Source organism: Acidipropionibacterium thoenii DSM 20276 (assembly GCF_000423445.1).
Taxonomy (GTDB): Bacteria; Actinomycetota; Actinomycetes; order Propionibacteriales; family Propionibacteriaceae; genus Acidipropionibacterium; species Acidipropionibacterium thoenii.
This window is the reverse complement of sequence record NZ_KE384018.1, coordinates 200,635-258,305: the sequence shown is the minus strand read 5'-3', so window position 1 is coordinate 258,305 and position 57,671 is coordinate 200,635. Positions and strand designations below refer to the sequence as shown.

The 57,671-nt window shown below is 67.6% G+C and carries 51 protein-coding genes, 4 tRNA genes and 1 pseudogene (2 of these 56 only partly in view); 9 read left to right on the top strand and 47 right to left on the bottom strand.

Features of this window, described 5'->3' with window-relative positions; all coding sequences use genetic code 11:
• The 10 genes from rpsE to G554_RS0110555 form a co-directional block, all read right to left on the bottom strand.
• Window positions 1-483 carry the 5' portion of a 30S ribosomal protein S5 gene (gene rpsE / locus G554_RS0110600; RefSeq protein ID WP_027587866.1) on the bottom strand. Its footprint begins 165 nt before the window's first position, so 483 of the gene's 648 nt are visible here — the first part of the coding sequence; it begins with the start codon at window positions 481-483; its stop codon lies beyond the left edge, outside the window.
• Between the two features lie 23 nt (window positions 484-506).
• Complete coding sequence (rplR, locus tag G554_RS0110595) at window positions 507-890, bottom strand: 50S ribosomal protein L18 (protein WP_027587865.1); 384 nt, start codon at window positions 888-890, stop codon at window positions 507-509.
• Complete coding sequence (gene rplF / locus G554_RS0110590; protein WP_027587864.1) at window positions 890-1,432, bottom strand: 50S ribosomal protein L6; 543 nt, start codon at window positions 1,430-1,432, stop codon at window positions 890-892. Before rplF ends, rplR begins: the two co-directional genes overlap by 1 nt.
• A 31-nt stretch (window positions 1,433-1,463) precedes the next feature.
• Entirely contained in the window at window positions 1,464-1,871 is a 408-nt protein-coding gene (gene rpsH, locus G554_RS0110585; RefSeq protein ID WP_027587863.1) for a 30S ribosomal protein S8, read from the bottom strand.
• A 241-nt stretch (window positions 1,872-2,112) separates the two neighbouring features.
• A complete protein-coding gene (locus tag G554_RS0110580) occupies window positions 2,113-2,298 on the bottom strand; it encodes a type Z 30S ribosomal protein S14 (RefSeq protein WP_027587862.1) in 186 nt (61 codons plus the stop codon).
• 10 nt (window positions 2,299-2,308) lie between these two features.
• Complete coding sequence (gene rplE / locus G554_RS15905; protein ID WP_036925381.1) at window positions 2,309-2,944, bottom strand: 50S ribosomal protein L5; 636 nt, start codon at window positions 2,942-2,944, stop codon at window positions 2,309-2,311.
• Window positions 2,941-3,309, bottom strand: coding sequence for a 50S ribosomal protein L24 (rplX, locus tag G554_RS0110570; RefSeq protein WP_027587861.1), 369 nt, complete (start codon window positions 3,307-3,309; stop codon window positions 2,941-2,943). Before rplX ends, rplE begins: the two co-directional genes overlap by 4 nt.
• The gene (rplN, locus tag G554_RS0110565; protein ID WP_027587860.1) at window positions 3,310-3,678 is read right to left on the bottom strand and encodes a 50S ribosomal protein L14; all 369 of its coding nucleotides are present in this window, start codon (window positions 3,676-3,678) and stop codon (window positions 3,310-3,312) included.
• 349 nt (window positions 3,679-4,027) lie between these two features.
• A complete protein-coding gene (locus tag G554_RS0110560) occupies window positions 4,028-4,843 on the bottom strand; it encodes an aminoglycoside phosphotransferase family protein (protein ID WP_027587859.1) in 816 nt (271 codons plus the stop codon).
• Between the two features lie 34 nt (window positions 4,844-4,877).
• A complete protein-coding gene (locus G554_RS0110555; protein WP_245570028.1) occupies window positions 4,878-7,433 on the bottom strand; it encodes an excinuclease ABC subunit UvrA in 2,556 nt (851 codons plus the stop codon).
• A 32-nt stretch (window positions 7,434-7,465) separates the two neighbouring features.
• Here G554_RS0110555 and G554_RS0110550 point away from each other — a divergent pair, with 32 nt between their 5' ends.
• The 3 genes from G554_RS0110550 to G554_RS0110540 all read left to right on the top strand — a co-directional run bounded on the left by G554_RS0110550 (window position 7,466) and on the right by G554_RS0110540 (window position 11,400).
• A complete protein-coding gene (locus G554_RS0110550) occupies window positions 7,466-9,385 on the top strand; it encodes a glycoside hydrolase family 2 protein (RefSeq protein WP_084648476.1) in 1,920 nt (639 codons plus the stop codon).
• A 159-nt stretch (window positions 9,386-9,544) separates the two neighbouring features.
• Complete coding sequence (locus tag G554_RS15900; RefSeq protein WP_036925379.1) at window positions 9,545-10,573, top strand: daunorubicin resistance protein DrrA family ABC transporter ATP-binding protein; 1,029 nt, start codon at window positions 9,545-9,547, stop codon at window positions 10,571-10,573.
• Window positions 10,570-11,400 carry an ABC transporter permease gene (locus G554_RS0110540; RefSeq protein ID WP_211220463.1) on the top strand — a complete coding sequence of 277 codons (831 nt, stop codon included), beginning with the start codon at window positions 10,570-10,572 and terminating at the stop codon, window positions 11,398-11,400. The genes G554_RS15900 and G554_RS0110540 overlap by 4 nt, the downstream gene beginning before the upstream one ends.
• Before the next feature lie 7 nt (window positions 11,401-11,407).
• On the opposite strand, the gene G554_RS15895 is transcribed toward G554_RS0110540, so the two are convergent.
• The 13 genes from G554_RS15895 to gltX form a co-directional block, all read right to left on the bottom strand.
• The gene (locus G554_RS15895; RefSeq protein WP_051232910.1) at window positions 11,408-14,686 is read right to left on the bottom strand and encodes an ATP-binding protein; all 3,279 of its coding nucleotides are present in this window, start codon (window positions 14,684-14,686) and stop codon (window positions 11,408-11,410) included.
• Window positions 14,687-14,872: 186 nt separating this feature from the next.
• Window positions 14,873-15,148: a 30S ribosomal protein S17 gene (gene rpsQ, locus G554_RS0110530; RefSeq protein ID WP_027587855.1), complete on the bottom strand. Its 276-nt coding sequence runs from the start codon at window positions 15,146-15,148 to the stop codon at window positions 14,873-14,875.
• Window positions 15,145-15,384, bottom strand: coding sequence for a 50S ribosomal protein L29 (rpmC, locus tag G554_RS0110525; RefSeq protein WP_027587854.1), 240 nt, complete (start codon window positions 15,382-15,384; stop codon window positions 15,145-15,147). Before rpmC ends, rpsQ begins: the two co-directional genes overlap by 4 nt.
• Entirely contained in the window at window positions 15,384-15,803 is a 420-nt protein-coding gene (gene rplP / locus G554_RS0110520; protein ID WP_027587853.1) for a 50S ribosomal protein L16, read from the bottom strand. Before rplP ends, rpmC begins: the two co-directional genes overlap by 1 nt.
• Window position 15,804: 1 nt before the next feature.
• Window positions 15,805-16,626, bottom strand: a complete 822-nt coding sequence (gene rpsC, locus G554_RS0110515; protein WP_027587852.1) for a 30S ribosomal protein S3 — start codon at window positions 16,624-16,626, stop codon at window positions 15,805-15,807.
• Window positions 16,627-16,629: 3 nt separating this feature from the next.
• On the bottom strand, window positions 16,630-17,094 hold the full coding sequence (gene rplV, locus G554_RS0110510) for a 50S ribosomal protein L22 (protein ID WP_071162186.1): 465 nt from the start codon (window positions 17,092-17,094) through the stop codon (window positions 16,630-16,632).
• An 18-nt stretch (window positions 17,095-17,112) separates the two neighbouring features.
• Window positions 17,113-17,394, bottom strand: coding sequence for a 30S ribosomal protein S19 (rpsS, locus tag G554_RS0110505; protein WP_015071245.1), 282 nt, complete (start codon window positions 17,392-17,394; stop codon window positions 17,113-17,115).
• A 15-nt stretch (window positions 17,395-17,409) separates the two neighbouring features.
• On the bottom strand, window positions 17,410-18,246 hold the full coding sequence (gene rplB / locus G554_RS0110500; protein WP_027587850.1) for a 50S ribosomal protein L2: 837 nt from the start codon (window positions 18,244-18,246) through the stop codon (window positions 17,410-17,412).
• A 33-nt stretch (window positions 18,247-18,279) separates the two neighbouring features.
• Window positions 18,280-18,588 (bottom strand): 50S ribosomal protein L23, encoded by a 309-nt coding sequence (rplW, locus tag G554_RS0110495; protein ID WP_027587849.1) that lies wholly within the window; start codon window positions 18,586-18,588, stop codon window positions 18,280-18,282.
• The gene (gene rplD / locus G554_RS0110490; protein ID WP_027587848.1) at window positions 18,585-19,508 is read right to left on the bottom strand and encodes a 50S ribosomal protein L4, sunset domain variant; all 924 of its coding nucleotides are present in this window, start codon (window positions 19,506-19,508) and stop codon (window positions 18,585-18,587) included. The genes rplW and rplD overlap by 4 nt, the downstream gene beginning before the upstream one ends.
• On the bottom strand, window positions 19,505-20,176 hold the full coding sequence (gene rplC / locus G554_RS0110485) for a 50S ribosomal protein L3 (protein WP_027587847.1): 672 nt from the start codon (window positions 20,174-20,176) through the stop codon (window positions 19,505-19,507). The genes rplD and rplC overlap by 4 nt, the downstream gene beginning before the upstream one ends.
• 11 nt (window positions 20,177-20,187) lie before the next feature.
• On the bottom strand, window positions 20,188-20,499 hold the full coding sequence (rpsJ, locus tag G554_RS0110480; RefSeq protein WP_015071250.1) for a 30S ribosomal protein S10: 312 nt from the start codon (window positions 20,497-20,499) through the stop codon (window positions 20,188-20,190).
• Between the two features lie 445 nt (window positions 20,500-20,944).
• A complete protein-coding gene (gene gltX, locus G554_RS0110475) occupies window positions 20,945-22,351 on the bottom strand; it encodes a glutamate--tRNA ligase (protein WP_027587846.1) in 1,407 nt (468 codons plus the stop codon).
• A gap of 135 nt (window positions 22,352-22,486) precedes the next feature.
• On the opposite strand from gltX, the gene G554_RS0110470 reads away from it, so the two are divergent.
• Genes G554_RS0110470 through G554_RS0110460 form a run of 3 tightly spaced genes read left to right on the top strand, consistent with a single transcriptional unit; the run spans window position 22,487 to window position 27,872 of the window.
• On the top strand, window positions 22,487-24,199 hold the full coding sequence (locus G554_RS0110470) for a glutamine--tRNA ligase/YqeY domain fusion protein (protein WP_027587845.1): 1,713 nt from the start codon (window positions 22,487-22,489) through the stop codon (window positions 24,197-24,199).
• A gap of 3 nt (window positions 24,200-24,202) precedes the next feature.
• Window positions 24,203-25,996, top strand: coding sequence for a bifunctional metallophosphatase/5'-nucleotidase (locus tag G554_RS15890; RefSeq protein WP_051232908.1), 1,794 nt, complete (start codon window positions 24,203-24,205; stop codon window positions 25,994-25,996).
• Complete coding sequence (locus G554_RS0110460; protein ID WP_169337792.1) at window positions 25,989-27,872, top strand: alpha/beta hydrolase; 1,884 nt, start codon at window positions 25,989-25,991, stop codon at window positions 27,870-27,872. Before G554_RS15890 ends, G554_RS0110460 begins: the two co-directional genes overlap by 8 nt.
• A gap of 183 nt (window positions 27,873-28,055) precedes the next feature.
• Here the strand turns inward: G554_RS0110460 and tuf are convergent, their stop codons facing one another.
• The 4 genes from tuf to rpsL all read right to left on the bottom strand — a co-directional run bounded on the left by tuf (window position 28,056) and on the right by rpsL (window position 32,697).
• A complete protein-coding gene (tuf, locus tag G554_RS0110455) occupies window positions 28,056-29,249 on the bottom strand; it encodes an elongation factor Tu (RefSeq protein ID WP_027587843.1) in 1,194 nt (397 codons plus the stop codon).
• A gap of 281 nt (window positions 29,250-29,530) precedes the next feature.
• Window positions 29,531-31,624, bottom strand: coding sequence for an elongation factor G (gene fusA / locus G554_RS0110450; RefSeq protein ID WP_027587842.1), 2,094 nt, complete (start codon window positions 31,622-31,624; stop codon window positions 29,531-29,533).
• A gap of 228 nt (window positions 31,625-31,852) precedes the next feature.
• Entirely contained in the window at window positions 31,853-32,323 is a 471-nt protein-coding gene (rpsG, locus tag G554_RS0110445; RefSeq protein WP_027587841.1) for a 30S ribosomal protein S7, read from the bottom strand.
• Between the two features lie 2 nt (window positions 32,324-32,325).
• Window positions 32,326-32,697: a 30S ribosomal protein S12 gene (gene rpsL, locus G554_RS0110440; RefSeq protein ID WP_027587840.1), complete on the bottom strand. Its 372-nt coding sequence runs from the start codon at window positions 32,695-32,697 to the stop codon at window positions 32,326-32,328.
• 260 nt (window positions 32,698-32,957) lie between these two features.
• On the opposite strand from rpsL, the gene G554_RS15885 reads away from it, so the two are divergent.
• Window positions 32,958-33,998: a Gfo/Idh/MocA family protein gene (locus G554_RS15885; protein WP_051232906.1), complete on the top strand. Its 1,041-nt coding sequence runs from the start codon at window positions 32,958-32,960 to the stop codon at window positions 33,996-33,998.
• A gap of 117 nt (window positions 33,999-34,115) precedes the next feature.
• Here G554_RS15885 and G554_RS0110430 read toward each other — a convergent pair whose 3' ends face one another.
• The 20 genes and pseudogenes from G554_RS0110430 to mptB form a co-directional block, all read right to left on the bottom strand.
• Window positions 34,116-37,994: a DNA-directed RNA polymerase subunit beta' gene (locus G554_RS0110430; protein ID WP_027587839.1), complete on the bottom strand. Its 3,879-nt coding sequence runs from the start codon at window positions 37,992-37,994 to the stop codon at window positions 34,116-34,118.
• A gap of 239 nt (window positions 37,995-38,233) precedes the next feature.
• Complete coding sequence (gene rpoB, locus G554_RS0110425; protein WP_027587838.1) at window positions 38,234-41,716, bottom strand: DNA-directed RNA polymerase subunit beta; 3,483 nt, start codon at window positions 41,714-41,716, stop codon at window positions 38,234-38,236.
• Window positions 41,717-42,020: 304 nt separating this feature from the next.
• Complete coding sequence (gene rplL / locus G554_RS0110420; RefSeq protein WP_027587837.1) at window positions 42,021-42,407, bottom strand: 50S ribosomal protein L7/L12; 387 nt, start codon at window positions 42,405-42,407, stop codon at window positions 42,021-42,023.
• 48 nt (window positions 42,408-42,455) lie between these two features.
• Window positions 42,456-43,056 (bottom strand): annotated as a pseudogene (gene rplJ / locus G554_RS15880) (50S ribosomal protein L10).
• A 530-nt stretch (window positions 43,057-43,586) separates the two neighbouring features.
• The gene (gene rplA, locus G554_RS0110410; protein WP_027587836.1) at window positions 43,587-44,288 is read right to left on the bottom strand and encodes a 50S ribosomal protein L1; all 702 of its coding nucleotides are present in this window, start codon (window positions 44,286-44,288) and stop codon (window positions 43,587-43,589) included.
• 74 nt (window positions 44,289-44,362) lie between these two features.
• Entirely contained in the window at window positions 44,363-44,794 is a 432-nt protein-coding gene (gene rplK, locus G554_RS0110405; RefSeq protein ID WP_027587835.1) for a 50S ribosomal protein L11, read from the bottom strand.
• A 243-nt stretch (window positions 44,795-45,037) separates the two neighbouring features.
• A complete protein-coding gene (gene nusG / locus G554_RS0110400; protein WP_027587834.1) occupies window positions 45,038-45,973 on the bottom strand; it encodes a transcription termination/antitermination protein NusG in 936 nt (311 codons plus the stop codon).
• A gap of 58 nt (window positions 45,974-46,031) precedes the next feature.
• Window positions 46,032-46,646, bottom strand: a complete 615-nt coding sequence (secE, locus tag G554_RS17000; protein WP_154654271.1) for a preprotein translocase subunit SecE — start codon at window positions 46,644-46,646, stop codon at window positions 46,032-46,034.
• A gap of 203 nt (window positions 46,647-46,849) precedes the next feature.
• Window positions 46,850-46,922, bottom strand: a tRNA-Trp gene (locus G554_RS0110390).
• A 101-nt stretch (window positions 46,923-47,023) separates the two neighbouring features.
• The gene (locus G554_RS0110385; protein ID WP_425393353.1) at window positions 47,024-48,268 is read right to left on the bottom strand and encodes an aspartate aminotransferase type Ic; all 1,245 of its coding nucleotides are present in this window, start codon (window positions 48,266-48,268) and stop codon (window positions 47,024-47,026) included.
• Window positions 48,269-48,487: 219 nt separating this feature from the next.
• A complete protein-coding gene (locus G554_RS0110380) occupies window positions 48,488-49,645 on the bottom strand; it encodes a UDP-N-acetylmuramate dehydrogenase (RefSeq protein WP_084648473.1) in 1,158 nt (385 codons plus the stop codon).
• A complete protein-coding gene (locus G554_RS0110375; protein ID WP_051232900.1) occupies window positions 49,638-50,099 on the bottom strand; it encodes a MaoC/PaaZ C-terminal domain-containing protein in 462 nt (153 codons plus the stop codon). The genes G554_RS0110380 and G554_RS0110375 overlap by 8 nt, the downstream gene beginning before the upstream one ends.
• Entirely contained in the window at window positions 50,099-50,542 is a 444-nt protein-coding gene (locus tag G554_RS0110370) for an FAS1-like dehydratase domain-containing protein (protein WP_036925377.1), read from the bottom strand. The genes G554_RS0110375 and G554_RS0110370 overlap by 1 nt, the downstream gene beginning before the upstream one ends.
• Before the next feature lie 124 nt (window positions 50,543-50,666).
• Window positions 50,667-50,837, bottom strand: coding sequence for a 50S ribosomal protein L33 (rpmG, locus tag G554_RS0110365; RefSeq protein ID WP_027587828.1), 171 nt, complete (start codon window positions 50,835-50,837; stop codon window positions 50,667-50,669).
• Window positions 50,838-50,895: 58 nt separating this feature from the next.
• A tRNA-Met gene (locus G554_RS0110360) sits at window positions 50,896-50,970 on the bottom strand.
• A 64-nt stretch (window positions 50,971-51,034) separates the two neighbouring features.
• Window positions 51,035-51,107, bottom strand: a tRNA-Thr gene (locus G554_RS0110355).
• Window positions 51,108-51,279: 172 nt separating this feature from the next.
• Window positions 51,280-51,362, bottom strand: a tRNA-Tyr gene (locus tag G554_RS0110350).
• Between the two features lie 160 nt (window positions 51,363-51,522).
• Complete coding sequence (locus G554_RS0110345) at window positions 51,523-52,410, bottom strand: exodeoxyribonuclease III (protein WP_027587827.1); 888 nt, start codon at window positions 52,408-52,410, stop codon at window positions 51,523-51,525.
• Between the two features lie 4 nt (window positions 52,411-52,414).
• Entirely contained in the window at window positions 52,415-53,374 is a 960-nt protein-coding gene (locus G554_RS0110340) for an enoyl-CoA hydratase/isomerase family protein (RefSeq protein ID WP_051232897.1), read from the bottom strand.
• Window positions 53,367-54,887 (bottom strand): polyprenol phosphomannose-dependent alpha 1,6 mannosyltransferase MptB, encoded by a 1,521-nt coding sequence (gene mptB / locus G554_RS15875; RefSeq protein ID WP_169337795.1) that lies wholly within the window; start codon window positions 54,885-54,887, stop codon window positions 53,367-53,369. The genes G554_RS0110340 and mptB overlap by 8 nt, the downstream gene beginning before the upstream one ends.
• Before the next feature lie 340 nt (window positions 54,888-55,227).
• On the opposite strand from mptB, the gene G554_RS15870 reads away from it, so the two are divergent.
• The gene (locus G554_RS15870) at window positions 55,228-57,234 is read left to right on the top strand and encodes a 2-oxoacid:acceptor oxidoreductase subunit alpha (RefSeq protein ID WP_084648472.1); all 2,007 of its coding nucleotides are present in this window, start codon (window positions 55,228-55,230) and stop codon (window positions 57,232-57,234) included.
• Window positions 57,231-57,671, top strand: the 5' portion of a protein-coding gene (locus tag G554_RS0110325) for a 2-oxoacid:ferredoxin oxidoreductase subunit beta (protein ID WP_027587825.1). 678 nt of this gene lie beyond the right edge of the window; only the first 441 of its 1,119 coding nucleotides appear in the window; the start codon lies at window positions 57,231-57,233; its stop codon lies off the right edge, out of view. Before G554_RS15870 ends, G554_RS0110325 begins: the two co-directional genes overlap by 4 nt.

Sequence of the window (57,671 nt, the reverse complement as noted above, 5' to 3'; positions counted from 1 at the left end):
ATGCACCACGTTGATCGCATTGGACGAGCCCAGGGACTTCGCCAGGACATCCTGGACGCCTGCGCACTCCAGCACGGCGCGGGCCGAGCCGCCGGCGATGACGCCGGTACCGGGGGAGGCCGGGCGCAGCAGGACGACGCCGGCTGCCTTCTCGCCCTTCACCGAGTGGGTGATGGTACGGCCGACCAGCGGCACCTTGAAGAAGTGCTTGCGGGCCTCCTCGACGCCCTTGGCGATCGCCGCGGGCACCTCCTTGGCCTTGCCGTATCCGACGCCCACGTTGCCCTCGCCGTCGCCCACCACGACCAGCGCGGTGAAGCTGAAGCGGCGGCCGCCCTGGACCACCTTGGCGACGCGGTTGATCGCAACCACGCGCTCCAGGTACTCGCTCTTGTTGTTGTCACGATCGTTCCGGCCACGACGGTCGTCGCGGCCGCGACGCTCGCCACCTGCACCGCCACCGCGGCGCTGGGTTCCACTCATCGCTACTCACTTACCTTTCGTGGTCAGAAGTCGAGACCGGCCTCGCGGGCCGCATCGGCCAGCGCAGCGATCCTGCCGTGGTACTGATTGCCCGCCTTGTCGAAGACGACCTTCTCGATCCCGGCAGCCTTGGCGCGCTCGCCGATCAGCGAGCCGACCTTGCTGGCCTTGGCGGTCTTGTCGCCGACCAGGGCACGCACATCGGCCTCCATCGAGGACGCCGAGGCCAGGGTGTGGCCTGCGACGTCGTCGACCACCTGGACGAAGACGTGCTTGGACGAGCGGGTGACGACCATCCGGGGACGGTCCACGTCCCCGTAGATCTTCTTGCGACCGCGGATCTGGCGGCGGACTCGCGACGCGGTCCTCGGGGCCAGGTTCTTCCCGGACCTCAGTGTGACAGCCATCACTTACCTGCCTTTCCGACCTTGCGGCGGACGTTCTCGCCGGCGTAGCGCACGCCCTTGCCCTTGTAGGGCTCGGGTGCGCGGAGCTTGCGGATGTTGGCCGCAACCTCGCCGACGGTCTGCTTGTCGATGCCCTGAACTGCGAAGTTCGTCGGGTTCTCCACGGTGAACGAGATGCCCTCGGGGGCATTGATGATCACCGGGTGGGAGAAGCCGAGGTTGAACTCGAGCTGCTTGGGACCCTTGGAGATGACTCGGTAGCCGACACCCTGGATCTCGAGCTTCTTCTCGTAACCCTGGGTGACGCCGATCACCATGTTGTTGATGAGGGTGCGGCTCAGCCCGTGCAATGAGCGGTTCTGACGCTCATCGTTCGGACGGGCGACCACGATCTGGCCCTCGTCGTTCCTGCTCACCGAGATGGGCTCGGCGACGCTGAAGTTGAGGGTCCCCTTCGGGCCCTTCACCTCGACGTCCTGCCCATCGAGCTTGACCTCAACACCGGTCGGGACGGTGATGGGGAGCCTGCCAATACGCGACATGTCTTAACTCCTTACTACTGTCTCGAACCGATCACCAGACGTAGGCGAGGACTTCCCCGCCCACCGACTTCTGGTGTGCCTGCCGGTCGGTCAGAAGGCCCTGGGATGTTGAGATGATCGCGATCCCCAGGCCGCCGAGAACCTTCGGCAGTGCGGTGGACTTCGCGTAGACGCGAAGCCCGGGCTTGCTGATGCGACGGATGCCAGCGATCGAACGCTTGCGATCCTCGCCGTACTTGAGCTCGAGGGTCAGGGTCTTGCCGACTTGTCCCTCGGCGGGCTCATTGACCTCGAACCCGGCGATGTACCCCTCGGACTCCAGGATCTGGGCGATTCCCGCCTTGATCTTGGAGTGGGGCATCGTCGTCGAGTCATGGAACGCCGAGTTGGCGTTACGCAGACGGGTCAGCATGTCTGCGATCGGATCAGTCATGGTCATGGCTGGTTGGCCTCTTTCTCACAACGGTTTCCCGCTTCCGCCGACTTCTGGAGCCGTACGAGGTGGGACCTGCTGCGTCGTCAAAATATGTGGGTGGCGGTTCGGCCCGCCGTGGGCCCGGGGGCCCGTGGTGGTGGGGATGCCGGTCGGTCGGCCGGCTCCCCGTCACCGGGTGATTCGGGTTCGGATCATCGCCAGGTCGCCCTGGTCGAGTGAGGTCCCCCGAATCAGTTGCTGGGACTCACCAGGAGGACTTGGTGACACCCGGCAGCTCGCCGGCGTGAGCCATCTCACGCAGGCAGATACGGCAGAGGTTGAACTTGCGGTAGACCGAGTGCGGCCGTCCGCAGCGCTGGCAACGGGTGTACGCCCGAACTGCGAACTTCGGCTTGCCGGCTGCCTTGACCTTCAGTGCTGTCTTGGCCATGGGTTCTGCCTCACTTCTTCTTCTTGGCGTAGTAGGCCGGACCGCGCTTGGCCCGGGCCTTCTGATCATCCTGAGCCTTGAACGGGAAGCCGAGGTGCTTGAGCAGCGCCTTGCCCTCCTCGTCGTTCTTGGCCGTGGTGACGAAGGTGATGTCCATGCCACGGACCCGGTCGATGCTGTCCTGATCGATCTCCAGGAACATCACCTGCTCCGACAGCCCGAAGGTGTAGTTGCCCTGGCCGTCGAACTGGTTGCCGTTGAGTCCGCGGAAGTCGCGGATACGGGGCAGTGCCAGGGTGAGCAGCCGGTCTGCGAACTCCCACATCCGGTCGCCGCGCAGCGTGACGTGGCAGCCGATCGGCTGACCCTCACGCAGCTTGAACTGGGCGATGGACTTGCGGGCCTTGGTGACCTGCGGCTTCTGGCCGGTGATCGCGGTGATGTCGCGGATCGCTCCGTCCATCACCTTCGAGTCATGGGCGGCGTCGCCGACACCCATATTCACGACCACCTTGACCAGGCCGGGGATGAGCATCGGGTTGGCGTAGTGGAACTCGTCCTGGAGGGCCGGGACGATCTCCTCGCGGTAGCGCTTCTTGAGACGAGGGCCGGCGTATCCAGTCTTCTCGGGGGCTTCTGCGCTCACTTGGCCTCCTCCTTCTTGAGGTAGCGGACGCTGCGCTGGGCGGCGTACTCGGAACCGTCGGAGCGGCGCTTGGTGACATCCTCGCGGCGATGGCCGACCCGGGTCACGACATCTTCCCCGTCGACCTTGGTGACCAGCTGGACGTTGGACACGTGCACCGGGGCCTCGGAGCTGATGATGCCGCCCTTCTTGGCGGAACCGTCAGGGTTCGGGGTGTCGCGGCGATGATGCTTGCGGATGTTGACCCCCTGAACGACAACCCGCTCGTTCTTGGGGTCGACCGACAGCACCTCACCGATGATGCCCTTGTCGTTTCCGGCGATGACCTTGACGCGGTCACCCTTCTTGATGTTGAGGGACTTCACTCAGATCACCTCCGGGGCGAGCGAGATGATGCGCATGAACCTCTTGTCGCGCAGCTCACGGGCGATCGGCCCGAAGATGCGGGTTCCGCGGGGCTGGCCGTCGGGGTTGATGAGCACTGCGGCGTTCTCGTCGAACTTGATGTAGGAGCCATCGGGACGGCGATGCTCCTTGACGGTACGGACGACGACGGCCTTGACGACCTCGCCCTTCTTGACGTTGCCACCGGGAATGGCGTCCTTGACGGTGCACACGACGGTGTCACCGAGCCCGGCGTAGCGACGCTTGGATCCACCGAGAACACGGATGGTGAGCAGCTCTTTCGCCCCCGTGTTGTCGGCGACCTTGAGTCGCGTCTCCTGCTGGATCATGTCTTCTCCTCTGTCCCGCCGGTTCCCCCTCGGGGCCTTGCAGAACTGTTGAGCACGAACCTCCTGGATTGTGCCAGGAGGCGACCCGCACCATCCGGCAGCACCCCCTCCGGTAATCCATCCGGGGTGAGACCATCGATGCGCAGCCATCGCCCGTGAGAGGTCCCCATATCGTTCGGATCGCAAGATCACGCGGTTCCGCTGGACCCGCCCGCTCTGGGAGATCCCAGATCCGGCGATGTCACGGAGCCGACCGAACGAGGGCACGGTCACAAGGCAACTTGGGCAGCATACCGCAAAGCTCCAGCCCGGGGAAATCGGTTGGGGGGCGGCCCTGGCCTGCCGTCGGCTACTTCTCGATCCCCTGTCGGATCCTTGCCAGCAGGGCCGCCCGCTCCCCCACCACGTCGAGGATCCCCAGCCTCAGCACCCTGACACAGGTCATCCACCGGACGATCTCCCGGCGGGTCATCCCGGTCTGCGCACAGTAGCTGTGCAGGTAGCGGGTCCGCATCGCCGAGCGGGAGGCCAGGTAGAGCACCCTCTTCAGCGGCGGAGTACCCGGCCACAGCTGGGCCTCGGTCATCAGGAGCACCGACATCGCGACGTCGGCGGCGGCGTCTCCCCGGCAGGCCGAGGCCCAGTCGATGATCGCGTAGCCGCCGTGGTGGCTGAAGATGTTCTGGGGATGGATGTCCAGATGCAGCAGTCGGTCCCCCTCGGGCAGGGCCGGCAACTGCTCGCGCAGGGCGGCCCTCTCGGTCTCGGTGAGGCCGGCCAGCGGTGGTGCCTCCAGCAGTGCGACCGCCCTGTCGCGGACATCGGGCAGAGTGGGCGCGATCCGCGAGTGCATCAGGACGTGATGGTCGGCCAGCACCCGGCAGACCTGCGGGAAGCGCCTCAGGTCCTGCTCGGCGATGGCGGTCAGCGACTGCCCGTCCAACCGTTCGAAGATGATCCCCTGGCGGCCGTCGCGCTCGGCCAGGCCGAGACAGCGGACGCCGGGGACGCCGAGCCGGTAGGCCAGCTCGGCCGCCTCGGCCTCGGCGCTGATGACGCCGGGGTCGGTACCGTCGGGGTAGGTCTTCATCACCGTGCCGTCATCGAGGGCGTAGACCGTGGAGGTGCGCCCCCGGCCGACGATCTCGCTGAGTGTGCTGGTCACGGCCGCCGATTGTGGCACATCGGATCGTTCCGGGTCACCGCAGGTACTGACCCGTCACCGAATCGGGATCGGCGGCGATCTCGCCGACGCTGCCGGTCGCAACGACCCGTCCGCCGGCCGTGCCGCCACCGGGACCCATGTCGATGATGTGATCGGCATGCCCGATGACGTCCAGGTCGTGCTCGATGACGATGATGGTGGCGCCGTGGGCCAGCAGCCGGCCCAGCACTCCGAGCAGGGTCTCGACGTCGAGCGGGTGGAGCCCGACGGTGGGCTCGTCGAAGACGAAGACCGTGTCGGCCTGGTCGCGGGTCATCTCGGAGGCCAGCTTGAGCCGCTGTGCCTCCCCTCCTGACAGCGCAGGGGTGGACTCCCCGAGAGTGAGGTATCCCAGGCCCAGGTCGATGAGGGTGTCCAGGCGTCGTCTCACAGCTGGGATGTCGCCGACCAGATCCCTGGCCCGTGCGACGCTGTGGCCGAGCAGCTCGGGCACCGTGACGGACCGGTCATCGGCGTCGGGGACCGGCCGGCGGATCCGGTCGGCGGCCGGGCTGAACCGGGAGCCGCCGCAGTCGGGACAGCCGATCTCGACATCGGGCAGGAACTGCACGTCCAGCGAGATGGTCCCGGTACCGTGGCAGGTCGGGCAGCGCAGCGACCCGGTGTTGTACGAGAAGTCACCGGCACCCAGTCCGGCCTGACGGGCCTGCGGGGTGGCGGCCCAAGCCTTGCGCAGCTCATCCATCACTCCGCAGTAGGTGGCCACCGTCGAGCGGACGTTGACCCCGATCGGGGTGGAGTCGATGAGGTTGACACGGCGGACCCCGGGAGCATCGATGCTGCGGACCGGGGCGGGCGGCGTCTCCCCCTTGATGAGGGCGCGCAGGCCCGGTACCAGGGCCTCCAGGACCATCGTCGTCTTGCCCGATCCCGAGACCCCGGTGACGACCGTGAGCCGGCCCTGGGGGATCCCGACATCCAGTGGACCGACGGTGTGCAGCGGGCCGGTCTGCATCCGGATCAGCTGATCGGTCCGCGGCGCCGGTGGTCGGTCCATCCGCACCCGAGCCGCGCCGGACAGGAATGGTCCGATCCGCGAGTGCGGGTCGGCGGCCAGCTGAGCGACGCTGCCCTGGGCCACCACGGTGCCGCCGTCGGCCCCTGACCCGGGGCCGATCTCGACCAGATGATCGGCGCGGCGCAGCACCCTCACGTCGTGGTCGACCATCACCACCGAGTTGCCATCGGCGAGCAGGTCGTCGATGACCCCGAGCAGGCCGTCGACATTGGAGGGGTGCAAGCCAATCGACGGCTCGTCGAGAACGTAGAGGACGCCGGTGGTGCGATTCCGCACCGCCCGGGCAAGTTGGACCCGTTGCCGCTCGCCGGTCGACAGGGTCGAGGCAGCCCGGTCCAGGGACAGATATCCCAGCCCCAGCTGGAGCAGCCGCTGGGCGGTCTCGGCCATCTGGGAGGTGATCTCGGTGGCCATCTGGCGCATCGGACCGGGAACGGTGTCGGCCAGCCCGGGCAGCCAGTCGACCAGCTGCTGGAGGGTCATCGCGGTGGCCTCGGCGAGGTTGCGGCCGTCGACCAGCGGGGCCCTGGCGGCCTCACTGAGCCGGGAGCCGCCGCAGTCGGGACAGGTCTGCACCGACAGGAATCGATTGATCCGCTGCAGTCCCTTCTCGGACTTCGCACCGGCCAGCGCCTCCTGGACCGCCACCCGGGCATTGCGGTAGGTCCAGTTGAGGTCGAAGACCTTGCCATTGCGCGCGGGCAGCATGATGTGACGCTTGACCTGGGGACCGGCGAAGACGATCCGTCGCTCGGCCTCGCTCAGCTGGGCGAAGGGGACGTCGGTGCGCACCCCGAGTTCGGCCACCACCCGGGGATTGGGGGTCGACCCCATGATCTTCCAGGGCTCCACGGCGCCCTGCTCGATCGACAGCGACTCGTCGGGGACCAGGGTGGCGTCGTCGACGTCACGGACCTCCCCGGTTCCCGAGCAGCGCGGGCAGGCACCGGCGGAGTTGAAGGCCAGCGCCTCGGCCCCCGGGGCTCGGAACTGCGCCCGGCACTGCGGGCAGATCAGCGGCTTGTCCAGGGCGACGTCGGCGGTGGGCTCCAGGTAGTGGCCGTTGGGACAGCGGTGGCGGGCCAGCCGGGAGTAGATCAGCCGCAGGCTGTTGAGCAGTTCGGTGGCGGTGCCGAAGGTGCTGCGGACGCTGGGGACGCCGGGGCGCTGACGCAGCGCCAGTGCTGCCGGCACGTGCTGGACGGAGTCGACGGCGGCCCGCGATGCCTGGGAGAGACGCCGCCGGGTGTACGTCGACAGCGCCTCCAGGTAGCGCCTGGATCCCTCGGCGTAGAGCACCCCCAGGGCCAGCGAGGACTTTCCCGATCCGGAGACGCCGGCGATCCCGACCAGAGCTCCGAGCGGGATGTCGACATCAATATCGCGCAGGTTGTGCACCCGCGCGCCGCGCACTGCGATGTGACTCACCGCCGCGCCACGACCGGCCATTCCAGGCGAGTGGCTGTCATGGGATGCGGTGCCGGGTGCGTGATCGTCGGGGAGTCGGTCCATGCCCCCATCCTGCCCCGTTGAAGAATGGAGCCATGTCTCCCGATCCCAGCCGATCCCGCCCGGCTCGATCACCCCAGTTCGCTTCTGCCCTGTCCTCCCGCCTGGAACCCGTCGGGCTCACCCTCGAGGGTCGGCCGGTGCCCCGCCCCGAGTATCCGCGGCCCAGCTGTGCGCGGTCGCACTGGTTGAACCTCAACGGGACATGGCAGTTCGAGATCGACCGGTCCGACTCGGGCCGGGAGCGCGGCCTGGTCGACCGTGAGCTGTCCGGGGTGATCACCGTGCCATTCGCCCCGGAGTCCGAGCTGTCCGGGGTCGGCGACACCGACTTCATGGCGGCGGTCTGGTACCGGCGTCGGATCACCGTGCCGCAGGCCTGGCGCGAGGTGGCCGAGGAGGTCCACGTCCTGGTGCACTTCGGGGCCGTCGACCATGACGCGACGGTATGGGCCAACGGCGTCGAGGTGGCACGCCATCGGGGCGGATTCACCCCTTTCACGGCCGACCTGGACGGCGTCGCCGGTCCCGGTGATGAGGTGACTTTGGTGGTGCGCGCCCGGGATCCCCGGACCGGCTCCCAGGCTCGCGGCAAGCAGTCCACCGAGTACGCCAACGACGGCTGCTACTACACCCGCACCACCGGCATCTGGCAGACGGTCTGGGCCGAGCCGGTCGCTCCGACCCGGATGGGCAGGCCGATCGTCGTCCCAGAGGTCGCCGCCGGCGGCTTCCGGGTCAGGGTGCCGCTGACCGCCAACCGGTCGGGATGGTCGGTCCAGGCGATTCTCGAGGCGCCGGACGGTACGCCGGTCGCACAGGCCGACGTGCGGGCCGATCTCGACCGCGAACCGGCGCTGTGGCTCCAGATCCCCGAGCAGCAGGTTCGCCTCTGGTCCACGCGGAATCCCCACCTCTATGGCCTCCGGCTCGCGTTGCGCGACGAGGGCGGACGCGCCGTGGACCGGATCGCCAGCTACGCAGGGCTGCGCTCGGTGACCATCCGGGATCGGGCGGTGCTCATCAACGGCGAGCCGGTCTTCCAGCGTCTGGTGCTCGATCAGGGCTACTGGCCGCAGTCGCTGATGACCGCACCGACCGACCGAGAGCTGCGTGCAGACATCGAGCTGGCCATGGCGGCGGGGTTCAACGGGGCCAGGCTCCACCAGAGGGTCGTCGAGGAGCGCTACCTCTATCATGCCGACCAGCTCGGCTACCTGGTGTGGGCGGAGTTCGCCGACTGGGGCGCCAATGTGGGCGGGCCGCGCGGCGACCATCAGCAACCGACGGCCTCCTTCGTCGCCCAGTGGACCGAGGAACTGGAACGCGACCGCTCCCACCCCGCCATCATCGGATGGTGCCCGCTCAACGAGACCTTCCAGGAGCTCACCGACCACCAGATGGTCCTCGACGACGTCACCCACGCGATGGTGACGGCCGCCCGGCTGGCCGACGGCACCCGACCGGTGCTCGACGCCAGCGGCTACTCCCACCGCGACCCCGGCACCGACATCTGGGACGCCCACAACTACGAGCAGGATCCCGACCGATTCGCCGAACTGGTCGGCGGACTGGCGCACGAGCACCCCTTCGCCAATCGCGGCGACGACGCCGAGTGGTCGATCCACTATGCCGGCCAGCCCTACTTCATCAGCGAGTTCGGCGGCATCTGGTGGGACCCCGCGGCGGCCGCCTCCGCCGATGGCAATGACGTCCGCGAGTCCTGGGGATACGGCGACCGGGTCGGCTCCGAGGAGCAGTTCCAGGCCCGTTTCGCAGGCCTGACGGGCGTCCTGCTGGCAGATCCTCAGATGTTCGGCTACTGCTACACGCAGCTGACCGACGTCTTCCAGGAGAGGAACGGGATCTACCGGTTCGACCGCTCCCACAAGCTGGATGTCGACCGGGTCCGGGCGGCCCAGCAGCGCCCGGCGGCCTATCAGGCAGACGACTAGTCCCCGCCGTTCGACCGGTTCCGGTGCTGCCGGATCCGGCGCATCCGGATCCCATTCATCGCTGTCAGTGCTCATCAGCACCATGACAGCGTCCGTAAGCGGTCTGAAAGTCGTCGGCGCCAGGCTTCTCGAGTCGAATCCACGACAGGGAGGAACACCATGAACGCACCGGGTCAGGATGCCCGCGCAGACCAGGAGTGGGCCGTCAGGGCCGACGGACTGGTCAAGATATTCGGGACCAACCGAGCGGTCGACGGCGTCGACCTGAGCGTCGCCGCCGGCACCGTCTACGGGGTGCTCGGCCCTAATGGGGCCGGCAAGACCACCACGATCAATATGCTCGCAACCCTGATGCGACCCGATGCCGGCACCGCCCGCATCTTCGGCCACGATGTGGTGCGCGAGCCCCAGATCGTGCGCCAGCTCATCGGGGTGACCGGGCAGTTCGCCTCGGTCGACGAGACCCTGTCGGCCACCGAGAACCTGGTGATCTTCGCCCGCCTGCTCGGGCTGGGGCGCGCCGAGTCGAGGGCCAAGGCCGCCGACCTGCTGGAGCGCTTCGGGCTGACCGACGCCGCCCGCCGTCCCCTCAAGAACTTCTCCGGAGGGATGAGACGCCGTCTGGACCTGGCGGCCTCGCTCATCTCCCAGCCGCCGCTGATCTTCCTGGACGAGCCGACCACCGGACTGGACCCGCGCACCCGCGGCCAGATGTGGGACACCATCCGCGCGTTGGTGGCCAGCGGCTCCACCGTGCTGCTCACCACCCAGTACCTCGACGAGGCCGACCAGCTGGCCGACCGGATCGCCGTCATCGACTCGGGCAGGGTGGTCGCCGAGGGCACCTCCGATGAGCTCAAGGCCTCGGTCGGCACCTCCTCCCTCCAGCTCCGGATGGAGAATCCTGCCGACACCGCGGTGGCGGTGCGCGAGGTGGAGAGGGTGCTCGGGGTCCGCGCCGCGCTCTCCCCGGAGGCATCGCGGATCACTGCTCCGATGGCCGATGCCGAGAGGGTGACGGACCTGCTCATCGCGCTGCGACGGGCCGATGTGCGACTGGCGGAGATGAGCGTCCAGAAGCCGACCCTCGACGAGGTCTTCCTCACTCTCACCGGCCACGATGCCGCCGATCAGGACACGAACACCGGGAACACGATTCCCCTCGAGAAGGAAGAGGTGCTGGCATGAGCACGATGGCAGGAGAGATGACTCCGATCGTCCCGGCCCGGGATCGCGAGCTGCGTAACCGGACGAGCCCCTCGCAGAACATCAGGAACACCCTGACGATGGCCTACCGCGGGCTCATCAAGATCCGGCGGACACCCGAGCAGCTCGTCGACGTCACCGTCCAGCCGATCCTGTTCACTCTGATGTTCGCCTACCTGTTCGGTGGGGCGATCGCCGGGGATGTCAAGAGTTATCTGCCCACGTTGATCCCGGGCATCCTGGTCCAGACCGTCATCACGACCTCGGTGGTCACCGGGACGCAGTTGCGAGAGGACATGGACAAGGGGGTCTTCGACCGGTTCCGGTCCCTGCCGATCGCCCGGATCGCACCGTTGTCGGGTGCGCTGCTGGCCGACACCGTCCGGTACACCATCGCCACCACCCTCACCTTCGTGATGGGCTATCTGATGGGATACCACCCCGCCGGCGGAGTCGGTTTCGTGGTACTGGCCGGCCTGCTGGTGATCGGCTGCTCCTGGGCGATCAGCTGGATCTTCGCCTTCTTCGGCGTCATCGCCCGCACCGCCTCGAGCGTCCAGGGCATCTCGCTGCTGGTGCTGTTCCCGTTGACCTTCCTGTCCAATGCCTACGTCCCGGTCCAGACGCTGCCGAGCTGGTTGAGGTGGTTCGCCGAGGCCAACCCGATCTCCCACCTCATCACCGCGGTACGAGATCTCACCAACAAGGGCACCGTCGGGGAGGATGTCTGGATCACGCTGATCGGAGCGGCCGTCATCGTGGCGGTGTTCGCCCCGCTGACCGTACGGGCCTACATGCGCAAGGCGTGAGCGAGGCTCAGGGCCGAGGGTGGGGCGGAACCTCCCCGAGGTCGATCCGTACCGAACGGATCAGCTCCACCAGGCGCTCCCATCGCACGGGCATGGCGAGTTCACCGGCTCGCCGTAGCGCCCCGGTCAGGTCGAGATCGGGGTGCCAGCCCAGCACCAGACCGGTCACGGCCGCCCAGCTCAGCGAGGGAAAGTTCTGACGGGCACCGACGGCGTGCGCCAGAGCCAGGATCTCCTGGGCCACGGCGCGCAGGCCGGGGTCGTCGCCCCGTTCGGGAGCCAGCAGCCAGACCCCCAGACCCAGAGCTGCCAGGCCGCTCATCGGCCGGTCGACCGCCACCGCAGGTCGCACCCGGTCGGCCAGCACGAGCCGGCGACGGATCCGTCGCGCGATCCGGGCCGTCTCGGGGGCCAGTGCGGTGTTGTTTCGGGCCGAGGCCACCAGGACCCCGCCGGCCGCCCCGTAGTACCACCAGGATCCGGCGCCGACCGATGCCGGACCCCACACCTGCTCGGCCTGTGTGTACAGCTGCTGCCATCTGGCCAGGTCTCCGTCGGCTGCAGCGACCTCGGCGAGGCTGATGAATCCGAGAGCCCGGAAGCTCAGACCGTCGCGGTCCTCATTGGCCGGTTCGGCCACGATCAGCCGGCGGAAGACCTCCTCGGCGCCCTGCTGGTGGCCGAGCGCCACATCACTCATCGCCTCGGTCCAGTCCAGCTGGAGGAGGTCCTCGCCGGCATTGAGCTTCTCGAGATGGGGACGACACCGGTCGACCCACTCCCGCACCTGCTCGGGACGGCCCATCTCGCTGTACAGCTGGGCCACCCCCTGCGCAGCGGTGCCGGTGGCCCAGACGTCCTCGGCGGTCCTGGCCCGCTGGTAGGCGATCAACCCCTCGGTCAGCGCCGTCTCGACCTCGCCGTTGTTCTCGTCGAGCTGGGAGACCAGCAGGTGGGCGACCGCGGAGACCATCGGGATGGCGCTGCTGCGCTGTCTCCGGGCCACCGCTGCGACCCTCTCGAAGCGCGGCAGTCCGGCCAGCAGCTCCACCACAGCCGCCAGCTGCGGGTCCTCGGGAGGGCGCTGCGCGACCAGCGAGCGCATTCGGGCGAGGGCCCGCATGCCTTCCGGCAGGTCGTCCATCAGGCTGGTCGCGCCGATCAGTCCCAGGGCCAGCACGGTCTGGTCGCGATGGTCCCCGTCAGGACGGCTCCCGCGCAGCAGGCCGAGCACCTCCGCGCTGAGCGAGGCCACCTCCGAGTGTGCGCCACGAACCATCCAGTGCAGCGAGAGGGCGGAGAAGACCGAGGCGGCGACGGCGGCATCCTCGACGGCGACGGCGTGGCGCAGCACCTCGACGAGGTTGTCCTGCTCCTCCTCGACGGCCTGGAAGGTGGCCACCTGCCCCGGTCCGTAGGTGCTGCGCAGTGCTCGCCGGGAGAAGGCGTCGGCCCATTGCCGCGCCCGCTCGGCGACCTCCTCCCGCTCCCCCGAACGATCCAGACGCTGTCCTGCGAACTCGCGCACCGTCTCCAGCATCCGGTAGCGCACGTGGCCGCTGCGCGGCACATCGGAGGCGGTGAGCAGGGACTGGTTGACCAGTCCCTCCAGATCGGCCTCGATGTCCTGGCCGCCCGCCACCGCTCGGGCGGCGTCGGCCCCGAAACCGTCCGCGAAGAGCGACAGCCGCCGCAACGAGCGCTGCTCGGAGGGGCTCAGCAGGTTCCAGCTCCAGTCGATCACGGCCAGCAGCGTGCGGTGCCTCTCGGGGGCCGTACGGTCACCGCCGCGCAACAGTGAGAACCGGTCGCCGATGCGCCGCTCGATCTCCTCGACCGACATCGCCCGCACCCGCGCGGCGGCCAGTTCGATCGCCAGCGGAAGCCCGTCAAGGCGGTCGCAGAGCCGCGCGACGGTCTGCCCCGGCAGGGACACCGAGGGCCTGGCGGCCCGCGCACGCTCGATGAAGAGCCGCACGGCCGGCCCCTGGTCCCCGTCCCGGTCGGTGGAGGGGAGCGGCTGGAGCTGGTAGACGTGCTCGGCGGCGATCATCAACGGGGCCCGGCTGGTGGCCAGCACCCGGACCGAACGGGTGGCCGAGAGGATGTCGTCGACCCATCGCGCGATGTCGTCGATGATGTGCTCACAGTTGTCGACCACCAGCAGGGTCGCACGCTCGTCGAGGGCCCGCAGGATGCGCGCCCGCACGTCGATCTGGACGGCCGGATCGCTCAGAGCCGAGCGTTTCCCGGAGTTCTCACGGATCCCCAGGGTGCTGGCCAGTGCCAGCGGCACGTCCTGGCCGGTCCGCACGCCGGCCAGCTCGACGACCACGACACCCGGGGTGTGCTCGGCGGCCCGTGCCGCGAGCTCCTGGGCCAGCCGGGTCTTGCCCAGCCCGCCGGCGCCGAGGATGGTCGTCAGCCGGTGGGAGGCCATCCTCCTCTCCAGCGCCACGATGTCCTCGTCGCGGCCCAGCAGCGCGTTGGCAGTCACTCGGATCCCAACCCTCAGCGTGCGCCTGCTCTCGTGGCCGGTGGCCTGCAACAACTCGGCCTGCAGGTCCAGCAGCTCGGCCGAGGGGTCGGTACCGAGCTCCTCCCGCAGCACCCTGCGAAACCTCTCGAACTCGCGCAACGCATCGTTGCGCGTGCCGCAGGCCACCATCGCCCGAAGCCTCAGCAGTTCGATCTCCTCGTTGAGGGGATCGGCCTCGGCCACCGCGGCCAGGTCGTCAAGGGCACCGATCCCGTCGCCGCCGCCCAGCATCGCGCGAGCGTGCAGCACGGTGAGATCGCTGAACAGCTCCGCCGCCAGATCGGCCAGCCGCCCGGCCAGTTCGGTGTCGCCGAGATCACCGCCGGGTTCGCCGCGCCACAGCGCCAGGGCGCGGCCGGTGCGGCGGGCCAGGGCGGGCCACTCGCCGCCTTCGGCATCGACCCGTCCGGCGTCGCGCGCCTGCTGAGCCACCGCGAGGTCGCAGTCCTCGGGGGCGGCCCCCAGCCGGTAGCCGCCGGGAGTGGAGATGATGAGCCCGTCGGATGCGGTGGCACGGACCCTCGACACGAGGGTCTGCAGCGCGGCCCTCTCATTGCGAGGCGGGGCGTCCTGCCAGATCTCGTCGACGATCCCCCGCAGGGACCTCGGGCCGTGGGACAGCACCAGTGCGACCACCAGCGCCTTCGACGTCGCCCCGCCGGGTTCGACGAGGCCGCCGGAGGCCGACTCCACGACGACCGGACCCAGGACTCCGACCCGGCAGTGCGGTGTACTGGCCTCATTCACGGGCCGAGTGTACTTGTCGGCGCCCCTCGGCCCGGAATGCCCGGAGATGGCGGACCCGCAGACCTGCGGGGCGCTCGCCGACGGATCGGACAGCTGGATGGTACCCGCGCGAGAACGCGATGAAGGGCCCGCCCCGGTGGGGGCGGGCCCTTCACGGACTCGATGCGATCGATCAGTCGGCCGGGATCACTTGGCCCGCTCGACGACCTCCAGCAGGCGCCAGCGCTTGGTGGCCGACAGCGGACGGGTCTCCATGATCCGCACGCGGTCGCCCTCGCCGGCGTCATTGTTCTCGTCGTGAGCCTTGAGGCGCACGGTCTTGGTCATGACCTTGCCGTAGAGCGGGTGCTTGACCCGGTCCTCGACGGCGACCACGATCGTCTTGTCCATCTTGTCGGAGATGACCATGCCCTCGCGCACCTTGCGCCTGGTGGTCCGCTCCTCAGCGGTCTTCTCGCTCATTCAGCGGCCTCCTTCGGGGCATCGGGATCCTCAACAATGTGGAGGTTGCGCTCCTGGAGCACGGTGTAGATCCGTGCAATGTCCTTACGGACCTCACGCAGCCGGGCGGTGTTCTCCAGCTGGCCGGTGGCCGACTGGAAGCGGAGCCCGAACAGCTCCTCCTTCAGCTCGGACACCTTGGCCCTCAGGTCATCGCCGGACAGTGCGCGGAGCTGAGCGGCAGTAGTCTTCGCCATCAGTTCTCACCGCCTTCACGAGAGATGAAACGAGCCTTCATCGGGAGCTTGTGGATCGCCAGGCGCATGGCCTCGCGAGCAATCTCCTCCGGGACACCGGCGAGCTCGAAGAGCACCCGGCCCGGCTTGATGTTGGCGATCCACCACTCAGGTGTGCCCTTGCCGGAACCCATTCGGGACTCGGCAGGGTGCTTGGTCATCGGGCGGTCGGGGTAGACGTTGATCCACACCTTGCCGCCACGCTTGATGTAACGGGTCATGGCGATACGAGCAGCCTCGATCTGACGATTGGTCAGGTAGGCGGGCTCGAGGGCCTGGATCCCGTAGTCACCGAAAGCCAGCTCATTGCCACCCTTGGACAGGCCACGACGGCCCGGGTGGTGCTGCTTGCGGTACTTCACTCGACGAGGAATCAACATGTCAGGCTCCTGCGTTCTCGGACTCGGGCGCCTTGGCGCCGGCCTCTGCGGGCTGCTTGGCGGCCTCGGCGCGACGACGGCCTCCGCGGTCGGGACGGTCGCCACGACCGCCACCACGACGGCCACCGCGATTCCCGCCACGTCCGGACGCCTGCTGGGCGTTGCGCGCGGCCTTCTGAGCGGCGCGCTCGGCACGGGTGCCGGTCACATCGCCCTTGTAGATCCAGACCTTGACGCCGATCCGACCGAAGGTGGTGCGGGCCTCGAAGAAGCCGTAGTCGATGTCGGCGCGCAGCGTGTGCAGCGGGACGCGACCCTCGCGGTAACCCTCGGAGCGGCTCATCTCGGCCCCGCCCAGACGGCCGGAGCACTTGATGCGGATGCCCTTGGCCCCCGAGCGCATGGCCGACTGCTGGGCCTTGCGCATGGCGCGACGGAAGGCCACGCGGGCAGCGAGCTGCTCGGCGATGCCCTGGGCGACCAGCTGGGCGTCGGTCTCGGGGTTCTTGACCTCGAGGATGTTCAGCTGGATCTGCTTGCCGGTGAGCTTCTCGAGCTCACCGCGCACGCGCTCCGCCTCGGCACCGTTACGGCCGATGACGATGCCCGGACGGGCGGCGTACAGGTAGATGGTCACTCGCTCGGAGCGGCGCTCGATCTCGATGGATGAGATTCCGGCACGCTCAAGGTTCTTCTTGAGCCAGTCACGGATCTTGACATCCTCACCCACGAGCTCGGCGTACTGCTTCTCGGCGTACCAGCGGGTTGTGTGATCGGTCGTCACACCAAGACGGAAACCAATGGGATTGATTTTCTGCCCCATGTGTCAGGCTCCCTTCGTCTCGGTCTTGACAGTTGTTGTGGGACGGCCCTTCTTGGCCTTCTTGTGCTCGGGGCGGGCGTCCTTGGGCTCGACGACCACGGTGATGTGGGCGGCGCGCTTGAGGATCCGGCTGGCCGAACCCTTGGCACGGGGACGAATCCGGCGCATGGTGACGCCCTCATCGACGAATGCCTGGGAGATGAACAGGTCATCGGCCCGCAGACCCTCGGTCTGCTCGGCATTGGCGATCGCCGAGGCGACCACCTTGCCGACCGGCTCGGCCGCGGCCTGCGGCTGGAACTTCAACATGGCCACCGCGTCGGCGGCGTCCATCCCGCGCACCAGGTCGACGATCCGGCGGCACTTGGTGGCGCTCATCCGCACGTGGCGAGCGATCGCAAACGACCCGGGACGGTCGCCGAGCAGCGCCTCGCGCCGACGGCTGGGCTCATTCTGTGTGTTACTCATGAATCAGCTTCCCTCTCGTCAGCGCCTGCGCGCCTTCTTGTCGTCCTTCACGTGACCCCGGAAGGTCCTGGTCGGGGCGAACTCTCCGAGCTTGTGGCCGACCATCGCCTCGGTGACGAAGACCGGCACATGCTTGCGACCGTCGTGAACGCCGATGGTGTGCCCGATCATGTCGGGGGTCACCATCGAACGACGCGACCAGGTCTTGATGACGTTGTGCGTACCCGCCTCGTTCTGAGCATCGACCTTCTTGGCCAGATGCTCATCGACGAAGGGGCCTTTCTTAAGACTGCGTGGCATACCTCAGACTCCCAATCAGCGCTTCTTGCCGGACTTGCGGCGACGCACGATCAGACGGCTGCTCGCCTTTTTCTTGTTACGGGTGCGGCCCTCGGGCTTGCCCCAGGGGCTCACCGGGTGACGGCCACCGGAGGTGCGGCCCTCGCCACCACCATGCGGGTGGTCGACGGGGTTCATCACGACACCACGAACGGTCGGGCGGACGCCCTTCCAGCGGGTGCGACCGGCCTTGCCCCAGTTGATGTTGGACTGCTCGGCATTGCCGACCTCGCCGATGGTGGCGCGGCAGCGGATGTCGACCATCCGCATCTCGCCCGAGGGCAGACGCAGAGTGGCGTACTTGCCCTCGCGGGCCACCAGCTGGACGGCGGCACCGGCCGCACGGCCCATCTTGGCGCCACCACCGGGACGCAGCTCCACGGCATGCACCGTGGTGCCGACCGGGATGTTGCGCAGCGGCAGGTTGTTGCCGGGCTTGATGTCGGCGTCGACGCCTGACTCGATCGGCGTCCCCTGGGAGATCCCCTGGGGGGCGATGATGTAGCGCTTGGCGCCGTCGGCGAAGTGCAGCAGGGCGATGCGCGCGTTGCGGTTGGGGTCGTACTCGATGTGAGCGACCTTGGCCGGCACGCCGTCCTTGTCATACCGCTTGAAATCGATGATGCGGTAGGCCTGCTTGTGACCGCCACCGATGTGGCGGGTGGTGATCCGCCCGGAGTTGTTGCGCCCGCCGGTCTTCGGCTTGGAGACCAGCAGCGACTTCTCGGGGGTGGAGCGAGTCAGTTCAACGAAGTCCGACACGCTCGAGCCACGACGGCCCGGGGTTGTCGGCTTGTGCTTTCGGATACCCATGGATCTTCGTTCCTTGTCTTTCGCTGTCCGGACTCACTCGCCCTGGCCGGCGAAGATGTCGATGCGATCGCCCTCGGCCACCGTCACGATTGCTCGCTTGGTGTCCTTGCGCTTACCCAGGCCATCCTTGGTGCGACGCGTCTTGCCCTTGCGGTTGATCGTGTTCACACCAGTGACCTTGACGTCGAAGATCTGCTCGATGGCGATCTTGATCTCGGTCTTGTTGGCGGTCGGCTTCACCAGGAACGTGTAGGCGTTCTGGTCCAGCAGGCTGTAGCTCTTCTCGGAGACGACCGGCGCGAGGATGATGTCGCGCGGGTCGCGGATCTTGAGATCGCTCACTTGGCGTCCTCCTCATCGGGGTCCGACTTCTCGGACTTGACGGCGTTCACGAAACCAGCGGCCTCAGCGGCCTTGGTGTTGGCGAACCAGACCTCGGCGATGGTGCGCCCGTACCAGGGCGACTCCGGGGTGTGGAACTTCATCGAGTCCTCATTGCCCTTGATGTCGAAACCGGCGGGCGGGTTGTCGCCACGGAAGGACTCGTCACCGTAGGGGTGCAGGTCGACGGTGTCGGTCTCGGGGACGGTCTCCTCGGCGGCAATGGCCTGCGGGGCCTGTGCCGAGACCGATCCGGTGCCCACGAAGGCATCGAAGGCGGCCTTGGTGAAGACGATCTGATCGGACTTGACGACGTCGTAGGTGTTGATCTGGTCAACGGCCAGGACATGCACTTCGGCGAGGTTGCGCACCGACAGCCAGGAGTTCTCCTCCTGGCGGCCCAGCACCACCAGCACCTTGTTCAGCTCACCGATCGAGGCCAGCACGGCCTTGGCGGTCTTGGTGGAGGGCTTGGTGCCGTCCACCAGGGAGCTCACCACGAACAGCTGACCCTCGCGAGCCCGATCCGACAGTGCCCCTCGCAGGGCGGCGGCGACCATCTTCTTGGGGGTGCGCTGGGCGTAGCTGCGCGGCTGCGGACCGTGCACGGTGCCGCCGCCGACCCACTGCGGGGCGCGGGTGGAACCCTGACGAGCGCGGCCGGTGCCCTTCTGGCGCCACGGCTTCTTGCCACCGCCGGACACCATGGCCCGGGTCTTGGTGGCGTGAGTGCCCTGACGAGCAGCTGCCTGCTGGGCCACCACGACCTGGTGGATCAGCGGAATGTTCGGCTCGACGTCGAAGATGCTGGCGGGAAGCTCGACGGAGCCGGACTTCTTGCCCTTCGCGTTCAGGACGTCGACGGTCTTGTTCTCGCTCATGCGGCATCCCCATTCTTGGCGACCTGCTTGGCGGCGCTACGGACGACGACGAGGGAGCCCTTGGCCCCGGGGATGGCTCCCCGGACCAGGATGATCCCGCGCTCGGCGTCGACCGAGTGCACCGGAAGATTCTGGACGGTGATGCGGTCATTGCCCATCCGGCCGGCCATCCGCATGCCGCGGAGCACCTTGCCAGGCGTGGAGCAGCCACCGATGGAACCGGGCGAACGGTGCTTGCGGTGGACGCCGTGGGTGGCGCGCAGGCCGTGGAAGCCGTGGCGCTTCATGACGCCGGCGGTGCCCTTGCCCCTGCTGGTGCCGGTCACGTCGACCAGCTCGGCGGCCTCGAAGACGTCGGCACCGAGCTCCTGGCCGAGGGTGTACTCGGAGGCATCGGAGGTGCGCAGCTCGACGAGGTGCTTGCGGGGGGTGACCCCGGCACGCTCGAAGTGGCCGACCTCCGGCTTGGTGACCTTCTTGGCCTTGACGGCGCCGAAGCCGAGCTGGACGGCGGAGTAGCCGTCGGTCTCGGGGGTCCGCACCTGGGTGACCACACAGGGCCCGGCCTGGATCACGGTGACGGGAACGACCCTGTTGTTCTCGTCCCACAGCTGGGTCATACCGAGCTTGGTGCCCAGCACGCCCTTCACTTTGCGTTCATTGCTCATGGTGCTCAACCTCACGGAAGCTTGATCTCGATGTCGACGCCGGCCGGCAGGTCGAGACGCATCAGCGAGTCGACGGTCTTGGGGGTCGGGTCGAGAATGTCGATGAGCCGCTTGTGCGTGCGCATCTCGAAGTGCTCGCGGCTGTCCTTGTACTTGTGGGGTGAACGGATCACACAGAACACGTTCTTCTCGGTCGGCAGCGGCACCGGGCCTGCGACCTTCGCCCCCGTACGGGTCACCGTGTCGACGATCTTGCGCGCCGACGAGTCGATGACCTCGTGGTCGTAGGCCCGCAGCCTGATGCGGATCTTTTGTCCCGCCACAGTTGTTCCTTCTACTCGTCCCTGCTGTGCACCGGATGACTCCGTTGCGTGCAGAGGGTTCCGGCATGGGACCCGGCAGAGGCCGTGTCCCGCATTGTCAGATTCCAGGTGGATCGTCCAGGCGACTGTCCAGGCCACCGGAACGCCCACAGGGCTCCGCTGGCTCCTGCCACCGGCCCCCGCGGTCGGGTGTGTCGCGCACCAGGAGGACACACAGCACCACAGCTCGCCAGGTCAGCTACCGGGGAACGGAACCAATACCGGGGAACACTGTGCACTTGTACGTCTTCCGAGGCGCCATACCCGCGTTGGGGCCGTCACCGCGCCAGTTCGCCTCGCAGCGACCCGTCGCAGATGAGTGGTGTGAGCCTCGGTCCGCCGCCCGCGATTCACTGAATCCACGAATGACGCACCAAGACCCGCTCGGAGCAACCTGAACAGTCTCTCACGCCTGGAGACTGGAGGCAAACCGGCTCAGCCGAGCCAGGCTGGAGGCCTTCCCGAGGATCTCCATCGACTCGAACAGCGGCGGGGAGACCCGGTTTCCGGTGATTCCCACCCGGATCGGTGCGAAGCCGACCCGCGGCTTGATGCCCAGCTTCTCGCAGACCTCGGTCCTGAGGGTCTGCTGGATGGCCTCGGCGGTGAACCCGCCCTCCAGCAGACCGTCCAGGGCCCTCAGGGCAGCCTCCATGATGGCTGCCGGATCTCCCTTGAGCTTGGCCACCGAGTCCTCGTCGAAGGCCAGCTCGTCATCGCCGGTCAGCAGGAAGGACAGCTTCGGGACGGCCTCCGACAGCAGCGTGAGGCGCTCCCGGATCAGCGGCATGGCAGCCCGGATCGTGGCAATGGTCTGCTCGGAGGGGTCGGTCAACTGTCCGGCGGAGACCGCGAAGGCCAGCACCCGGTCGGTGAGCTCGTCGACGTCCAGCTCCCGGATGTACTGGCCGTTGAGCCAGTCGAGCTTGGTGACGTCGAAGACCGGGCCGCCGGTGGAGATGTCCTGCCAGCGGAACCTGGCGGTGAAGGACTCGAAGCTCTCCACCTCCTGGCCCTCGGCGATGGTCGGGTAGGCCAGCAGCTGGAGGAAGTTGCGCAGCGCCTCGGGGAGGTAGCCCTGCTCCCGGAACCACATCAGCCGGGCGGCCGGGTTCTTGCGCTTGGAGATCTTCGACCTGTCGGTGTTACGCAGCAGCGGCATGTGGGCGAACTGCGGAGGGTCCCAGCCCAGCCACTTGTAGAGCAGCAGGTGCTTGGGCGTCGAGGAGATCCACTCCTCGCCGCGGACCACCGTGGTGATCCCCATCAGGTGGTCGTCGACGACCACGGCCAGATGATAGGTGGGGAAGCCGTCGGCCTTGAGGATCACCTGGTCGTCGGGGTGAGGGGCATGGACCTCGCCTCGGATCAGGTCGTGGAAACCCAGCTCGACGTCGTCGGGAATCCGCATCCGCACCACCGGCGTCTCGGTGAAACCGGGCAGCTGGGCCCGTTGCTGCTTGGTCATCCCCAGGCAGAGCCGGTCGTATCCGGTCTCCGGGGACTTCGCGGCGGCCCGCTCGGCTCTCAGCGCGGCCAGCCGCTCCTGGGAGCACCAGCAGTAGTAGGCGTGACCCTCGGCGATCAGCTGATCGACATAGGGCTGGTAGGTCTCCAGCCGCTCGGACTGCTTGTAGGGGGCGTAGGGGCCGCCCAGCAGCGGGCTCTCGTCGGGGCCCAGGCCCAGCCAGTCGAGGGTCTGATAGATCTGCTCCTCGGAGCCCGGGACCAGTCGGGTGCGGTCGGTGTCCTCGATCCTCAGCACGAATTGTCCGCCGGTCTGGCGGGCCCAGGCCTTGTCGAACAGGGCCATATAGGCCGTGCCGACGTGGGGATCGCCGGTCGGCGAGGGAGCGACGCGGGTTCGTGCGGGGGTCTGCGGAGCATCAGTCATGATGGGGACACTGTACTTAACCTGAGCCGGCCGACTACTGGTAATTTTCGGATTATGGCTGAACCCACCTCCTCGCCCACCTCCGAGACCCCCGCAGCGCCGTCGGACTTCATCCGCGACGTCATCCACGAGGACAATGCCCTGGGCACCTACGGCGGAAGGGTCCAGACCCGGTTCCCCCCCGAGCCGAACGGCTACCTGCACATCGGCCATGCCAAGGCGATCGTCACCGACTTCGGCATCGCAGCCGACTTCAACGGCGTCTGCAACCTCCGCCTCGATGACACCAACCCGGGCACCGAGGAGACCGAGTACGTCCAGGCCATCGTCGAGGACATCGGCTGGCTCGGGTACCACCCCGGCAAGGTGGTGCACGCCTCCGACTACTTCGAGCAGATCTACCGCTGGGCCCAGTACCTCATCGAGCAGGGCCTGGCCTACGTCGACGACCAGGATCCCGAGACCATCTCGGCCCAGCGCGGCGGCTACGGCAGGCCCGGCGTCGAGAGCCCCTTCCGGGACCGGCCGGCCGCCGAGAGTCTGGACCTGCTGGAGCGGATGAGGGCCGGGGAGTTCCCCGACGGATCGCGCTGCCTGCGCGCCAGGATCAACATGCAGGACGAGAACATGTGGCTGCGCGACCCGGTGATGTACCGGATCCGCCACCTGCGCCATCACAGCACCGGCGACGCCTGGAAGATCTATCCCACCTACGACTGGGCACACGGCCAGTCCGACGCCATCGAAGGGGTCACCCACTCGCTGTGCTCCCTGGAGTTCAACAGCCACCGCCCGCTCTACGAGTGGTTCCTGGCCCACCTTCCGCTGGCCGGTCCGGCCCCCAAGCAGCGCGAGTTCGCCCGGCTCGAACTGACCCACACCATCACCTCCAAGAGACGTCTGAGAAAGCTGGTCGACGACCATCTGGTCGACGGCTGGGACGACCCGCGGATGCCCACCCTCAGAGGGATGAGACGCCGCGGCTACCCCGCGGCGGCGATCCGCGACTTCTGCATCGCGATCGGCACCACCCGCAACAACTCGGTGCGCGCCATCGAGGAGTTCGAGTCCTTCGTGCGCAAGGAGCTCAATCGCACCGCGCTGCGCCGGATGGCGGTGCTGCATCCGCTCAAGCTGGTGCTGGACGGCTGGCCGACCGACGCCGAGGGCAACCCGGTCGTCGAGTACTTCGATATCGTCAACAACCCGGAGAACCCCGATGACGGGGTCCGCCGGGTGCCCTTCACCGGGGCCCTGTGGATCGAGCAGGACGACTTCCGCGAGGATCCGCCACGCAAGTACTTCCGGCTGTCCCCCGGCCGCGAGGTGCGGCTGCGCGGGGCCTACCTGGTGACGGCCACCGATGTGGTGAGGAACCAGGCCGGCCAGGTCGTCGAGGTGCACGCCTCCTTCGATCCGGCCACCAAGGGCGGCAACGCACCCGACGGGCGCAAGGTCAAGTCGACCATGCACTGGGTCTCGGCGCCCCATGCCGTCGACGCGGAGGTGCGGCTCTACGACCGGCTGTTCACCGCCGAGGTGCCCGGCGAGGCGACCGGGGAGGCCCTCGACGACCTCAATCCCGACTCCCGGGAGATCCTCACCGGATGCAAACTCGAGGCCGCTCTCGGCCAGGCCGAGCCCGGTCGGGTGGTGCAGTTCGAGAGGCTCGGCTATTTCGCCACCGACACCCGTACCCCGCTGTTGTTCCACCGGACCGTCGGGCTGCGCGACGAGTGGGCACATATCCAGAAGCGGATGGCCTGAGGGGTGGGCGGTCCCGGGGAGGCGGGTCTGCCCGGCCAGCAGCCGGCCGGTACGGCGACCACCGGCCCCCAGGGCAGCTCTCGCGGCGTCCTGACCGTGCTGGCCAGCACCGATGTGCACGGTCACCTGTTCAACTGGGACTACTTCCGCGACGCCGAGTACCCGGCTGACCCGCGGTCCACCGCAGGACAGGCCACTCCCCCCCTGGGATTGGCCCGGTTGGCCAGCCTCATCGAGGCGGTCCGCGCCGAGCAGGGGGAGGACGCCGTGGCGCTCCTCGACAACGGCGACACGATCCAGGGGACCCCATTGACCTACCTGGCCGCCCGCCCCGGGCTGGCCTGCGACCCGATGGCGCGCGCCATGGACCTGATGGGCTACCAGGCCTGCGTTGTCGGTAACCACGAGTTCAACTACGGGGTCGAGCGGCTGCTGGGCCACGCACACGCGCTGAAGGCACCACTGCTGGCGGCCAATGCCATCGAGATGACCACCGGTGAACCCCTCACCGGCGCCGCCACGGTGATCGAGCGCCGGGTCCGCGGGCACCGGGTGAGGCTCGGTGTGATCGGCGTCACCACCCCGGGATCGGCGATCTGGGACCGCAGCCGGCTGGCGGGACGGGTCGAGCTGACCGACCCCGTCGCCGCCGCCACCGGGTGCGCAGCCCGGCTGCGGGCCGAGGGGGCCGATATCATCGTCGTCCTGGCCCACACCGGCCTGGACGAGCCCGGCCGCTCACCGATCTACCGGGGGATGGCCGAGAACTGCGCCACCACGCTGGCCTGCGAGGTTCCCGGCATCGACGTCGTGATCGCCGGCCACACCCATGCCGCGCCGGGCTTCACGGTGGTCGACGGTGCAGCTCATCGGGTGCTCATCGCGCAGCCCGGGGCGTGGGCCTCGGCCCTCGCCCGGGTCGACATTCCGCTGATCCTCAACGGCGGCGAGGAGCCGGTCGAGGTCGACCACTCGGCCGTCGGCAGCTGGCACTCCACCCTGGCGACGGCCGGGGTCGGGGACTCCGAGCTGCTGGCCGGCGACCCCGAGCTGACCGCGGCCCATCGACACACCATCGACTACGTGAACTCCCCGATCGCGCGTTGCACCACGGCACTGGAATCGCGGTTCTCCAGCGTCTGCGACACCCCGATCCTGGACCTCATCGCCCAGACCGAGGTCGACGCCGTCACCAGGGCGCTGGCCGAGCTCGATCCCCCGGATCGCGAGCTGCCGGTGATCGCCCAGGTCTCCCCCTTCTCGCGCACCGCGGTGCTGCCGGCCGGAACCGTGCGGCTGCGCGACATCGCCGGCGTCTACCCCTTCGAGAACACACTGGCCGCGATCCGCCTCACCGGCGCCCAGCTGCGCGACTACCTGGAGCACTCCGCGAGCTATTTCGGCCAGGTGACGCCGGGCACCCCGATCGACCCGGCGCCGGTCGCCGAGGGCGGGGTCACCCAGGCGACTCGGCAGGGGCGGACGGTGTGGGACTACAACTTCGACGCCCTCACCGGCGTCAGCTACACCATCGACATCTCCCGGCCGGTGGGCTCGCGGATCTGTGATCTGCGCTGGCAGGACGCAGCCCTGGGCCCCACCCAGCCCTTCGCCCTGGCGCTCAACAACTACCGGCTCAGCGGCGGTGGCGGCTTCCCGCATGTCCGAGAGGCCACTGTGCTGTGGGACGGCCAGCTGGAGATCCGACAACTGCTCATCGAGACCGTCAGCGCCCGCGGAGTCATTGATCCGGCCGACTTCTTCACCCGCAACTGGCAGGTGGTGTCCGGTGGCTGACTTGCCGGACCAGCGGCGCACAGGCGCTGAACCGGAAGCCGCCGCCCTCCCCGAGCCGGACCCGGCCACCGTCGACCGTCCGCTGTCTCCCGGCTCTCCTGAGGACACCACCGAGGAAGGCTCGGTGATCGCCGGCAGCTGGATCCCCGAGGAGGGCCGGATCGCCCTGCTGGTGGAACACTGGAGCAGCAACCAACGCAGCCTGACCCATCGGCTCACCCACCAGGCATCGGTGGTCGGGATGATCCTGGGGCTGTTCGGCTTCTGGACCGCGCTGACCCCCAGCCTCATCTCTCGGACCTGGTGGATGACGGCGCTGAGCGTCGTGCTGTCGACCCTCTTCGCCTACGGGGTCGGGGTGCTGGTGGGAGTCGGGGCGCGGACCCTCGGCCGGCTCATCGGGCTGCGGATCACCGCCTCCAGCCATGCCGTGGAGGTGATGCGCCGGCTCGGCTATGCCGCCCTGTTCCTCATCACCGTCGTGATGTGGTTCTGGAGCATTCAGCAGCAGCGCGACATCTCCCGGACCGTGGAACTGCCCCGCCGGATCTGGTGGAACCAGACCATCGGCGCGGCCGTGGGACTGCTCGCGGTGGCAGCGATGATCGCACTGATCCGGGCGGTCGGCCACGGCGTCCATCGGCTCTATGCCTCCGTGCACCGGTTCATCGCCCAACCGGCGGCGGCCATCGCGGTGGTGGCGATGGTCCTGGTCATCGTGCTGGTCGCCACCAACAACGTCATCGTGCGAGCCGGCGCCAACGCGGCAGCCGGACAGCGCGCCCGGCTCAATCACCAGACCATCGCCGGAGCGGTTCGGCCCACCACTGCGCTGCGCTCGGGCAGCCCGGCGTCGCTGGAGCCGTGGGCCGATCTGGGCCGGGAGGGCCAGCGGTTCATCAGCAACGGCCCCACCGCCGCCGACATCTCCGCGGTGACCGGCGGACCGGCGATGGAACCGATCCGGGTCTATGCCGGGTTGAGCCCCGACCACAGCCTCGCCGCGGGGGCCCGCACCGTGCTCGCCGAGCTGATCCGCACCCGCGCCTTCGACCGCAAGGTCCTGGTGCTGCACACCACCACCGGTGCCGGCTGGCTGGAGGAGTGGTCGGTGGCCTCGGTGGAGTACCTCACCGGCGGGGACTGCGCCACCGCCTCCATGCAGTACAGCTACCTGGGCAGTCCCGGGGCCTTCCTGCTGGACCGCAACTCACCCCAGCAGGGCGGCAAGGAGCTGCTGGACGTCGTTCGCGGCTACTGGGCCACCCTCGACCCCGCGCACCGGCCGAAGCTGTATGTCACCGGGGTCTCGCTGGGATCATTCGGGGGCCAGGCGGCCTTCAGCTCGATCGACGACATGATGTCGAAGGTCGACGGTGCGGTGTGGGTGGGCACCCCCGGATTCACCCCGATCTGGCGGCAGCTCACCGACTCACGTGAACTGGGCTCCCCCGAGATCGCGCCCGAGATCGATCGCGGCCGCCACCTGCGATTCATCCCCTCCCCCGAGTTCATCGATGTCAACCGGTGGGGAAACCCGTACACCTCCTGGCAGTCGCCCCGGATCGCCTACGTGCAGCACACCTCGGACCCGATCGTGTGGTGGTCCCCCTCACTCATCTGGCGGGAACCCGACTGGATCCGGGAGCGTGCCGGCACCGATGTCAACCCGCGGATCCGTTGGGCCCCGTGGTCCACCTTCTGGCAGCTGACAGCCGACATGGCCATCGCGGTCGCCGCCCCCGGTGGTCACGGCCACAGCTACCACCAGGAGCTGGTGGGCACCTGGTCCCAGGTGCTCGGCGTCGATGCCTCGCCGACCCGGATCACCGCCATCCAGGACGCCGTCCCCAGGACCATCCGGGCAGGAGACTGAGTCCGGCCAGCGGGTCGTCGACCTGGCCGGGGTCGCGCCGCGGCTGCGCAGCAGCCTTCAGCTGAGATGCACAGTGGCCCGCCCCCCGAGGGGGACGGGCCACAGAGCCTGGGTGACGAGATCAGATCGTCACGTGAGGATCGTTGATCCGCAGGATCACCTGAGAGTCACTGATCCGCAGGATCACTTGAGGATCTTGGTCACACGACCGGCGCCGACGGTGCGGCCACCCTCGCGGATGGCGAACTTCAGCTGCTCCTCCATGGCGATGGGGTGGATCAGGTGAACAGTCATCTCGGTGTTGTCACCGGGCATCACCATCTCGGTGCCCTCGGGCAGCTCGACGGTGCCGGTGATGTCGGTGGTCCGGAAGTAGAACTGCGGGCTGTAGTGGGAGAAGAACGGCTTGTGACGGCCACCCTCATCCTTCTTCAGCACGTAGACCTGACCCTCGAAGTCGGTGTGCGGGGTGGTGGTTCCGGGCTTGCACAGAACCATTCCACGCTGCACCTCCTCCTTCTTGGTGCCACGGAGCAGGACGCCGATGTTGTCGCCGGCCTCGCCCTCGTCGAGGATCTTGCGGAACATCTCGACACCGGTGACGATCGTCTTGGTGGTCGAGTCGTGGACGCCCACGATCTCGACCTCCTCGCCGGTCTTGACGATGCCGCGCTCGACACGGCCGGTCACCACGGTGCCACGGCCGGTGATGGTGAAGACATCCTCGATCGGCATCAGGAAGGGCTTGTCCAGCTCGCGCTTCGGGGTCGGGATGTACTCGTCGACGGCATCCATCAGATCCAGGATCGACTGGGTCCACTTCGGATCGCCCTGCAGGGCCTGGAAGGCCGAGACCCGGACGACCGGGCAGTTGTCGCCGTCGAACTCCTGAGAGCTCAGCAGCTCGCGGACCTCCATCTCGACGAGCTCGATGAGCTCCTCGTCATCGACCATGTCGCACTTGTTGAGGGCGACGACGATCGCGGGGACGCCCACCTGGCGGGCGAGCAGGACGTGCTCGCGGGTCTGGGGCATCGGGCCGTCGGTGGCGGCGACCACCAGGATGGCGCCGTCCATCTGGGCAGCACCGGTGATCATGTTCTTCACGTAGTCGGCGTGCCCGGGGCAGTCGACGTGCGCGTAGTGGCGCTTCTCGGTCTGGTACTCGATGTGAGCGATCGAGATGGTGATACCGCGCTGACGCTCTTCAGGGGCCTTGTCGATCTGGTCGAAAGCCGACTCCTCGTTGAGGTCCGGGTACTTGTCGTGCAGCACCTTGGAGATCGCCGCGGTCAGCGTCGTCTTGCCGTGGTCGATGTGTCCGATGGTGCCGATGTTGACGTGCGGCTTGGTCCGCTCGAACTTGGCCTTTGCCACTGGGGCTCCTTCTGAAAAATGTCGCCCGCTGTTGCGCGGTACGCGTCGTGTGGTTGCCCGTAGGCGGATCCCACGGACGTCTTTCTGGACGGCCCCGACCAGAGGTCAGGGAACTTGTCCAAGTTTGCCGCACCGGATGTGGTCAGTCAAACTGACCGATCACTCCGGTGACAGCTGGCGACGGGCTCCGGGGAACCCCCGGATCCGCCTTGCGGGTCCGACCCCGGGCGGGAGGTGACCCCCCGCCCGGCCCCGGACCGATCACTCAGCAGGCCATCGGATCACTTGGTGCCGTTGGCCTTGGCGATGATGTCCTCGGCCACGTTGGAGGGCGTCTCCCCGTAGGAGTCGAACTCCATCGAGTAGGAGGCCTGACCGGAGGTCTTGGACCGCAGGTCACCGACATAGCCGAACATCTCCGACAGTGGAACCAGCGCTCGCACGACCTTGTTCCCGTGCTCCTCGGTCATCTCCTGGATCTGGCCGCGGCGAGCGTTGAGGTCGCCGATGACAGTTCCGAGGTAGTCCTCGGGGGTGGTGACCTCGACAGCCATCAGCGGCTCGAGGATGCCGGGCTGGGCCTTGCGGGCAGCCTCCTTGAAGGCCATCGATCCGGCGATCTTGAAGGCCATCTCGGAGGAGTCGACCTCGTGGTAGGCGCCGTCGAGCAGGGTGCACTTGAGATCCTGGATCGGGTAACCGGCCAGCACGCCGAACTGCATGGCCTCCTGGACGCCGGCGTCCACCGAGGGGATGAACTCCTTGGGGATGCGGCCACCGGTGACGGCGTTGACGAACTCGTATCCGCTACCGGGCTCGGTCGGCTCGATCGAGATGACGACCCGCGCGAACTGGCCGGAACCACCGGTCTGCTTCTTGTGGGTGTACTCGAGCTTGTCGATCTTCTTGTGGATGGTCTCGCGGTAGGCCACCTGGGGCTTACCGATGTTGGCCTCCACGTGGAACTCGCGCTTCATCCGGTCGATGAAGACGTCCAGGTGCAGCTCCCCCATTCCGGCGATGATGGTCTGGCCGGTCTCCTCGTCGGTGTGCACCCGGAAGGTCGGGTCCTCCTCGACGAGCCTCTGAATGGCGATGGCCAGCTTCTCCTGGTCGGCCTTCGACTTCGGCTCGATGGCCTGCTCGATGACCGGGGCCGGGAAGGTCATGGACTCCAGCACGATCGGGTGGGCCGGATCGCACAGGGTCTCGCCGGTGGTGGTGTCCTTGAGGCCCATCACCGCGCAGATCATGCCGGCGCCCATCTCGGCGACCTCCTGACGCTTGTTGGCGTGCATCAGGTAGATCTTGCCGATCCGCTCCTTCTTGCCCTTGGTGGCGTTGAGCACCTGCTCGCCCGCCTTGAGGACTCCGGAGTAGACGCGCACGAAGGTCAGCTTGCCCAGGTGCGGGTCCGAGGCGATCTTGAAGGCCAGCACCGACAGCGGGTCCTCGTCGACGGGGCGACGCTCCAGCTCGACGTCCTCATCGCCGGGCTTGAAGCCCACGATGGCGGGGACGTCCTCGGGGGAGGGCAGGTAGTCGACGATGGCGTCGAGCAGCGGCTGGACCCCCTTGTTCTTGAAGGAGGTGCCACAGGTCACCGCGGTGAAGGCATTGGCGAGCACACCGCGTCGGATGGCGGCCTTGAGCTGCTCCTTGGTCACCGAGTCGGGATCGTCCAGGTAGAGCTCCATGAACTCGTCGTCGTTCTCGGCGACGGTCTCGAGCATCTCGGCGCGGGCGGACTCGGCGGCGTCCTTGAGATCGGCGGGGATCTCCTCGGTCTCGAAGTGGGCCCCGAGCTCGGTCTCACCGCGCCAGGTCTTGGCGTCCATGTCGATGAGGTCGATGATGCCGATGAAGTTCTCCTCGGCGCCGATCGGCAGCTGGAGCAGCACGGGGATGGCGTGCAGCCGGTCCTTGATGGTCTCGACGCAGTGCTCGAAGGAGGCCCCGGTGCGGTCCATCTTGTTGATGTAACAGATCCGCGGAACACCGTACTTGGCGGCCTGACGCCACACCGTCATCGACTGGGGCTCAACACCTGCGACCCCGTCGAAGACAGCGACAGCACCATCGAGGACGCGCAGCGAGCGCTCCACCTCGACGGTGAAGTCGACGTGGCCGGGGGTGTCGATGATGTTGATCTGGGTGCCGTGCCAGAAGGTGGTGGTGGCAGCCGAGGTGATGGTGATCCCTCGCTCCTGCTCCTGCTCCATCCAGTCCATCGTGGCGGCGCCGTCGTGGACCTCGCCAATCTTGTAGGACTTGCCGGTGTAGTAGAGGATGCGCTCGGTGGTGGTGGTCTTACCGGCGTCGATGTGGGCCATGATGCCGATGTTGCGAACATTGGTCAGGTCTGTGGTGGCCACAGTGTTCAAACCTCAAATCTCTCAAATGATCGTGGGCGGGTTGTGTCTCGGCGCGGATGGATCAAGGGCGAGGAGTTCGCCGAGGAGCCCGCGGAAGTTGTGATGAGCGCGCATGCGCCGATGAGAGGAGGACCAGGGGTCCCGGGATTCTCATCGGCGCACTGCTCGTTCCTGGCGGCAAGCGGATACCCCCTGTTCGACCGATTCGATCGGCGAGGGGGCGGGCGATCACCAGCGGTAGTGCGCGAAGGCCCTGTTGGCCTCAGCCATCTTGTGGGTGTCCTCGCGACGCTTCACCGAGGCACCCAGGCCATTGGAGGCGTCCAGGATCTCGTTCATCAGGCGCTCGGCCATGGTCTTCTCGCGGCGCTCGCGGGAGAACCCGACCAGCCACCGCATCGACAGGGTGGTGGCCCGGGCGGGCTTGACCTCGACGGGCACCTGGTAGGTGGCGCCGCCGACTCGACGGGACTTCACCTCCAGGGAGGGCTTGATGTTGTCGAGGGCGCGCTTGAGAGTCTGCACCGGATCGGTGTTGGTCTTGGTGCGGCAGCCCTCCAGGGCGGTGTAGACGATGTCCTGGGCGACGGTCTTCTTGCCGTCCATCAGGATCTTGCTCACCAGCTGGGAGACGAGCGGGGACCCGTAGACCGGGTCAACCATCACGGGGCGCTTGGGCGCCGGTCCCTTACGAGGCATGCTCACTTCTCCTTTTTGGCGCCGTAGTGGCTACGGGCCTGCTTGCGGCCCTTGACACCCTGGGTGTCGAGGGAGCCGCGGACGATCTTGTAGCGGACGCCCGGGAGGTCCTTGACACGACCACCGCGCACCAGCACCATCGAGTGCTCCTGCAGGTTGTGGCCGATTCCGGGGATGTAAGCCGTCACCTCGATGCCCGAGGACAGCCGCACACGCGCGACCTTACGAAGAGCCGAGTTCGGCTTCTTCGGGGTGGTGGTGTACACCCGGGTGCACACGCCACGGCGCTGCGGGGAGCCCTTCAGGGCAGGCGTCTTGTTCTTGCTGATCTTGTCAGTGCGGCCCTTTCGGACCAACTGCTGGATTGTAGGCACCGGCTGGTATCTCTTTCCGTTGGGTTCTTGTTCCCTGGCTTGCGCACCTGGTTGGCCGGCGTCGGGATCACCGCTGTCCCTCGCTCGGGCCGTCTCAGGTACTGTACGAACTCCGCAGCGGCGGACCGTCTCGCAGCAACTCGAGAGGTCGTGTCGCCGTGCCAGGGCACGCACGTGGTGTCCGGGTGCACCGGACACAGTAGACAAGAATAACGCCGCTCAGGGGATAAGGCAAAGGAAGGGTGGCTAGGCTGACGGCCATGATCGGGCTCGCCACCATCGGAACCAGTGCCATCACCCGCAATCTGCTGGACGCCGTCGCCCAGAACCCTGCCATCCGGCACACCGTGGTGCACTCCCGCGACGCCGCCCGGGGCCGGGCCTTCGCCGAGGAGGTGGGCGCCGCCCGGGTCGTCACCCGCCTGGAGGACCTCGCCGAAGCCGAGGATGTCGATGCGGTCTACATCGCCAGTCCCAATGCCGCCCACCACGACCAAGCCCTGCAGATGCTCGAGGCGGGAAAGCATGTCCTGGTGGAGAAGTCGGCCTGCGTGACGCCGGCCGGCTGGCAGGACCTGGTCGACACCGCCAGAGATCGCGGACTGGCCCTGCTGGAGGCCAATCGCAACTCGGTCTGGCATCCAGGGATCGCCGCACTTCGCGACCTCCTGCCGCAGATCGGGCGGATCCGGATGTCCAGCCTGAGCTACTGCCAGCGATCCAGCCGCTATGACCGCTACCTGGCCGGCGAGACCCCGGCGATCTTCGATCCCGCGATGGGGGCCGGCGCCCTGATGGACATCGGCAGCTACCCCCTGGAGTCGATGATCGAGCTGTTCGGCAGGCCCTCGGACTTCAGCACCGAGGCGGTGCTGCTCCGCCACGACGACCGACCGGGGACCACCGACACTCCCACCACCGCAACCGGGGCCGCCGCCGACCACCAGGTGATCGACGGCGCCGGAGTGCTGCTGGCGCACTACCCCGGACACCTGTGCACCGTGACCTGGTCGAAGATCAGCGACTCCGCCGCCCCCAGCGTCATCCAGGGCGAGGACGGCACCCTGAGCGTCGACGCCGTCGAGGACCCCTCGGTCCTCAGCCTGACCACCGGCGGCCGCACCCGGACCACCGAGATCCCCAGACGCCGGATCCGCGACATGGCCCACGAGCTCGACGCCTTCGCCGCCGCTGTCGCCGACCCCTCCCGGTGCGCACTCCCCCAGCGCTGGACCGCCGAGAGACTCACCCTGATGGCCCAGATCCGGGCCCGCACCGGGGTCCAGCTGGCGGGTCGCTGAGGACCGGCGGCCTCCCCCGGGGACGACCGTGGGCCCATCCCCCGAAAGGGATGGGCCCACGGTCGAACGGCGTCACCTCGCTGCCAGGCCGAGGCCGGTCAGCGGGGCGATGCCCACTCAGTCCATGTCGCCGAAGTCGAGATCATCGAGCGGCACGGCGGTGGAACTGGACCCGAAGTCGTAGTCGAAGGGGTCGTAGTTCATCGTGAAGGCTGCCGCCTTGGCCTCGGCCGTCGGCTCCACCCGCATATTGCGGTAGCGCTCCATGCCGGTGCCGGCCGGGATCAGCTTGCCCAGCATGACGTTCTCCTTCAGCCCGACCAGGGTGTCGGTCTTGCCGTTGATCGCCGCATCGGTGAGCACCTTGGTGGTCTCCTGGAAGGAGGCCGCGGACAGCCACGAGTCGGTCGCCAGCGAGGCCTTCGTGATGCCCATCAGCACCGGACGACCCTCGGCAGGACGACCTCCCTCGGAGATCGCCTTGCGGTTGGCCGCCTCGTAGTGAGGACGGTCCACCAGCTCGCCGGGCATCATCTGGGTGTCACCGGTGTCAATGACGGTGACCCGGCGCAACATCTGTCGGATCACGATCTCGATGTGCTTCTCGTGGATTCCGGCGCCCTGGGTGTTGTACACCTTCTGGACCTCGGAGACCAGGTGCTCCTCGACCTTGCGGACGCCGAGGATGCGCAGCACGTCCTGCGGGTCGGGAATACCGCCCATCAACTGCTGGCCGGCCTCCACCCGCATCCCGTCGCGCATCAGGAAGTGCTTGCCCTCGGCGTCGAACTCGAGACGGGCGCGCCTGGGCACCGGGTACTCGACATCCTCCTCACCGTCGTCGCGGACCAGGATCATCTTGCGATGAGCATCGGAGTCGTCGATCCGGACGATTCCCGCGGCCTCGGCGATCGGGGACTTGCCCTTCGGCTGTCGGGCCTCGAAGAGCTCGACCACTCGGGGCAGACCCTGGGTGATGTCATTACCGGCCACACCACCGGTGTGGAAGGTACGCATCGTCAGCTGGGTGCCGGGCTCACCGATCGACTGGGCGGCGATGATACCGACCGCCTCGCCGACGTCGACCAGATTGCCGGTCGACAGCGAGCGTCCATAGCACCGGGCGCAGCAGCCCAGGGCGGCGGCGCAGGTGAGCACCGAGCGCACCTTGATCTCGGAGATGCCGTGCTCGATGAGCGTGCCGATCTCGGCGTCACCGAGATCCGAGTTGGCCTCCACGATGACATTGCCCTGAGCATCCACAGCGTCCGAGGCCAGGCAGCGGGCGTAGACCGAGGTCTCCAGGTCGCCGACCGGAACCAGCTTGCCGGTGCCGTCGTCGACCGCGATGGTCTTCGGCATGCCACGAGTGGTGCCGCAGTCCTCCTCGCGAACGATGACGTCCTGGGAGACGTCGACCAGACGACGGGTCAGGTAGCCCGAGTCGGCCGTCCGCAGAGCGGTGTCGGCCTGGCCCTTTCGGCCACCGTGGGTGGAGATGAAGTACTCCAGGACCGTCAGGCCCTCGCGGAAGTTCGACTTGATCGGTCGGGCGATGATCTCGCCCTTCGGGTCGGCCACCAGGCCTCGCATGGCGGCGATCTGGCGCATCTGGGTCATATTCCCTCGTGCCCCCGAGTGCACCATCATGTAGATCGGGTTGGTCTGGGTGAAGTTCGCCTCCATCGCCTTGGTGAGCTCGGCGGTCGCCTCGGTCCAGATCTGGATGAGGTCCTGACGACGCTCCTCCTCGGTGACCGCGCCACGCTCGTACTCGCGGTCCACCTTGTCGGCCCGGGCCTCGAAACCAGCCAGGATCTGCGGCTTGGTGGGAGGGGTCTGGACGTCGCCGATGGAGACGGTGACACCAGACAGCGAACCCCAGCGGAAGCCGACGTCCTTGAGACGGTCGAGGATCTCGGCCACCTGCAGCTGGGAACGGTTCTCCGCCAGGTCGTTGACGATCTTGCCGATCTGCTTCTTGCCGACCAGGTAGTCCACGTAGGGGTAGTCGCTCGGCAGCACCTCGTTGAACAGCGCCTGGCCCAGCGTGGTGTTCAGGATCACCGAGCCGTCGGCACGCACCGTCTCGCCGTGCGGCGGGGTGATGTCGTGCAGACGCAGCTTGATCTTCGCGCCGATCTCCAGCTCGCCCAGATCATGGGCCATGATCGCCTCGGCGATCGAGGAGTAGGCACGCCCCTCCCCCTTCAGGCCGTCGAGGGCCATCGTGAGGAAGTAGGCGCCGATGATCATCTCGTGGCTCGGCAGGGCGACCGGACGGCCGTCGGCGGGCTTGAGGATGTTGTTGGTCGACAGCATCAGGATCCGGGCCTCGGCCTGGGCCTCGGCGCTCAGCGGCAGATGGACAGCCATCTGGTCGCCGTCGAAGTCGGCGTTGAAGGCCGAGCAGACCAGCGGGTGGAGCTGGATCGCCTTACCCTCGATGAGCTGGGGCTCGAAGGCCTGGATGCCCAGTCGGTGCAGGGTGGGTGCGCGGTTCAGCAGCACCGGGTGCTCCTTGATGACCTCTTCGAGGACATCCCAGACCACCGGGCGCTGACGCTCCACCATCCGCTTGGCGGACTTGACGTTCTGAGCATGCTCCAGATCGGCCAGCCGCTTCATCACGAAGGGCTTGAACAGCTCCAGGGCCATCGCCTTGGGCAGTCCGCACTGGTGCATCTTGAGCTGCGGGCCGACCACGATGACCGAACGGCCGGAGTAGTCGACGCGCTTGCCGAGCAGGTTCTGGCGGAACCGGCCCTGCTTGCCCTTGAGCATGTCCGACAGCGACTTCAGCGGACGGTTGCCCGGCCCGGAGACCGGACGGCCCCGACGGCCGTTGTCGAACAGCGAGTCGACGGCCTCCTGGAGCATCCGCTTCTCGTTGTTGACGATGATCTCCGGGGCGCCGAGATCCAGCAGCCGCTTGAGGCGGTTGTTGCGGTTGATGACGCGGCGGTACAGGTCGTTGAGGTCGGAGGTCGCGAACCGGCCACCATCCAGCTGCACCATCGGGCGCAGATCCGGAGGGATCACCGGAACGGCGTCCAGCACCATCCCGACCGGCGAGTTGCCGGACTCCAGGAAGGCCTGGACGACCTTGAGGCGCTTGAGGGCACGGGTCTTCTTCTGACCCTTGCCGGTCTTGATGATCTCGCGCAGGGACTCGGACTCGGCGGCCAGGTCGAAGTCCTGGAGACGGTGCTTGACGGCCTCGGCCCCCATGAACCCCTCGAAGTACTTGCCGAACCGGTTCTTCATCTCGCGGTAGAGCACCTCATCGCCCTCGAGGTCCTGGACCTTGAGGCTCTTGAAGCGATCCCACACGGCATCCAGCCGGTCCAGCTGGCGCTGGGCGCGGTGGTCGATCTGACGGATCTCCTTCTCGCCGCCGTCCTTGACCTTGCGGCGGGCGTCCGCCTTGGCCCCCTCGGCCTCCAGCTGGCCGAGGTCCTCCTCCATCTTGGCGCGGCGGGTCTCCAGCTCGGAGTCGCGGCGCTTGGTGACGTGGTCGCGCTCGGCCTGGATCTTGGCCTCCAGCGACGGCAGGTCGCGGTGGCGGGCCTCCTCGTCGACCGAGGTGATCATGTAGGCCGCGAAGTAGATGACCTTCTCCAGGTCCTTCGGGGCGATGTCCAGCAGGTAGCCCAGCCGGGAGGGAACGCCCTTGAAGTACCAGATGTGGGTGACCGGGGCGGCCAGCTCGATGTGGCCCATCCGCTCACGACGCACATTGGAACGGGTCACCTCCACGCCGCAGCGCTCGCAGATGATGCCCTTGAAGCGGACCCGCTTGTACTTGCCGCAGTAGCACTCCCAGTCGCGGGTCGGCCCGAAGATCTTCTCGCAGAACAACCCGTCGCGCTCCGGCTTCAGGGTGCGGTAGTTGATCGTCTCAGGCTTCTTGACCTCGCCGTGGCTCCACTCGCGGATCTGATCTGCGGTGGCCAGGCCGATCTGCAGTCTGTCGTAGTAGTTGGTGTCCAGCACAGTGCTTCTCTTTCCCCCACCGCGACGGCGGGTGGTAGCCCCTCCTCGTCAGGAGAGGTCCCAGTCGGGGCGTGTCCGGCGAAGGGTTGTCCAGGCCCTTCGCCACCCCTTGTGAAAGTAAATCTTCAGGAAGGTGGATCGTGTCGGTCCTCGCGACCTGCGAGCTCACGACTCACATGACGTCCACCGTCCGCACCGACCCGGTTCGGATCGGTGCGGCGGCGTCATCGCTCGGCGTCTCAGTCGGCCATCGCGTTGTCGGCTCCGGGCCTGCGAGACAGGTCGATACCCAGGCCGTTGGGACGCAGGTCCTCGTCGGTCTCGCGAAGATCGATCTCCATGCCCTCAGAGTTGAGAACCTCCACATTCAGACACAGCGACCGCATCTCCTTGACGAGCACCTTGAAGGACTCGGGGATGCCGGGCTCGGGGATGTTCTCGCCCTTGACGATGGCCTCGTAGACCTTGACGCGACCGGGCACGTCGTCGGACTTGATGGTCAACAGCTCCTGCAGGGCCCAGGCGGCCCCGTAGGCCTCCATCGCCCAGACCTCCATCTCACCGAACCGCTGACCGCCGAACTGCGCCTTGCCGCCCAGCGGCTGCTGGGTGATCATCGAGTAGGGGCCGGTGGAACGGGCGTGGATCTTGTCGTCGACCAGGTGGTGGAGCTTCAGCTCATACATGTAGCCGACGCCGACCTTCTTGGGGAAGGGCTCACCGGTGCGACCGTCGTAGAGCAGCGCCTTGCCATCGGGATCGACCAGCCGGTTGCCGTCGCGATCGGGGATGCCGTTGGTCAGCAGCCCGGTGATCTCGTACTCCTTGGCACCGTCGAAGACCGGGGTGGCCAGCCGGGACTCGGGCTCGACCTGTGCCAGACCGACCTCGCGCAGCCTCTCGGCCCAGTCCCCCTCCGCCTGGGTGATGTCCCAGCCGGAGTGGGCGATCCAGCCCAGATGCATCTCGAGCACCTGACCGACGTTCATCCGGGAGGGCACGCCCAGCGGGTTGAGGACCATGTCGACGGGGGTGCCGTCCTCCATGAACGGCATGTCCTCGATCGGCAGGATCTTGGAGATGACGCCCTTGTTGCCGTGGCGTCCGGACAGCTTGTCGCCGACCTGGATCTTGCGCTTCTGGGCCACGTAGACGCGGACCATCTGGTTGACTCCGGGAGCCAGCTCGTCACCCTCGTCGGCGTCGAAGATCCGGACACCGATCACGGTGCCCTCCTCGCCGTGCGGGACCTTGAGGGAGGTGTCGCGGACCTCGCGGGCCTTCTCACCGAAGATGGCGCGCAGCAGGCGCTCCTCGGGGGTCAGCTCGGTCTCACCCTTGGGGGTCACCTTGCCGACCAGGATGTCACCGGTACCGACCTCGGCGCCGATCCGGACGATGCCGTTCTCGTCGAGGTTGGCCAGCATGTCATCGGAGACGTTCGGGATGTCCCGGGTGATCTCCTCGGCTCCCAGCTTGGTGTCGCGGGCGTCGACCTCGTGCTCCTCGATGTGGATCGAGGTGAGGACGTCGTCCTGGACGATCCGCTGCGAGAGCACGATGGCGTCCTCGTAGTTCAGACCCTGCCAGGGCATGAAGGCGGTCAGCACGTTACGGCCCAGGGCCAGCTCGCCGTGATCGGTGGAGGGACCGTCGGCCAGCGGGGTGCCGACCTCGACGCGCTGCCCGGCTGTCACGACCGGACGCTGGTTGATGCAGGTGCCGGCGTTGGAGCGACGGAACTTCTCCAGCTTGTAGGTCTGGTAGGTGCCGTCGTCGCAGGCGATGTCGACCAGGTCGGCCGAGACCGAGAGCACGGTCCCGGGCTTCTCGGCCAGGGTGACCTCGCCGACGTCGGTGGCGCAGCGGTACTCCATACCGGTACCGACCAGCGGGGCCTCGGTCTTGATCAGCGGTACCGCCTGACGCTGCATGTTGGCGCCCATCAGGGCTCGCGATGCGTCGTCATGCTCCAGAAAGGGGATCAAGGCAGAACCGACCGACACCATCTGACGCGGGGAGACGTCCATGTAGTCGACATCGGCCGGGGGAACCTCATCGGGGTCTCCGTGGCGCTTGCGGACCAGGACGCGCTCATCGGCGAAGGTGCCGTCGCCATTGAGGGGATCGTTGGCCTGAGCGATCAGGAAACGCTCCTCCTCATCGGCGGTGAGGTAGTCGACGTCGTCGGTCACGACACCGTCGATCACCTTGCGGTAGGGGGTCTCGATGAAGCCGAAGGCGTTGACCCGGGCGAAGGAGGCCAGCGAGCCGATCAGTCCGATGTTGGGGCCCTCAGGGGTCTCGATCGGGCACATCCGGCCGTAATGCGACGGGTGAACGTCACGGACCTCCATCTGGGCGCGGTCACGGGAGATACCGCCGGGGCCCAGGGCCGACAGACGGCGCTTGTGGGTCATCTCGGCCAGCGGGTTGTTCTGGTCCATGAACTGCGACAGCTGGGAGGTTCCGAAGAACTCCTTGATGGCAGCGGTCACCGGGCGGATGTTGATCAGGGTCTGCGGGGTGATGGCCTCGATGTCCTGGGTGGTCATCCGGTCGCGCACCACGCGCTCCATCCGGCCCATGCCGGTGCGCAGCTGGTTCTGGATCAGCTCACCGACGGTACGCAGCCGACGATTGCCGAAGTGGTCGATGTCATCGGGCTCCACGATGATGCTGGGGCGGCCCTCGCGGGGCAGCTCCTCGGTGCCCTCGTGCAGGGCGCAGATGTAGTGGATCGCGGCGACGATGTCGTCGATGGTCAGCACCTGGGTGTCGAAGGGCAGGTCAAGACCGAGCTTCTTGTTGATCTTGTACCGGCCCACCTTCGCCAGGTCGTAGCGCTTCGGGTTGAAGTAGTAGTTCTCCAGAAGCTGCTGGGCGGCGTCACGGGCCGGCGGCTCACCGGGACGCAGCTTCTTGTAGATGTCGAGAAGAGCCTGGTCCTGGGTCTCGATGCCGTGATCCTTCTCCAGGGTCTGGCGGATCGCCTCGTACTCGCCGAACTCCTCGAGAATGCGCTCCGGGGTCCAGCCGAGGGCCTTGAGGAAGACCGTGATGTTCTGCTTGCGCTTGCGGTCGAGACGCACGCCGACGGTGTCGCGCTTGTCGATCTCGAACTCCAGCCAGGCGCCGCGGCTCGGGATCACCTTGCAGGTGAAGATGTCCTTGTCGGAGGTCTTGTCCGCGGACCGCTCGAAGTAGACGCCGGGGGAACGGACCAGCTGGGAGACGACGACACGCTCGGTGCCGTTGACGATGAAGGTGCCCTTGGCGGTCATCAGCGGGAAATCGCCGATGAAGACCGTCTGGGACTTGATCTCGCCGGTCTCGTTGTTGGTGAACTCGGCGGTCACGAACAGCGGGGCCGCGTAGGTGGTGTCGCGATCCTTGCACTCCTCCACGGTGTGCTTCGGATCCTCGAAGCGGTGATCACGGAAGGACAAGGACATCGTCTCGCCGTAGTCCTCGATCGGGGAGATCTCCTCGAAGACTTCCTCAAGTCCCGACTTGGTGTTGACGTCGGTGCGGCCCTGAGCCAGGGCCTCCTCGACGTGGGACTGCCAGATATCGTTTCCGACGAGCCAGTTGAACGACTCCACCTGCAGATCCAGCAGGTTGGGCAGTTCGAGTGGTTCGCGGATCTTGGCGAATGAGATTCTCCCGCTCTGTGGGGAGATGACGTTGGTGTTCTTCGACGCGGTGCGCGTGGCGGCCAAGGTGCGGTCCTTCCGAGAACTCCTGAGTGGTGGGTGACACCAGTCTGGCGGCATGCCGAATGGCCCATGTCAATCATGGGCGTTCGTTGTCTTTAGGGGCAAGAAGACAGAATAGACGAGACTGTACCACAACACAAGTCGGGACGGAACCCGCCACGCCCCCGGCGGCCGGCGGGGCCACCCCTGGAGCACACGACGAGCCCGCCCGGATGATTCCGGGCGGGCTCGTTCGCGGCGTCCTCGTCGGGAGGCGGTCAGTCCTCAGCGGACCGACTCACCTGGAATCCCTCGGGGGAGGCTGAGGTCACTTCAGGGTGACGGTGGCGCCGGCGGCCTCGAGGGCCTCCTTGGCCTTGTTGGCGTCGTCCTTCTTGGCCTTCTCGAGGATCGGCTTCGGAGCGGCCTCGACGAGGTCCTTGGCATCCTTGAGGCCGAGGCTGGTGAGAGCGCGGACCTCCTTGATGACCTGGATCTTCTTGTCGCCGGCGGCCTCGAGGATGACGTCGAACTCATCCTTCTCCTCCTCGGCAGCAGCGGCCTCGCCGCCGGCAGCCGGGGCAGCAGCCACCGCAACCGGGGCGGCAGCGGAGACGTCGAAGGTCTCCTCGAACTGCTTCACGAACTCGGAGAGCTCGATCAGGGTCATCTCCTTGAATGCGTCAAGGAGCTCGTCGTTGCTGAGCTTCGCCATGTTGGGCGTCCTTTCGATGGTGTGACGGGCGTGTGGTCCGTCGCGGTGTTACTCCTGGGCGGTGGACGCCTCAGGCTGGTGTGTTCTCCGGCTCCTGGTCAGAAGCCTCTCCGGGGCCACCGATCACGGAAGGATCGGCAGTCGCCTTCTCCTGCAGGGCGCCCAGACCGCGAGCGGTCTTGGCGGGCAGGGCGCTGAAGACCTGAGCGGCCTTCGTGAGGTTGGCCTTGAGGCCACCGGCGAGCTTGGCGAGGAGAACCTCGCGAGACTCGAGATCGGCGAGCTTCTTGACCTGGTCGGCATTCAGGACGCGACCGTCCATGTAGCCGCCCTTGATGACCAGCAGCGGGTTGTCCTTGGCGAAGTCCCTCAGACCCTTGGCCGCATCGGCCACGTCGCCCTTGATGAAGGTCAGCGCGGTGGGACCGACGAGCTTGTCGTCGAGCCCCTCCACACCGGCCTGCTGGGCGGCGATACGGGTGAGAGTGTTCTTCGCAACGGCGTAGGTGGTGTCCGCCCCGAGGGAGCGACGCAGAGTCTGCAGCGCTGCCACGGAGAGACCGCGGTAGTCGGTCAGCACGGTCGCATCGGCCTCGGAGAACTTCTCCTTGAGCGATGCGATGGCGGCTGACTTGTCGGTCTTCGCCATTGGGTCTCCTTCCCACTTCTTGTACTGCGCACCGTGAGACGGGCTCACGGTGCCTGGCCGCAGACTGCCGACCGGTCCGACATCACAGCACTGCGGGATGGCGGCGCAAGGCATGAAAAAAGCCCCGGCACACAGGCACGGGGCGACACGGCACAAACGATGAGGCTTGTTGCGGCGAAACTCTGAAACCTGCGCGGGCCATCCTGACGGATGCTTGACGGGCGAACCCGACCAGCGGTCAACGGCGTTGTAGATACTAGGGCAAAGGGGCGACCCCTTGCAACCCCGTCTCCCCGGTCCGCGCGGGCAGACAGACCGCGGGATCGCCTCTGGCTGCGCGGCGACCCCTTGCAACCCCGTCTCCCCGGTCCGCACGGACGGACTGCGCGCGGGAGGGCCTCCGGCCGCGCTGTGAACCAGAACCCCGGCAGTCGGGGCCCGGGCCGATTCGGCGCTGGGCCCCAGCTGCCGGGGTTCAGGTCACGTCGGACTCGGCTCAGGCCGGGTCCGACACCACTTCGAGGATCAGATCACTCGGTGTCCTCGGCCGCAGCGAGGGGATCCAGCTGGACGCCGGGGCCCATCGTCGAGGAGACGGTGATCTTCTTGAGGTAGCGGCCCTTGGAGGCCGACGGCTTGAGCCGCAGCACCTCTCCCATCGCCGCGTAGTAGTTCTGGACCAGCTTCTGGGTGCCGAAGGACACCTTGCCGATCATGAAGTGCAGGTTGGCGTAACGATCGGTGCGGAACTCGATCTTGCCGCCCTTGATGTCGGAGACGGCCCGGGCGACATCCATCGTCACGGTGCCGGTCTTCGGGTTCGGCATCAGGCCACGGGGGCCGAGAACCCGGCCCAGCCGACCGACCTTGCCCATCATGTCCGGGGTGGCGACCACGGCGTCGAAGTCCAGGTAACCGCCCTGGACCTTGGCGACCAGGTCGTCGTCGCCGACCTCATCGGCACCCGCCTCGACGGCGGCCTCGGCCTTCGCACCGGTGGCGAAGACGAGGACCCTCGACGTCTTGCCAGTTCCGTTGGGAAGGTTGACGGTGCCGCGCACCATCTGGTCGGCCTTCTTCGGGTCGACGCCGAGACGGATGACCACGTCGACCGTCTCGTCGAACTTCGCCGAAGCGGCGTCCTCGACCAGGGCCAGGCCGGTCTCCGGGCCGTAGAGCTTGGTCTCGTCGACCTTGGCGGCTGCTTCGCGATATGACTTGCTGCGCTTCATGTCTGGTTCCTTTCACCAGTTCGTGGTCTGGGCTGCGCCAGCCCTCCCACGTGAGTTTCGGGTCGATCCGGGGATCAGGCCTCGACGGTGACACCCATCGAACGGGCGGTGCCAGCGACGATCTTCATGGCGGCCTCGACATCGTTGGCGTTGAGGTCGGGGAGCTTGGTCTGGGCGATCTCGCGCACCTGATCCTTGGAGATCGAGCCGACCTTGTGGGTCAGCGGGTTCTCGGTGCCCTTGGCGATGCCGGCGGCCTTCTTGATGAGCTCCGCGGCAGGCGGGGTCTTCAGGATGAAGGTGAACGAACGATCCTCGAAGATGGTGATCTCGACGGGGATGACGTTGCCGCGCTGATTCTCGGTCTGCGAGTTGTAGGCCTTGCAGAACTCCATGATGTTGACACCATGGGGGCCCAGGGCGGTACCGACTGGCGGTGCCGGGGTGGCCTGACCGGCCGGCAGAGCGATCTTGACGAGCGCCGCTACTTTCTTCTTCGGAGGCATATGAGTTGGGTCCTTCGGTTGAGCTGCAGCCCGACCGGGTCGGCCGAGCGGCTGGTGCGCCCGCAATCCGTGGCGGCGCGAGCACACGCAACGGGACACTATACATGACCGCGGAAGGATCTCGCTCCCCCGCACTGCGCAGCCGGGCGGGGCCGAGTGACACGGTCCTGAAGACGCCGGTGGCCCGCCCCCCACCTGGGGGCGGGCCACCGGCGTCAGGAGATCACAGCCGGATCGCTGCGCTCAGATCTTCTCGATCTGGTTGAACTCCAGGTCCACCGGGGTGGAGCGTCCCAGGATCTCCACCGAGGCCTTGACCCGCTGGCTGTTGGTGTTGAGCTCGGTGATGATGGCCGGCACGCCGGCGAACGGGCCGTCGACGATCTGCACGGACTCACCCACCACGTAGTCGGCGACCTCGACCTTGCGGCGGGCCTTCGGCGAGGGAGCCTGGCCGGCCATGTCGTGGTTGACCTGTGCGATCACCATCGGGGTCATCATCTTGACGACCTCATCGAAGGTCAGCGGCACCGGCGTCATGGACTGCCCGACGAAACCGGTCACCGAGGGGGTGTGACGCACCGCACCCCAGGACTCGTCGGTCAGATCCATCCGGACCAGCACATAGCCGGGCAGGAAGACCCGGATGACCGTCTTGCGGGCACCGTTGCGGATCTCCACGACCTCCTCGGTCGGGACCACCGTCTCGTAGATGTAGTCCTCGAGGTTGAGGGTCTGCACCCGGGCGTCCAGGTTCTGCTTGACCTTCTTCTCCATGCCCGAGTAGGTGTGCACCACGTACCACTCGCCGAACTTGGAGCTCAACTCCTCCTTGAGGTTCTCGATCGCGGCATCGACGGCGTCCTGATTCTGGGCATCCTCATCGTCGGCCGCCGAGTCCTCAGGCGCCTCCTCGGCGTCCTGCTGGCCGATACCGAGATTGCGGGCCACGTCGGCATCCGACAGATCCTCATCGACCTCGAGGTCCAGGTTCAGCTGGGGCTCGTCATGGTCGGCCTCATCGGGTTTCAGCGCCCCGAGATCGATCTCGAAGTCATCGGCGGGATCGGCCTTGTTCTGGCCATCGGCGCCGACGGCATCGAGATCGATCTCCACCTCGCCAGGAGCGGTCGGCTCCTCGGTGGTCTCGTTGTCGTTCACATCAGGGGTGTCAGTCACCGGTCAATTCTCCGTCGTTGTCTTGGCTCGTACACGAATAGCGCGAAAATGCTCGTCACTAGCCGAGGAACTCCAGCAGGGCCTTCGCGAACAGGGCATCGAGCCCTCCCACGTATCCGATGATCACGAGCACGAAGACCAGCACCACGATGAAGTACTGGCCGGTCTCGGTACCGCTCGGCCACCGGACCTTGCGCAGCTCACCGACCGACTGCCGGACGAACATCGCCGGGGTGGTCCGCTTGCGCCGGCCCTCCAGCTCCTCGTCGGTGGCGGGGCGCCTCTTGCGGACCGGTGACTGGGTGAGGCTGCGGCTCGGGGTGTGCACGTCGTCATTCCCAGTGCTGGGGGTCGGGCGGTCGCCGGTCCTGGCGGAGGCGGTCGCGGTATCGGCATCGAGGACGGCTGCATCAGCCTTGCCGGCAGTCCTCCTCTTGCGCACCGGGCGGCTGGAGTGCGCCCTTCGGGCTGCATCCTCGGCCTCGTCGAGTTGTGCGGGATCGTCAATCACCACGTCGCCGGGATCTCCCTTGTCGGGAGTGTCATCGACGCTGGTGTCGGCGTTGATGAGCTCCTCGGCCTGGTCATCGGCCACCTGGTAGTCCTCGGTATCGGGAAGCTCCCCGGACGTCAGTTCCTCACCGCGGGGCGACAGCTGACCGTCCGAGGGCATGGCCGACCCATCGCCTCCATCGGGGTGCCGCTCGTCAGTCACGCTTGTCCTTCGGGTTGGTAGCCGGCTCCATGTCATCTCACGGCCGTTTCACAACCGTACTGCACCATCCTGACATCCGACCCGGATCGGGCCCGGGACCCAGGATGCCGCAGCAACCGGCCCCGCCACGACTGCGCGCCGCAGGACCATGTCCTGCCTCGCAGGGCACGAGGGACTTGAACCCCCAACCTGCGGTTTTGGAGACCGCTGCTCTGCCAATTGAGCTAGTGCCCTTCGTCGGTGCCCGCCGGAACAGGCGCCAACAGCATCAGAAGTATACGGGGAGGGTGCCTGCCCAGCAACTTCCCAGGATCAGCACCGGCTCGTCACCAGCGTCATCCCAGCAGTTTCTCGGCGGCGGCCAGCAGCACACAGGTGGCGACGCCGTCCACCGCCTCGGCGAGCTCCCCCTCGCTGGGGAAGCTCGGCGCGAGCCGGATCGTGCGGTCATGCGGGTCGTGGTGCAGGGGGTGGGAGGCGCCGGCCGGGGTCAGTGCGATACCGGCCTCCTTGGCCAGCGAGACCACCCGGGAGGCGGTGCCGTCCAGGACATCCAGGGTCACGAAATAGCCGCCGGAGGGATGGGTCCAGGTCGCCACCCCGGTGCCGCCGAGCCGTTCGCGCAGGATCCGGTCGACGATCCCGAACTTCGGGGCCAGCAGTGCCCGATGCCTGCGCATCAGCTGGCGGACCCCGTCGGCGTCCTTGAGGTACAGCGCATGACGCAGCTGATTGACCTTGTCGGGGCCGATGCTGCGGACCGCGGCGTGGGACAGGTACCAGTTGAGGTTGCCGGTCGAGGAGGCCAGGAAGGCCACCCCGTCACCGGCGAAGGTGATCTTGGAGGTGGAGGCCAGTTCGAAGACCCGATCCGGGTTGCCGGCCTGCTGCGCCATCTGGAGGATCGGCAGCGGGCGGGGCTCGGCATCGGTGAGATGGTGCAGGGCGTAGGCGTTGTCCCACCAGATCCGGAAATCGGGGGCGGCCGGCATCGAGACCAGCCGACGGGCGGTCTGCTCGTCGTAGACGGCGCCACTCGGGTTGGCGTACATCGGCACCACCCACATGCCCTTGACCGAGGGATCGGCGGCCAGCCTCTCGACCTCGTCCATGTCCGGCCCGTGCTCTCCCAGCTCCACCGGGATCATCTCGATGCCCAGGTGCTCGCAGATCGCGAAGTGCCGGTCATACCCGGGAACCGGGGCGATGAACTTGATCGTCTGGCGACCCCAGGGCTCGGCGGCACCGTCGATCCTGTGGAGCATCGCGTAACCCAGCAGGTCGTACATGATCGACAGGCTGGAGTTGTCGGCGGCCAGGATGTGGTCCACGCCGACGCCCAGCAGGTCGGCGAAGATGGCCCGGATCTCGGGCAGCCCCTTGGCCCCGCCGTAGTTACGGACGTCCTGCCCATCGGCTGCGTGCGCAGGGACCCTGATGCTCAGCAGTTCGCGGTTGAGGTCGAGCTGACGGGGAGAGGGCTTGCCACGGGTGATGTCCAGCTTCACCCCGCGAGCCTTGAGCTCTGCGAACAGGGACTGCTGCTCCTCCAGAAGATCGGACAGCTGGTCACGGGACATTGCTGGCAACTGGGTGCTCACGTGGGCATGGTGCCACAATTTCCTGTGACAGGCAGGACGTACCGGGACCGCAGGTGGCGCCCACTGTCTGGCCGAGGACCGCACGAGGATGCGCAGATCACTCCGCAGACGGCCCGTCAGGTCACTGGAGCTGCACGGACCCCCCTCTGCGGAGTGATCTGCGCACCCACGTCCGCCAGCCCGACCAGCTCTGACGGCTCAGATGCCGACGAACCGGGGTTCGGGGACCAGGGCGATGCCGTAGGCCCGGCGGACCCCCTCGATGACCCGCCGGGCGAGCTCGGCGATCTCGGCGGCGCTGGCCCCGCCACGATTGGTGAGGGCCAGGACATGCTTGGTGGACAGACTGGCCCTGCTCTGTTCCAGGCCGAACCCCTTGCCGAACCCGGCATGGTCGATGAGCCAGGCGGCCGACGTCTTCACTCTGCCATCGGGCTGCGGGAAGGCCGGCGCCCCAGCCGGGACCTGCTCCAGCGGCACGATCGGGTTGGTGAAGAAGGAGCCGGCGCTCCAGGTGTCGTGGTCGCCCGGATCCAGCACCATCCCCTTGCTGCCCCGGATCTCCAGGACTGTCTGGCGCACCGTCTGGGACAGCGCACGCTGCTTGGGCGCGATACCCAGCCGACGGGCCAGCTCGGCGTAGCGGATCGGCAGGGACAGGTCGCCCAGCAGGAACTGCATCGTCACGTCGAGCACCAGGTAGCGATCCGGCTCGGCCTTGAACCGACTGGTCCGGTAGCCGAAACCGCACTCGCTGGCCACGAAGGTGCGCTGGGTGTCCTCGACCCGGTCCCAGGTGCGCACCCGGGCGACGAACTCGGATATCTCGACCCCGTACGCCCCGACGTTCTGGATCGGGGTGGATCCCACCAGCCCGGGGATCCCCGACAAGGCCTCGGGGCCTCGCCACTGCTGGGATATGCAGGTCCGCACGAAGTCGTCCCAGACCACCCCGGCCGCAATGGTGGCCAGCGCTCCCCCGCAATCGGAGACCTCGGCCGACAACCCCGTGGTCGCGACCCGCACCACGGTGCCGTCGAAGCCGGCGTCGCCGATGAGGATGTTGGAACCCCCTCCCAGCACCAGGCAGGGCTCCCCACGATGATCGCAGTCGCGGACCGTCTCGACGAGCTCGTCGGTGGTCCGGGCGACCACCAGATGACGCGCCGGACCTCCGACCCGGAGGGTGGTCAGTCCCGCCAGCGGGACGCCGTCGCCGGAGTCCGGCAGTGCTGCGGTGTCATCGATCCCGGGCTCGACATGGTTCAGATCACAGGAATCGGAGACCTCGCAGTCAGGGGAGTCCCCCTCCACGCCGTACTGGGTCTGGCCGAGGGTTCCGTAGCTCTCACTCATGGGGCTCCTTGGGGTTGGTGACCTGGACCTCGACCCGGCCGAGCACCGTCTGGCCGTCGTGGCTGACATCCAGCCGGATGGTCGCCAGGCCGTCGGCGACCTTGATGACGGTCCCCGAGACCTCGATCCGGGTGCCCTCATCGGTGTCGGGAACCGGAACCGGCCGGATGAACCTGGCGCGCTGGGAGCGCACCCTGGCCGGATCACCGATCCATGAGATCGCCGCCCCCAGAGCCGCCCCCATCGTCCACATGCCATGGGCGATGACGCCATCCATCCCGGCAGCGCGGGCGTGCCGGTCGGACCAGTGGATGGGGTTGAAATCCGTGGAGGCGCCGGCGTAGCGGACGATCAGGGAGCGGTCGACCGGGATGACCCGGGGGCCGAAGGTCTGACCCTCGGCCAGCCGGACAACGGTCGGGAGGTCGTCGGCAATGATCGCGGTGTCGCTCATCAGGCATCCTCCCGGGTGTGCCACAGGGTCGAGGAGGCGGTCGCCAGGTGCTCCCCGGCGGGGGTGTCGAGGCTGACGGCCAGGCCGATGATGTCGGTGCCGCGGCGCTGGCGGACCGAACTGATCGTCAGGCTGGCCGTCACGGCGTCCCCCACTCGAAGTGGCCGGACCCACTCGAAGCTCTGATCGGTGTGGATGGTGTGGTCCAGTCGCAGCCCGAGCTCCGGATCATCGAACAACCCCTGCCATGCCTGGGCGGCGATCACCATCGCGAAGGTCGGCGGGGCGATCGGATCACTGCCGTGATAGGCCGGGCTCCGATCGGCGATGGCGGTGGCGAACTCGGCGATCTTGGCAGCCGAGACCACATAGGGCTCGGTGGCCGGGTATCGGCGTCCGACGTGGTCGGGTCGCAGACCGGTGGACTCGATTGCAGAGGACATGATCTGAAGCCTAAACCCACCCGGGCGGCGCCAGCGTCATACCGAGTGCCGGCCGGAATGCGCCAGGGCCCGGCGGCACCCTTCGGTGCCGCCGGGCCCTGCAGAGAGGATCTGCCTCGCGACCTCAGCGGGTCTCGCGGTGCGCGGTGTGCTTGCCACAGCGCGGGCAGAACTTGTTCAGCTCGAGACGATCGGGGTCGTTACGACGATTCTTCTTGGTGATGTAGGTGCGTTCCTTGCACTCAGTGCAGGCAAGGGTGATCTTCGGTCGCACATCGCCGGACTTCTTGGCCATGATTCCTACTTTCGAGAACGGGGTGACCCTGAGCAGCGGATGGAGCCTGGGCTCCGTCTGGTAGCGGAGGCGGGAATCGAACCCGCGACACAGCGATTATGAGCCGCTTGCTCTACCCCTGAGCTACCCCGCCATGGTGAAGGCCGACGCTGCTCTCGCAACCTGGCCCACGGGCGATGGGGTCGGCTCCCACTCAGAGCCCCCAAGCAGAATCGAACTGCTGACCTTCTCCTTACCATGGAGACGCTCTACCGTCTGAGCTATAGGGGCAACGACGTAGAAAGTTACACGGGCGATCTCCGCTTTGCAACTCGCTACCTTGGCTGGGATCCGCCCTGTCTCGCACGGCTTCCAGTCAGACCCTCCGGAGGCGTCATGGTCTGCGACCATCACGCCATCGAGGAGATGTCAGCCCCTGAACCCATCCGGCTCAGGGGCTACGTGGCAGGTGTTGGATTTGAACCAACGTAGGCGTAAGCCGACGGTTTTACAGACCGCTCCCATTGGCCGCTCGGGCAACCTGCCGTTGCTGGCCTCAGCCAGCGACGAGAAACCCTAGCAGCCCTTCCCGAGCCACCGCCAATCGGGACGTCGGCAGCAGGTCGACGGGCCCGCCCCGCGGGTCGCAGACCACTGTGCTCACAGGTCGTGGTCCACTGTGCTCACAAGTCGTAGTCCACTGTGCTCACAAGTCGTAGTCCACGACGACCGGGGCGTGATCCGAGATCCGCGCCTCGTAGTTGGCGTCCCGGTCGGTGCTGCCAGAGGTCGCCGCACGCGCCAGGGCGGGGGTGGCGAGCTGGTAGTCGATCCGCCATCCGGCGTCATGGCTGAAGGCCTGTCCCCGCCAGCTCCACCAGGAGTAGGGCCCCTCCTCACCCGGATGCAGTGACCGCACCACGTCGACCATGGTCCGCGGGGACAGGATCGAGCTCAGCCACTCGCGCTCCTCGGGCAGGAACCCCTCGTTGCGCTGATTGGTCCGCCAGTTCCTCAGGTCGAGATTCTGGTGGGCGATGTTGAAGTCGCCCATCACCAGGAACTGTCGTCCTCTGCCGGCCGCCGCCCGACGGGCCGTGGTGAGGTGTCGGGAGAAGCCCTTCAGGAAGCTCATCTTGCGGGCCTGCTTCACCAGGGTCTTCTCGTCTGCCGGGTCCGGGGTGGCTCCCTTGGGCAGGTACAGGGCGGCAACCGTCAGCGGCGCGTCGGCCAGATCGACCTCGATGTAGCGCCCCTCGTCGGCGAATGGATGGAGCGGCCGGGCCAGCCCGGCGACCGACCCGTCGGTGATCTCCATCTCCCGCCCGGGCCCCAGCGAGATGATTCCGGGCCCCCAGGCCCGCACCGCCTCGGGTGGCCGGCGGGTCAACAGGGCGACGCCGTTGCGCCCGGCCAGGCTGCCGGGCTGCCAGGCCACCTGATAGTCCCCGAAGGCTCCTTCGGGCAGATCCGTGGGCCGGCAACGGACCTCCTGGAGGGCCGCCACGTCGCACTGCCGGGCGGCCAGCCACTCGGCGAAGCCCCGTCGGTGAGCGGCTCGGATCCCATTGAGGTTGAACGTGGCGATACGCATGGCCCTAGCCTTCCACCTGCTCCTGGAACATCGCCTCGACCTCGACCCGGGTGACCTGGGCCAGGTCGGTGTGACTCCAGTGCGGGTCGTGATCCTTGTCGACCAGTTGGGCCCGGACCCCCTCGCAGAAGTCGGAATCCCTCATGAAGTTGCGCCCCAGGATCCGGTCGGTGGCGATCACCTCCTCGAGGCCGGCTGCCCGCTCGGCCCGGCGGACAGCCTCCAGGGAGACCGCCACCGACAGTGGGCAGCGGGTGGCGATGAGCTCGGCGGTCGAGCGCGCCTCAGGTTCGGGCCGGGAGGCCAGCGCGGTGACCACCGCCACCGGATCATCGGATCGGTAGCAGGCCTCGATCCACTCGGCCGACCTGGCCAGCTTGCTGGCGGCCGGGTCGAGATCCACCTCCTCGCCGTTCTCGTCGACCACCACGTCGACCAGTCCCGCCCACTGTGCCGAGGGTGCGTCGATGGAGACGCCGGTCATCGCCAGGTGCCGGCCGGCCAGCCTGGGAGCGCGCGACAGCTCGAAGGTGACCCCGACGTCGGGCCACAGGCCGATCCCGACCTCGGGCATCGCCAGCACCAGATCCCGACGCGCCTCGACCCGCCCGAGCCGCAGCGACAGACCCAGTCCGCCGCCCATGCTGATGCCGTGCAGATGGGCGGTACCGGTGCCGATCCGGGCGATCGCCAGATCGACGTCGTACTCCTTCTCCAGCCAGTCACCGGCCCGGTCGACGTCCTCGAGTGCCAGTTGCCTCAGCTCGCGGATGTCAGCCCCGGCGCAGAATCCTCTGTCCCCTGCCCCCGACAGCTCGACACGCTCGACCCCGGCCAGCTCCGCACCCACCGCGTCGAGCATCCTGCCGCTCAACGAGTTGATCGCCCGAGGCCGGTTCAGCTCGATGGCCAGGGTCCCCGAGTCCCGGGTGATCCTCAGATCGGTGCTGCCCAACTCAGTCATCCTCTTCTCCTTGTCCGGGGGCCACCACGCCCCCCGATGATCGGCGCCTGCGGATCCGCAACCAGATCGGCCGGCTCCAGGCCTGGCCGTTGCGGTGCTCGTGCCAGACCAGCAGAGCCAACAGTGCCACCACGGCGGCCACCCCCAGGGCCACATAGTCATTGCGCCACGACAGATTGACCGCCCCATAGGCCAGCAGGGCCACCGTGGTCCAGGTGGCGGGGCGGACGTACCGCGCGGCGTCGTCCACCAGAGGCAGCAGCAGGAAGCCCCACATCACATACCAGGAGTGCAGCGCAGGGGCGGCGACGGTGACGGTGAGGTAGGCCAGGGCCAGGAAGGTCAGTGGACGGCGGGGCAGCTCGCGGACCGCCAGGATCGCGATGACGACGATGCCGATCGCCAGCCCGATGCTCTGGCTGACGGTGATCGCCGCCACGGCAGGACCGTTGGCACCCACCAGGGTCAGCACCTGGCGGACCCCCAGTCCCACCAGGGTCGCCGGGGAGACGGTGATGACCATGCCGGGCACCCCCACCGCGTGGTACCACCCGAATCCCAGCCCGGTGAGCCAGGAGATCACACTGAACGCGATCACCGACAGGGCCAGCGAGGCGAGCACCTTGGCCAGCGCTCTCATCAGGTCCGGGCCCCGCCATGACGGCATCGGATGGCGGATCAGCGGAAGCGCCAGCGCCGCCATGAAGGCCGGTTGCTTGATCGCCGCGGCCACCCCGACGACCAGTGCGCCGACCAGCCAGGACCAGTTCGCCAAGGTGACGATGAACAGCGCCAGCACCACCAGCCCCATCATCAGGGAGTCGTTGTGGGCCCCTCCGATGAAATCGATCACCAGGATCGGGTTGAGAGTGGCGAACCAGGCCGCGAAATGCGGATCATGGCCCGTCCGCCGAGCCAGTCTCGAGATCAGCACCCCGATCAGGATGACGCCGATCAGCGCCGGTACCCGCATCCCCACCGCAGACCAGTACGGGTTCTGACGAGCAGCCAGCACGACCAGGTGCTGGATCTGGATGGCCAGCGGCCCGTAGGGGGTCTTGGTGTAGCGCCACTCCTGGGCCACCTGGTCGGCGAAAGCGCCGGGCAGCAGCCCCGGGTAGCCCTCATAGGGGCTGATGTCGTTGATGACCAGCCAACCCTGCGCCGCATACGAGTAGGCGTCGTGGCTGAAGATCGGCGGGGCCAACAGGAAGGGCAGTCCCCAGACCCCCAGCACCGCCCAGGGGTGGATGCCGGCACGGAACCCTCGCGAGTGGGGTGCGCCGCGGTGGTGGCCGGGTCGCAGCCGCAGCCAGGCGTTGACCAACAGGCCGAGCCCGACCAGCACCATCACGGTACCCACCAGCCGCCATCCCGGCCCGACGAACCCCAGCCGTCCCAGTCGCGACCACCACGGCGAGTTGTTGGGAAGATAGGCCGGGGTGAGCGAGCCCAGCGCGATCAGCCCGGTGCCGGCCAGCCCCTCCAGGACCACCGGGGTGGCCCAGGCCATCGCGTAGACCTGCACGGCGCGGCGGGCGAAACGGCAGCTGCGGTGCCACAGCCTGGCTGCGGTCCCTGCCAGCGGCGTCTCCGGCTCGTCGAGGCTGTGCACCTTCTCACCCTAGCTTCGGGGGCGGCCGCCGTGCCCACACCGATCCGCCGGGACGATCCCCGGATCGGCGATCAATGCCGTTGCGCAGATCACTCCGCAGACGAGGGTCCTCGCACTCCCAGCGGCAGGAACCCCGTTCTGCGGAGTGTTCTGCGCACCCGATCCGCGCGAACGCCCGGACGAGGCCGTCTCAGGGCGTGCTGGTAGTCTCGTAGATTGGCCACACCTGAGAACCATCATGAGGAAAGAGATCTCAGTGCCCCTCACAGATCACGCACCGTCGACCACGTCGCCATCGGCGCCGGTCAGCGCTTCCCAGCATGACATCCAGACCCTGGACAGGGTCGTCATCCGGTTCGCCGGGGACTCCGGGGACGGCATGCAGCTCACCGGGGACCGGTTCACCGCCGAGTCCGCAGTGCACGGTAACGACATCTCCACACTGCCCAACTTCCCCGCCGAGATCCGCGCCCCTCAGGGCACCATCCCGGGCGTCTCCAGCTTCCAGGTGCATTTCGCCAATTACGACATCGTGACCCCCGGAGACCAGCCCGATGTCCTGGTGGCGATGAACCCGGCGGCGCTGGCCGCCAACCTCAAGGACGTCCGTCGCGGCGGCCTGATCCTGCTGGACTCCGCCGAGTTCACCAAGCGCAACCTCACCAAGGCCCAGTTCGACGCGGATCCGCGCACCGACGGGACCCTGGAGTCCTACCAGGTCGTCCAGCTCGACCTCACCGCCCTGGCGGTCGGGGCCGTGGAGAAGTTCGACCTGGGGCGCAAGAACTCCGAGCGGTCCAAGAACATGTTCGCGCTGGGCCTGCTGAGCTGGCTCTACGGACGCCCGCTGGAGCCCAGCGAGCGGTTCCTGAACTCCAAGTTCGCCTCCAAGCCGGTCATCCGGGACGCCAATATCGCGGCCCTGCACGCCGGCCTGGCCTACGGCGAGACCTGCGAGCTGTTCACGGTGCGCTACCAGGTGGCTCCGGCCCCGGTGCCTGCCGGACGCTACCGCCAGATCACCGGCAACCAGGCCACCGCCCTCGGCCTCATCACCGGGGCCAACCGGGCCGGCCTGCAGCTCTTCCTGGGCTCCTACCCCATCACCCCGGCCTCCGACATCCTCCATGAGCTGTCCAAGCACAAGGCCGACAACGTCATCACCTTCCAGGCCGAGGACGAGATCGGCGGTGTCGGGGCCGCTCTCGGCGCCTCCTTCGCCGGAGATCTCGGGGTCACCACCACCTCCGGTCCCGGGATGACCCTCAAGGCCGAGTCGATCGGTCTGGCGGTGATGACCGAGTTGCCGCTGGTCGTCATCGACGTCCAGCGCGCCGGCCCCTCCACCGGGATGCCGACCAAGCCCGAGCAGGCCGACCTGCTCGAGGTGATGTTCGGCCGCAACGGCGAGTCGCCGGTCGCGGTGATCGCCGCGAAGTCGCCCTCGGACTGCTTCGCCACTGCCATGGAGGCCTGCCGGCTCGCCATCACCTACCGCACCCCGGTGGTGATGCTCTCCGACGGTTACCTGGGCAACGGCGCAGAGCCGTGGCGGATCCCCCAGCTGGCCGACATCCCGCGGATGGACCCTGGATTCGCCACCGAGCCCAACGCGAAGGGGGCCGACGGCACCGACCGGTTCCTGCCCTACAAGCGCGACCCCAAGACGCTGGCACGGCCCTGGGCGCTGCCCGGCACCAAGGGCCTGGAGCACCGGATCGGCGGTCTGGAGAAGGCCGCGGGCCTCGGCAACATCTCCTACGACCCCGCCAACCACGAGGAGATGGTACGCACCCGGGCCGCCAAGATCGCCGGCATCGTCCAGGACATCGACGACCTCACCGTCGATGACCCGAGCGGCGACGCCGACGTGCTGGTGCTCGGCTGGGGGTCGACCTTCGGGCCGATCACCGCAGCGGTGCGCCGGGTGCGCACCAGCGGCGAACGGATCGCCCAGGCCCACCTGCGCCACATCAACCCGCTACCGGCCAACCTCGGCGCGGTGCTGCGGCGCTACCGCCGGGTGGTGCTGCCCGAGATGAACACCGGCCAGCTGGCGATGCTGCTGCGCGCCAGGTTCCTGGTCGACATCCAGAGCGTCACCCAGGTGCGCGGCACCCCGATCTCACCGGTTCAGCTGTGCGAGGTGCTCCGCGACCACTGCGGCCAGGCCGCGGCCGAGGGCGCCGAGTCCCCCGGCAGTACCGACCCGACCCCAGCAACCGCCCCGAGGGAGGCCCGATGAACACCGATCAGATCCTTGCGCCGACCGACCCGCAGAGCCAGGGCCTCGCCGGCGTCCCGCTGGCACTGACCGCTCTCAAACGCCGCGACTTCGCCTCCGACCAGGAGGTCCGCTGGTGCCCCGGTTGCGGCGACTACTCGATCCTGTCGACCTTCCAGGGGATGCTGCCCGAACTAGGGATCGCCCGCGAGAACGCCGTCATCATCTCCGGTATCGGCTGCTCGGCCCGGTTCCCCTACTACATGAACACCTACGGGATGCACTCCATCCACGGACGCGCCCCCGCCATCGCCACCGGCGTGGCGATCGCCAGACCCGATCTGGCGGTGTTCGTGATGACCGGCGACGGGGACGGACTGTCGATCGGCGGCAACCACCTCATCCATGCCATGAGGCGCAACGTCAACCTCACGATCCTGATGTTCAACAACGAGATC

Bases quoted from the DNA above. Each gene is read 5' to 3' on its own strand.
- rplB (WP_027587850.1), bottom strand. From the start codon at position 18,246: ATGGGTATCCGAAAGCACAAGCCGACAACCCCGGGCCGTCGTGGCTCG.
- rpsH (WP_027587863.1), bottom strand. From the start codon at position 1,871: ATGACCATGACTGATCCGATCGCAGACATGCTGACCCGTCTGCGTAAC.
- rplK (WP_027587835.1), bottom strand. From the start codon at position 44,794: ATGCCTCCGAAGAAGAAAGTAGCGGCGCTCGTCAAGATCGCTCTGCCG.
- mptB (WP_169337795.1), bottom strand. From the start codon at position 54,887: ATGGCCTGGGCCACCCCGGTGGTCCTGGAGGGGCTGGCCGGCACCGGG.
- G554_RS0110580 (WP_027587862.1), bottom strand. From the start codon at position 2,298: ATGGCCAAGACAGCACTGAAGGTCAAGGCAGCCGGCAAGCCGAAGTTC.
- rplN (WP_027587860.1), bottom strand. From the start codon at position 3,678: ATGATCCAGCAGGAGACGCGACTCAAGGTCGCCGACAACACGGGGGCG.
- G554_RS0110345 (WP_027587827.1), bottom strand. From the start codon at position 52,410: ATGCGTATCGCCACGTTCAACCTCAATGGGATCCGAGCCGCTCACCGA.
- G554_RS15900 (WP_036925379.1), top strand. From the start codon at position 9,545: ATGAACGCACCGGGTCAGGATGCCCGCGCAGACCAGGAGTGGGCCGTC.
- rpmG (WP_027587828.1), bottom strand. From the start codon at position 50,837: ATGGCCAAGAAGTCCGGCGATGTGCGACCGAAGATCACCCTTGCCTGC.
- G554_RS0110540 (WP_211220463.1), top strand. From the start codon at position 10,570: ATGAGCACGATGGCAGGAGAGATGACTCCGATCGTCCCGGCCCGGGAT.
- rpsG (WP_027587841.1), bottom strand. From the start codon at position 32,323: ATGCCTCGTAAGGGACCGGCGCCCAAGCGCCCCGTGATGGTTGACCCG.
- rpsS (WP_015071245.1), bottom strand. From the start codon at position 17,394: ATGCCACGCAGTCTTAAGAAAGGCCCCTTCGTCGATGAGCATCTGGCC.
- rplD (WP_027587848.1), bottom strand. From the start codon at position 19,508: ATGAGCGAGAACAAGACCGTCGACGTCCTGAACGCGAAGGGCAAGAAG.
- G554_RS0110470 (WP_027587845.1), top strand. From the start codon at position 22,487: ATGGCTGAACCCACCTCCTCGCCCACCTCCGAGACCCCCGCAGCGCCG.
- rplR (WP_027587865.1), bottom strand. From the start codon at position 890: ATGGCTGTCACACTGAGGTCCGGGAAGAACCTGGCCCCGAGGACCGCG.
- rpsQ (WP_027587855.1), bottom strand. From the start codon at position 15,148: ATGAGCGAGAAGACCGCTGAGGAGCGGACCACCAGGCGCAAGGTGCGC.
- rplP (WP_027587853.1), bottom strand. From the start codon at position 15,803: ATGTTGATTCCTCGTCGAGTGAAGTACCGCAAGCAGCACCACCCGGGC.
- G554_RS15885 (WP_051232906.1), top strand. From the start codon at position 32,958: ATGATCGGGCTCGCCACCATCGGAACCAGTGCCATCACCCGCAATCTG.
- G554_RS0110375 (WP_051232900.1), bottom strand. From the start codon at position 50,099: ATGAGCGACACCGCGATCATTGCCGACGACCTCCCGACCGTTGTCCGG.
- G554_RS0110340 (WP_051232897.1), bottom strand. From the start codon at position 53,374: ATGACTGAGTTGGGCAGCACCGATCTGAGGATCACCCGGGACTCGGGG.
- rpmC (WP_027587854.1), bottom strand. From the start codon at position 15,384: ATGGCGAAGACTACTGCCGCTCAGCTCCGCGCACTGTCCGGCGATGAC.
- G554_RS0110550 (WP_084648476.1), top strand. From the start codon at position 7,466: ATGTCTCCCGATCCCAGCCGATCCCGCCCGGCTCGATCACCCCAGTTC.
- G554_RS0110380 (WP_084648473.1), bottom strand. From the start codon at position 49,645: ATGAGTGAGAGCTACGGAACCCTCGGCCAGACCCAGTACGGCGTGGAG.
- rplL (WP_027587837.1), bottom strand. From the start codon at position 42,407: ATGGCGAAGCTCAGCAACGACGAGCTCCTTGACGCATTCAAGGAGATG.
- G554_RS0110555 (WP_245570028.1), bottom strand. From the start codon at position 7,433: ATGGACCGACTCCCCGACGATCACGCACCCGGCACCGCATCCCATGAC.
- secE (WP_154654271.1), bottom strand. From the start codon at position 46,646: ATGCCCTCGGACGGTCAGCTGTCGCCCCGCGGTGAGGAACTGACGTCC.
- rplA (WP_027587836.1), bottom strand. From the start codon at position 44,288: ATGAAGCGCAGCAAGTCATATCGCGAAGCAGCCGCCAAGGTCGACGAG.
- G554_RS0110385 (WP_425393353.1), bottom strand. From the start codon at position 48,268: ATGTCCCGTGACCAGCTGTCCGATCTTCTGGAGGAGCAGCAGTCCCTG.
- G554_RS0110370 (WP_036925377.1), bottom strand. From the start codon at position 50,542: ATGTCCTCTGCAATCGAGTCCACCGGTCTGCGACCCGACCACGTCGGA.
- rplC (WP_027587847.1), bottom strand. From the start codon at position 20,176: ATGAGCAATGAACGCAAAGTGAAGGGCGTGCTGGGCACCAAGCTCGGT.
- rplF (WP_027587864.1), bottom strand. From the start codon at position 1,432: ATGTCGCGTATTGGCAGGCTCCCCATCACCGTCCCGACCGGTGTTGAG.
- rplV (WP_071162186.1), bottom strand. From the start codon at position 17,094: ATGAGTAACACACAGAATGAGCCCAGCCGTCGGCGCGAGGCGCTGCTC.
- rpsC (WP_027587852.1), bottom strand. From the start codon at position 16,626: ATGGGGCAGAAAATCAATCCCATTGGTTTCCGTCTTGGTGTGACGACC.
- G554_RS15870 (WP_084648472.1), top strand. From the start codon at position 55,228: ATGAGGAAAGAGATCTCAGTGCCCCTCACAGATCACGCACCGTCGACC.
- gltX (WP_027587846.1), bottom strand. From the start codon at position 22,351: ATGGCCCTGTTCGACAAGGCCTGGGCCCGCCAGACCGGCGGACAATTC.